Genomic DNA, 57,671 nt, shown 5'->3' with positions numbered 1-57,671 from the left:
GCGGCGGATCTGCTTAGCCTGCTGGACGTGAAATGGCTCGCCGGTCTCGTCCTCTTTGAGGGTCGAGCTTTGTAGGTTCATGCCCTGCTGGGCGGCCCAAACGGCCGTCGCGTTGGAGGCGGAGCCCCACCAGATGCGCTCGCGCAAACCCTCCGAATGAGGCTCCAGCCGCAGCAGGCCGGGCGGATTTGGAAACATCGGGCGCGGATGCGGCTCGGCAAATCCCTCGCCCTTGAGCACGTCGAGCAGCACGTCCGTATGGCGGCGCGCCATATCGTGGTTGCTCTCGCCCTCTGCGGGCTGGTAGCCGAAATAGCGCCACCCTTCGACCACCTGCTCCGGCGAGCCCCGGCTGATGCCGAGCTGAAGGCGGCCGCCGCTGATGAGATCGGCCGCCCCGGCATCCTCCGCCATGTAGAGCGGGTTCTCGTAGCGCATGTCGATGACGCCGGTGCCGATCTCGATCCGACGCGTTCGCGCTCCGATCGCCGCCAGCAGGGGAAACGGAGAGGCGAGCTGGCGGGCGAAGTGATGGACGCGGAAATAGGCACCGTCGGCGCCGAGCTCTTCCGCCGCGACCGCCAGCTCGATCGACTGCAGGAGCGCGTCCTGCGCCGAGCGCGTTTCGGAGTGCGGGGTGGGCGACCAATGCCCGAAGGATAAAAAGCCGATCTTCTTCATGGGGCAGTCCTTCGCGCCATTGTCGGCGGTACTGATCTTGCTGCGCGCCCGGGAACGGGCCGGGGCTGCGCCCGACGGTGTCTCGCGACCGGGTCACACGTCGCGCGGGCGTTGCGCCCGCGCTTGCGCGAAACGGCGTTACTCGTCGAAGTCGTCGTCGCAGAGAATGTCGCCCTGGTTGGGATCGCAGCCGTCGTCGTCCTCGCCCTCGATGACGGAATCCGTCGCACGCTCCAGGCCGCCGGGGTCGCTGCCGACGGTGGCACCGGATTCGGCGGCTTCCTCGGCGATGGAGGGCAGGCCGGTCTCCTGGGCGCTCCCCGCGCTCGGGGCCTGGGCGGCGGGGGCGGTGTCCTGGGCCGCAACGGTAGCGGCGGACAGAAGAAGGCTGGCGAGAACGGCGAGGCTGCGGATCATGATCGCTCCAGGGCGGGTCGGTTAAGGGCCGCGAGCATCGTCGAAATCCGGTCTCGTGCGCAACCCTTCAAAGCTTACGCGCTGCCGGATTGGATCCGGCGATCCGCTTGTGCGTCCGGAGCGGGATGAGGAAAAGAGGGAACCGATTTCCGCCCACCTTCCGCTCCAGGAACATACGATCAGAACCGATATCCGAACCTGAGCGATCCGCCGTGGGACTGGTAGCCGTCGGCGAAGGCGCCGTCATATTGCAGCTTCAGCTCCATGCCTTGCGTCTTCTGCAGATCGATACCGGCGGTCACCCGGCCAATGGTGTCGTTGATCGGCATGTAGGTGGAGAAGGCATCCATCGCCGTCAGGCCGGCAAAGCGGGCGGTGGTTTCCCACTCGTCGTCGGAGAGGAACGACACGCCCACGCCGGCAAACAGCCGCGCCGGCAGATCCTCGGAGAGATTGACGCGCGCGCCGAACTCCACCCCGGGCGTCACCCCGAACACCGTCTGCGTGGTGTCGTCGACGATCAGGTTCAGCCCGCCGGCCCCGGTTTCGGTGTAGCCGTCCTGGTGCACCGCGATCACGTCCACATCCACCATCGGGCGCATATAGATGCGCTGATCGAACGCGAACTCGTAGGACGCGCGCGCCCGGCCGAACAGGAAGCCGGATTTCGGCTCCGCCTCGGCCACGGCCGACAGCGTGCCGATGCTCATATAGCGCCGCGAGTCGCCCCAGTCGTAGCCGGCGCCACCGGCAAGCGCGAACAGCCAGGGACCGATCTCCTTCTTGAGCGCGATCGCGCCGGTGAAGGATTGGGTGTCGAGCTTCTCCGTGCCGGCATCGTTCTTGTACCAGCTCTCCTCGTAGCTGACGCTGCCGCCAAGGAACCAGCCGTTGCCGAGCATCTTCTGCCCGCCGGCCTGGATGCCGGTGGTGGATTCCTTGAACCCGGACGCCCCATCCATCGGATCCTGCTGGGCCCGGCTGCCAAGGAACCGGCCCCAGACGCACTCGCCTTCCTGCAGCGTCACGCCGGTGGTGAAGGCCGGACAGGAAAGTACCGAGTTCGCCGCGGCGATCGCGCTTTGCGGTGCGCCGGCAAGCGGCGCGTTCGCGGTCTGCGAGGCGATCGGCGTCAGCATGTCTTCAAAGATTTCGGGCGTGGCCGCATGGAAGGCCGCAAAAGTCTCCGCAATCGAGATCCGGTCGCGGCCGAAAGAAACGGTCTGAGCCGATCCGTCCGCCAGTTTGTCCCAGGCGCTCTGCAAGCCGCGGGAGACTTCCGCCGCATTGCGGCCCATGGCGACCCCGGTCGAGGAGAAGTTGGCTTTGTCGACCTGGAAGCCCTTCCAGCCGGCCGAGGAGGTGGTCGGCTTGGTGAAGGAGAACACCAGCGTGGGCAGCACGGTGAGATCGGACGTATCGACGCCTTGCACCTTCAGGAGGTCGACGCGCGTGTTCGGCAGCAGCGTGTCGGGATTGAGGATCGCGCCCCAGCTGCCTGCGAAATCGCCGCGCACCACGAGCTGGTCGCTGGTGCCGGCCGCCATGTCGACATCGATGCCGGAGAGCAGGCCGCCGCGGCTGGTGGTCCCATCGCGCCAGATCTGCTTCGTGCGGCCGGCGTAGTAGCTGACCTCGGAGAAGATCCGGTCCATGCCGACGTCGCCGACATCGTAGGGGCTGCCGCGCTCGCTGGTGCCGACGCCGACCAGGTCGCCGGTGACCAGCGTCTGCTGGAACCGGTCGCTCCCGCCGACATTGAGGGTGCCGGCATTCAGCAGCGCATCTACGTCCGCGATCGCCCCGGTCACGAACGTGCCCCGGCCCTGGTTCAGAAACAGCGCCTGGCCGGGCATCGCAGCCATCTGGACCGAGCCATTGGCCGCCGCCGGTGTGCTGGAGCTGTAGTCCTTGGACCAGCTTGTCTGGCCGCCCTTGGAGACGATCACGTTGCCGGTAACCGTACCGGAGTTGTCGAGCGTGGCGGTGCCGTCCGTATCGACGGCGGCGTAGGCCGCACCGCCGTTGCCGCCGGAGGACGTGGACCCCGAAAGGGCGCCCGACGATCCGACCGTCAGGGTCACGGAGGTGTTCTGGGTCTGGCCCCATACGGCCCAGGCATTGTCGGCCGTGACCTTCACCGAACCGTCGACGGTGACGGTCACGCTCGCCTCGTTGTTGGCGCCGTTGCGGTGGAGCGATCCGGCATAGGTCTTGCCGTTCTTTTCGAAGATGCCGCCGGAGCCCGCCACCGACTGGGCGATGATACCATGGGCATAGTTGCCCGAGGTCGTGATCGAGGCGCCGGAGTGGACGGAAACCGTGACGGCGCTGGAGTGGCGGCCGTCGCCGCTATAGTCGCTCGCTTTGTAGGTGCCTTGGTCGTACGCGACGTAATAGGTGTTCAGCTTGGCGTTGAGGTCGGCGGCGACGCCACCGCCGCCGCCGATCGACTGGGCCAGGATGCCGATGCCGCCGTCGCCCGTGGTGACGATCGACGAGCCGTTGTGCAGCGTGACGGAAGCGTCATAGCTGGCACCGCGCGACTGATCTTTCTCGAAGGAGACGGAACTCAGCACCGCTTCCGAAGCGGTGACGAAGCCGCCGCCCGCGCCGATGGACTGGGCCACGATGCCGACGGCGCGTTCGCCCGCCGTGGAGAGGGTGCCGTAGTGGTCGATCGTGACGCCGCCGCCATCGAGGGTGTTCAGGCCGGACTGGTCGGCCCCCGTCCCAAGAGTGACGGACAGGATGTCTTTCAGGGTGTCGTCGTTGACGGCGCTGGTGGTGCCGAGCGCGACCATGCCGAGACCGCCGCCGGCTCCGATCGACTGGGCCACGATGCCGTGGGAGGCTTCGCCCTTGGTCTGGATCGTGGTGTCGGCCAACGTGGTCACGGTCACGGCGCCGCCATAGCCGCCGCCGCCATCGCCGCCCCCACCGAGCTTGAGATGGACCTTGTCGACGGCCAGTCCCGACGAAATGCCGACGCCGCCACCGCCGCCGATGGACTGGGCCACGACACCGTGTGACGAGAAGCCTTCGGTATAGGTCGATCCGGCGTGAACCGTGACGGCGCCGCCATAGCCGCCACTCCCGCCGGAGCCGCCGATCGTCAGCGAGACGCAGGAGTCCTTGTCGTCGTCGGAATCACTGCCGCTGCTGCTCGATGAGCTGCTGCCGTCGCTGCTTGTCTCGCAGCCGGAACCGCTATCGCTGCTGCTTGAACTGCTGCTGCTCGAGCTGTCGCTATCGTCGGAATCGTTGCTGCCCGACGACACAGCGGCCGCGCCGCCACCGCCGCCGATCGATTGGGCGACGATACCCGACGACAGGGCACCATAGGTCTTGATGGTGCCGGTGCCGACGATGGCGTTATTGTTGCCCTTGTCGATGCCGACCGTGACGGTTCCTCCGTGCCCGCCATAGCCGCCGGTCATGCCGATGGTCAGGCCAAGGTTCAGATTGTCGTCGTCGCTGTCGTCACCGTCATCGTCCCCGCCGTCGCTGTCTCCGCCATCGTCGGACGAGGCTGAGAGCGCGACCGCGGAGACCGAGGTCGCTTCGGCGGCCTCTGCATCATCTCCGCCGTTATCGTCGCCGCCGTCGTCGTCATCCTTGTTGTCGCTGATGATCGACAGCGAGGACGTGCCGGAGCCGGCCGCACCGCCGCCGCCGCCAACCGACTGGGCGAGAATACCGTCCGACCAGTCGCCATGGGTGACGATGGTGCCTTCGCTCCAGACCGCGACCGTGCCACCGTCGCCGCCGGCCGTGCCGTCTTGGCCCATGCCGATGGTCAGGCCGATATTCCAGTCGCCGTCGCCCATGCCGCCGCTGCCGGAGGAGTTGCCGCCGCCGCCGCCGATGGAGTGGGCCATGATACCACGGGAGACGTGGCCGTAGGTGGTGATCGAGGCGCTGGATCCATCGAGTGCGGAGTAAATCGTTCCGCCGTCGCCGCCGCCGCCGCCATAGCCGCCGATCAGGACGTTCACGGCTGCGGACTTGATGGCGTCGGCTTTCTTGGTGGAGCCCGAGCCGGTTCCGCCGTTGCCACCGCCGCCACCGATCGACTGGGCCAGAATGCCGTCGGCATAGCCGCCGTGCGTTGTGATGACGCCTTCGTTGTAGACCTTCACCAAGCCACCAGCACCGGCCGCGCCGCCCGACCCGCCGAGCGACACATCGATGTTCAACGAGAAGTTCTTCGGTCCCTCGCCCTCGTCGTCGTCATCGCCTTCGAACAGCGAATTCATCGTCTGCGCGACAGAGCTCGCGGTGGAATCACCGCCGTTGCCGCCGCCACCGCCGATCGACTGGGCAACAATGGCGCCCGAGCCGTCCTTGTAGGTCGTGATGGTCGCGGTGTCGTAAAGCTTGCCGAAGGCCTCACCGCCGCTGCCGCCGGCGCCGCCCGAGCCGCCATGGGCGATCGATACGGTGAGCGACACGGTGTCATCGTCCTCGTCGACCGGAACGCCTTCGGCCGTTGCCTTGGAAGACGCCTGGCCGCCGTTGCCGCCGCCACCGCCGATCGACTGGACGACGAGCGCCTGGGCATCGGTGCCCTTCGTCGTCACGCTGCCGTTCAGGAAGGCGATCGCCGATCCGCCGTTGCCACCGTTGGCGCCGTTGCCGCCGTGAGAGACGGCGACGGAAACGCCGATGCCGATGCTTTTGGACTTGGCGTTGCCGCCGACACCGCCGCCGCCGCCGATGGACTGCACCAGAATGCCCGTGCCGTGATCGCCGCTGGTGGTCAGCGAGCTGTCTTGCGTCCACTGAGTCACTTGAGCGTGGCCGCCATTGCCGCCGCCGCCGCCCTTGCCGCCGGTCGCGCTGGAGCCGAACAGACCCCAGGCCGTCGCTTGTCCGCCGACACCGCCGCCGCCGCCGACCGATTGCGCTATGATGCCATGGGCGTAGTCGCCGCTGACCGTGATGGAATTCTGTTTCTGCTCGACGAAGACCTTGCCGCCGTCGCCGCCCGCGCCGCCCTGGCCGCCGACCGAGTGGAAAAGGCCCTTCTTGTTGCGGCCCACGCCACCGCCGCCGCCGATCGACTGGGCGACGATGCCGTGGCCTTCGGAGCCCTGGGTGGTCAGTGTGCCGTAGTTGACGACATGGACGTAAGCGCCGTCGCTGCCCGCGTCTCCCTCGCTGCTGCTGCTCGAGCCGGAGCCGATTGCTCCGATCGTGCCCGATCCGGAGTTGGTACCACCGCCGCCGCCGAGAGACTGGGCCAGGATGGCGATGCCGCCACCCAACGACAGCGTGTCGGAGCTGCTGGAGTCCGACGAACTCCCGGAACTGGACGAGCTGCTGCCCCCCGAAGAACTGTTGTTGGAGGAGTAGCCCCCGTAAGTGGTGATGTCGCCGTGATTGGTCACATAGACCGAACCGGCAGCGGCTTTGCCGGCTTGCCCCCCGACCGTCTGATAGGCGCCCGCGGACTCGGAACTGGAGTTCAAAACGGAGACCGAGCCATATGCAGTGGCTGGAAGTGTTGCCGTTGCGCGCAGCGTGCCACCGCCGCCGCCGATCGACTGGGCCAGGATGCCATGCGAGTCGGCCCCATGCACCTTGATGTCGCCGGTGTTGGTGACGGTCACCGTGCCGCTGGTCGACCCGTAGGTACTGGTGTCGCCGAGTGTGGTCGGGTTGGTTCCGGAGTAGTAAGCCGAGCCCTCGTCGGCGGCCGCGGCGATCGACTGGGCCACGATGCCGGCGGAATGGATGCCCTGGGTGATGATCGCGAAATCGTTGGTGACGGTCACCGCCCCCGACGCTGCCCCGAGCCCTTTTGCATGCTTGAGGGTATCCGTGCCGCCGCCGCCGAGCGACTGGCCGACGAGGCCGGACGAGTAGTCACCCTGGGTGGTGATCGTGCCGCCGCCAGCGACGTCGACTATGACTTTTCCTCCACTGCCGCCGGGGACCTCACCTTTGGACCCCGGCTGGGAGGCGCCGCCCTGGCTGATCGCCAGGACGCCCGGCGAGTTTGAGCCTTTTGTCTCGAGGTTCGTCGTGGACGTGCCGTTTACGTAAACGTACGTGTAGTAGGGATTATTACCGGCCGTGGGCAGTTTGCCGCCTTCGTTGAGGCCGTCGCCGCCACGCGAAATGGCAAAGATTCCGGCGCCGGTCGAGCGTGTGAGCTGGACGTTGTCGTATTTCGTGGCAAGATCGATAGATCCGGCCGAACTGGTGCTGATAGTCCCCGACATCGGCTTGTCCGACGTCCCGACCGTCACCTTGACCAGACCGGCTTCACCACCGTTGCCGCCCTGCACGTTGTCGCTGAAACTGTTCAGGTTGTAAGGCGTGTTGCCGCCATAGGAGACGGCGGCGATCGCGGGTCCGGAGCCGGTCGATTTCACTGAATCGTAGACTGTGACCTCAGCGTTAAACGCAAAGCCGCCATTGGTGTAGTCGGAGTCGCTGGAATAGGTCGAGGGTCCGCCGATCGAGAGCGCCGCAATGCCGAACGTCGATCCGCTGACCGCTCCCGTGGAGGTCACCGTGACGGTTTCGCCTTTGCCGGGATAGGCCGCGGCATGATCGTCGGCATGCTTGTTGGTGCCGCCCATCGAGAGCGCGAAGATGCCGCCGCCGACAGTGCTCGACACGTCGCCAGAATTGACGATGGTGACCGTGCCGCCGTCGCCGGCGCCGGTCTTCTCGTTGTCGTCGCTACCGCTCCAGTTCAGCGCGCCGAGGGAAACCGCGCTCAGCGCATTGGATTGCTTAGGGGCGATGCGCAGAGCGCTGGAGTAAAGGCCGCTCCCGCTCGCCTGGGCCTTCAGAAGTTGGATGTCCGCCGCACTCGTCACCGTGATCGTGGCATTGTTGGTGATCGAAACGCCAAGCGCGTCCCAGGCCCAATTGGAATGCGTGTTGTACGTATGACCGCGATATGCATCGCTGGTGCCGCCGCTGCCCGGATTGATCAAGGCCATGTACGGCCCGCCGTAGGCATATTGCGGCGTTGTCAACGTGCCGGAGGAAATGGTGCAGGAAATCGTCTGGCCGGATAGGCTGGAATTCCTGCTGCTGAACTGCTTGGAATCGATGTTGGAGGCTGTTTCGGTCGTGAGCTGCGACGGCGTGCACGACACCGATTGCGCGTAGGCGCGCGAGTAGATCGGCACCGGAACGCCGGCGAAGGTGCCGGCAAGCGCCGTCGACTGGAACAGCAAAGAGGACGCCACACGCCGGATCAGGATCGGCTTGCGGAAATTCGATGTCGCTTCCGCCCGGTGCCGAGAGGCACGCGACCCTTTGGCGGTTTTGCTGCTCTTCACGTCGCGACCCTTATTCTCGAGTTGATTTTGCCAAGCGGGAACAAGGCTTGGCCGGGAAAGGACTGACCGGCCGGTAGCCGATTCGTCACGAACCGCCCGTCACGCTGGAAACAGCTTTGATCGAAGCGAATTCTTGATCCGTAGCAAGCGTTTCCGCGCGGCCGGTCGTCGTGTTCAGAGCCGGTAGCGACCCCATTAGTTTTCACTAGTTGGCCACAAAAATCGAGAGCAATTTCATCATCTTCGAAAGTTTTGACGCAGAAACGCCAGATTTCGGTCACTTCTTCGCCATCGCTTGGGATGGTCCCGGTGTTGGGCGGGCGCAACTGGTGCGGAAGCGCCGATTTCCGCCGAACCCGACGGGCAGTCTGGTGCGGGTTGGCTCTTCCTTCGTCGGCGCCGAAGCCATAGAGCTCATCGTCAGCGCCTGTGGTTTGGCCGATCCGGCCGCGCGATCGCGCACGTTTGCCTTCGATCCTTTTCGGGGACCCCCATGACATCAGTATTGCAATGGATTGGCCCGCTGAGCGTGACCGAGCGTGCCTTGATCGGCATCGCGCTCATTCTCCTGGTCGTCTCGGTCCTGATCGCCGTGACGGTGTTCTTTGTCGGGGCGCGCCGCGCGGCGATCGGCTGGGTGGTGATCCTGGTGGCATCGGTCGCGGCCCTTCTGTTTCTTCCCATCAGCACCGCCGGACTGACGGCCTCGCCCAACCCGACGCGCTCCTATGCCGATGCGCTTGAGCGGTTTGCCGCGCATGCGGATAACGCACCCGAGCCGCTCAACCCGTTCTGTGAATCGCGGCTTCTTGGCCACGGTCAGCGCACCGACAAGGTCTTCGTTCTGCTGCATGGCGTCTCAAGCTGTCCGCAGGCTTTCGTCGATTTCGCGCCGTTGCTCTATGGCCGCGGCCATAACGTGCTGGTGCTGCGGCTGCCGCAGCACGGCTATGCCGATCGGGGGACGGATGCGCTGCGCTATCTGACCGCGAACAAGCTCGCGACCTTCGCCGACGAGGCGGTCGACATGGCGACCGGGCTCGGCGACGAGGTCGTGGTCGTCGGGATCTCGACCGGCGGCACCATCGCCGGCTGGCTCGCCCAAAACCGTCCCGAGGTCGATCGCGCCGTGCTGGCCGCGCCGTTCTTCGGCCTTTCCGGCTTCGGGCCGAAAATGAACCTGATCTTGATGCGGGCGATGCTGATGCTGCCCGACGTCTCGATCTGGAAGGATCCGGTGATGCGGGAAAAGTCCGACAAGGTGATGCCGCACGCCTATATGCGCCAATCGACCCGGGCGACCGGCGAGATCATGCGTCTCGGCTTTGCGACCTATCGGGAGGCGCAGGAGGCGGCGCCCCGCGCCTCCGAGATCGTGGTGGTGACGAACGAGGCTGATACGGCCGTCTCCAATGAGACCACCGAAGCGTTCGAAGCCGTGTGGAAGGCGCAGGGCGCCGAACTCGTCACCTATACGTTCGGCGCCGAGCACCAGCTCGGTCACGAGCTGTTCGATCCGCTGGAGCCGGGTTCGAACCCGAGCCTGACCTATCCAATCCTGCTGCAACTGGCGGAGACGGGCACGGTCCCGCAGGCGGCCTCGGCTCCGGCAACGCCGGACTGAGGTCCTTTTTCGATCGGGATCCCACCGGATGCGGTGTCAGTCGTGAGCTGTCAGGCCGCGATCGCGTCGAGCCGGGCGTGGATCTGCCGGAGCACGGCGCGTAGATGGTCGCGCATGGCCTGTTCGGCTGCGTCGGGATCGCGCGAGGCAATCGCTTCGGCGATGCGGTTGTGCTCGGCGTCGCGTTCCGCGATCCGCTTCGGGCACTTCGGCTGACCATCTGAGGGCACCCGCAGCCGGGCGTCGACGCCGACCTGGCGCAGCACCTGATAGAGTTCGCTCGCCAGCGAATTGCGCGAGGCGGTCGCGATCGCCAGATGAAATGCCAGGTCGGTCTCGCCGTAGGCGGCGGGGTCGGGCGTCTGGGATTTCTCCAGGATCTGGGCAATTTCCGCCGGAGAGGCGCGCATGGAGGCAAACCGGGCGAGCCCAGGCTCCAGAAGCACGCGCAGCTCGATCACCTCCAGCGGGTTGGTCAGGCTGACCAGTTCCTCGCTGATACGGGGCAGGGCGCGCGGCGCGCGGCGCTGCGGCGGTGGGGCCAGGTCGCCGGCCTCGCGCAGGATTTCCAGCGCCTTGCGGATCTGGTGGCGCTTGACGTCGAAAAGCTGGGCGAGATCGCGTTCAGACGGTATCCGGTCGCCACGCTGCTGCATCGTGCGAAGTGCATCGACGATTCCCGTCAGATTTTCTTGTGGCTTCGACACGGTCAGCGACATCGGATCGCGAATCCTCCAGGCACTTCATCTGTAACACAGCGTCCGGTCGATCGGCGAGATCGGGCGAACACGGGCGGGGCGGATGCGGCGGCTCGACCGACGCGGTGCGACCAAATTACCTGGTTGATCTTTGGTTGACAATCCAGCGCGGGCGATGGTTGACTTTTGCCAGACGGGAAAGCTGCCGGCGATGTGTTGGGCGGCTACCCGCGAGAGGGGAAAATGCCGGAAAACCAGGCTTTCGACTATGTCATCGTCGGCGCAGGGTCGGCGGGGTGTGTGCTGGCCAACCGGTTGAGTGAAGACCGGTCGTGTCGGGTTTTGTTGCTCGAAGCGGGCGACTGGGACCGCGATCCCATGATCCACGTTCCGCTCGGCTGGGGGAAGATCCTGACCGAGCGCCGGCACGATTGGATGTATTTCTGCGAGCCGGAGGCGAATGTCGGCGGGCGCCGTGTGGAATGCGCTCGCGGCAAGGTGATCGGCGGCTCCTCCTCCACCAACGCGATGGCTTATGTTCGCGGCAATCGCGGTGACTACGGGCGCTGGGCGGCCGCCGGCCTACCGGACTGGTCCTACGAGCGTCTGCTGCCCTATTTCAAGAAGCAGGAAACCTGGGAAGGCGGCGAAAGCGCCTATCGCGGCGGCTCCGGCCCGCTCAACACCCAGTTCTGCCGCTATTCCGATCCGCTGATCGGCGCCTTTCACGAAGCCACGCGGACAGCCGGCTATCCCCAGACCGACGACTACAACGCCGAGACCCAGGAGGGCTTCGGCCGGCTGCAGATGACCATCAAGGACGGCCGCCGCAACTCCGCCGCCGCCGCCTATCTGCGCCCGGCGATGAAGCGGCCGAACCTGACGGTGCGCACCGGCGCTCTCGCCGAGAAGATCCTTTTCGACGGCCGGCGCGCTACCGGCATCCGCTTCCAGCACAAGGGAGCGAGCGAGACGGCGACCGCGCGCCGCGAGGTGATTCTCGCAGGCGGCGTGATCAACACCCCGCAGCTTCTGATGCTGTCGGGCGTGGGGGCGGCGGACGAGCTCGCGGCCCATGGGATCGCACCCCTGGTGGAACGGGCGGCAGTCGGAAAGAACCTGCAGGACCATGTCTCGGTGATCTTGATGTTTCGCCGCAAAGGCGAAGGGCCGTTCCTGAAGATGATGCGCTACGACCGGATCGGCCTGGACTTCATGCGCACTTATCTGACCGGAAAGGGCTTTGCCGGCGACGTGCCCGGCGGCGTCGTCGGCTTTCTCAAGAGCGACGAAAGCCGACCGGTGCCGGACGTCCAGTTCCTGTTCACCGCGGCACCGCTTGCCGCCTGGCCCTATATGCGCCCGTTCAAAGCGCCGTTTACCGACGGTTTCGCCATCCGCGTGGTGGCAGTTCGTCCCGAAAGTCGCGGCAGCGTCGAGCTCGCCTCGATCGACCCCGCCGCAGCGCCGTTGATCCACCAGAATTTCCTGTCGTCGGATCGCGATTGGCAGTCGCTGCGCGCGGGCTTCCGTATTGCCCGCGACATCGCTCGGCAGCCCGCGCTGGCGCCATATGTGGACGCGGAATTCTTCCCCGGCCCGACCTGCGAGAGCGACGAAGCGATCGACGACCACATTCGCCGGACCTCCATCACCGTGCACCATCCCGCCGGCACCTGCCGGATGGGCGGCGACGCGGACAGCGTGGTGGATCCGGAGCTCAGGGTGCGCGGCGTGGACGGGCTGCGCGTGATCGATGCCTCCGTCATGCCCGATCTGCCGGCCGGCAACATCAACGCGGCGGTGTTGGCGATTGCGGAAAAGGGCGCCGACTTGGTCAAGGCGGCGGCGGCCGAGAAAGTCGCGGCCTAACGCTGCCGCGGCCATTTTCTGCCCGCCGGTCGCGATATCCGAACGGTGGTTGGATAATGGTTGTCTATTGGTTGGATTTTCGGCCGAAGCAGTGTTCGGTCGAGGGATATTTCTAAAAAATGATATATATCAATATCTTGATTGATTTTATGTAAGCTTGAGCTGTGTGTGCCTTGATGGTGTTGTGATGAATTTCTGTGCGAAAAGATGACCATTTCATCTCAACCATCATATTGACCAGTCCGACCATCGTGGTACGGTCGAGCTAACCAAAGAACCCAAATGCCTTGTCGAGGATGAGCCGCCATGTCTGACACGACCGAGAAAACCCAAGCTCCCAGCAATCGGGAGGCCGCGCTCACGGGGCTTTACGACGACATCCACAAAGGGAACATGTTCCCGTTCTGGGCCACCAGCGCCGACGTCGCTCACGACGAAGTCAAGCAGCTCATGGCCACGACGAAGGCGGTTCCCTACGTCTGGAAATACACGGAGATCGAGCCGCTTCTGCAGCGCGCCGCCAAGCTGATCACCATGGACGACAGCGAACGGCGCTCGCTCATTCTGGTGAATCCGGGTCTGGCGCCGAAGCGCGCTTCGGTGTCGACCATGTACACTGCCTACCGGTTGAACGATCCCAACGAGATCATGCCGCCGCACAAGCATTCGCCGAGCGCGATCCGCTTCGGGCTGACCGGAGAGGGCAACTTCACGGGCGTCGACGGCGAGAACATCACCTTCGGCCCCGGCGACATGGTGCTGACGCCGAACGACACCTGGCACAACCACGGCACCGTGGGCGACGAGCCGGCCGTGAACCTCTCCGTGCTCGATTTGCCGCTGGTGGAAACCCTGCACGCCGTTCACTTCGATCACCGCTATACGGAGATCGAGAACGGCAAGGAGGTCGAGAAGAAGGTTCAGACCGCGCGCTACGCGGAAGACTATTCCCAGGCCATTTACGGCAACGGCGGCATGATGCCCCGCTTCGCCGACCATCGCCGCAATGGCGGCTTCTCCTCGCCGATGTACGTCTATCGCTGGTCGGCCATGGAAGAGCTCCTCGACCGCCATAAGGACGCGGACGGCGACCCGCACGAGGGCATCGTGATCGACTACACCGACCCGACCACGGGCGGTCCGGTGTTCAAGACGATCAATTTCTACGTCCAAATGCTGCGTCCGGGCGAGCGGACGCTGCCGCAGCGCGAGACGGCAAGCCTGCTGCTCGCGCCGTTCCGCGGCAAGGGCTACTCGATCATCGACGGCGACCGCCACAACTGGGACCAGTTCGACACGATCGCGATCCCGGGCGGCTGCTGGGTCGAGCACGTCAACGAGTCGCCGAACGAGCCGGTGATCTTCTTCGGTGCGACCGACGCGCCGACCCAAAAGGCACTGCTGCTCTACAAGCGCTGGGGCCGCAACCAGGCGGGCGATCTGCTCCGCCTGGCCTGATTGGCGTCTCGGATTTGCAATTGGGCTCCCTGCGCCCGAGAGCGGTTTCCGCTCAGACGGACTCCGTTTGAACGGGACGTGCTCTAGGCGCGGGGCTGGATTTGCCTCGGGCGCGGCTGCGCCCGAACAGGAAGGCTGTGTCCTTGGTTTCCGCATCGAACACGACGCATATCGGCCATATCGACTGCCCCGGCGGCGGTCAGGTCTGGGTCGACAACGACATTCTCTATATCGGGCACATGCGCCCGCCGAGCGGGACGACGCTGGTCGACATCTCCGACCCCCGCAATCCGCGCAAGATCTGCACGATCCCAGTGCCGCCCGGCTGGCATTCGCACAAGGTGCGCGCCCAGAACGGGCTGATGATCATCAACCACGAGCGGTTCGGCCAGGAGGGTCCGGCCGATTTCGGTGGCGGCATCGCGATCTACGACGTGTCCGATCCGACCAAGCCGGAGCCGATCTCCAAGTGGCTGACGTCCGGCAAGGGCGTGCACCGCTACGATTTCGACGGTCGCTACGCCTACATTTCGCCGACGGCGGAAGGCTTCGTCGGCAACATCGTCATGATCCTCGACCTGATCGATCCGAAGAACCCGGTCGAGGTCGGGCGTTGGTGGATCCCGGGCCAGAATATTGGCGCCGGCGAGGTCTATCCCTGGGAAAACTACGTCTCGCCGCGCTGTCACCATCCGCTCAGGATGGGGGATCGGCTCTATGTGAGCTATTGGCATCACGGGATGTTCATTCTCGACATCTCCGACATGACCAAGCCGCGCGCGATCGCGCACGTGAACACCAGCCCGTCCTTCCCGCATCCGACCCACACCTGTCTGCCGATCCCGCAGCCCTTGAAGGGGCGCGACATCATGGTGGTCGCCGATGAGGACGTGGCGAAGCTCAGGCCGCACGCGCCGTCCTTCGCCTGGGTTTACGACATCACCGACGAGACCAACCCACTGTCGATCGCGACCTTCCAGGTGCCGGGACTCGATCCGGACGGGGCGCCGCAGCCGCCGATGACGGGCTGTCACCAGCCCTCGGAGCGGTTCGACGGCACGGTGATCCCGTTTGCCTGGTTCGCCCAGGGCCTGCGGCTGGTGGACTTCGCCGACCCGTTCGCGCCGAAGGAGGTCGGACACTTCATGCCCGATCCGCCGGAAGGGGCGGAGCGCGCGTCCTCCAACGACGTCACGATCGACGATCGCGGCCTGATCTACCTGATCGACCGGGTGCGCGGCGTCGACATCATCGAAACGACCGCATTCTGAGGACGATATGAGCGACAGCGCCCGCAAGTCGGACAGCCACTACGCCATCGGCAAGAAGAACCCGAACCTGCCGTTCCATCCGGCGGTGCGCGCCGGGGACTACATTTTCATCTCCGGCCAGGTCTCCAAGGACGCCGACGGCAACATGCTGTGCGGCTCCATCGAGGTGGAGACGGAAGGTACCATACGCGCCATCGAACGCATCCTGGCGGAGGAGGGAGCGACCCTCGCCGATGTCGTGCGCGTGACGACCTATCTCGACGATCCGCGCGACTTCGGCCGCTACAACAAGGTGTTCTCGCAGCTTTTCCAGGACGCCGTCCTGGCGCGCACGACAATCGAGGCGCGGGCGGTGATCACCACGAAAATCGAGATGGACGCGATCGTCTACAAGCCGCTTCCGCCGAAATAGGCAAGCGGTCCATCCGGCAGGGGGCGAAGCGCCGAAAGAGCGCCGCCCTGCACGGCGGGGGAGGAGAGCGGGGCGCGCATGCGATCCCGCCGCCCGCTCGGATCTGTCGGTCACAACGTGCGCTTCGGGTTTGGCCGCGAGGGCCGGAACCCGCTGCGAGCCAGTTGGCACAGAGGGGAACGAACGATGTCGCGATTTGCATTCACCAGGGTTCTCGTCGCCGTTGCGGCGATTTCCGGTTTCGCCGCGGCCGGCCACGCCGAGGACCTTAAGTTCGGCGCGGGCCAGCAGGGCTCCCAGAATTACGGCGTCAACGCCGCGCTCGGCCAGGCGATCGGCGACAACACCGATCTGAACGTGACCGTCCAGGCGTTCGGCGGCCCGACGGCCTATCTGCCGCTCGTCAACGAGGGCAAGCTCGATATTGCCGCCGTCGTCACGCCGGACTTTGGCGATGCCGTGCGCGGCAAGGGGCCGTTCGACGGCAACCCGCAGGAAAATCTCCGCTTCGTGGCCGCGCTGTTTCCGAGCCCGGTCGGGATGATGGTCGCTGACGATTCCGGCATAGAGACCATCGCCGACCTGAAGGGCAAGCGCGTGGCCTGGGGCATGCCGGCCCAGGCGAGCCTGCAGCCCTACATCGAGGGCTCGCTCGCCAATGGCGGCTTGACCCCGGATGACGTGACGACGGTTCCGGTCGCGAGCGTCGGAAATGGCGTGCAGGCGCTGGTGTCCGGCAATGTCGACGCGACCCTGTTTGCGTTGCGCGCCGGCAAGGTGGTTGAGGCGGACTCCGCGCTGGGCGGCATCCGCTGGCTGCCCTACGACGGTTCCGAGGAAGCCGTGAAGCGGATGCAGGCGGTGGCTCCGGAAGCCTATCTGGTCGACGTCGCGGCCGATGGCAAGGTGGTCGGCGTGCCGGAACCGATCCAGACCATGGCCTACGACTACGTGATCGCGGCCAACAAGGACGTGCCGAACGCAACCATCACCGAGGTGATCACGCTGCTGCGCGACCAAGGGCCGGAGCTCGGGAAAACCAACAAGGTTTTGGGCGCGATCTCCGCCGACAATCTGGCGCGGGCCTATCCCAACCTGCCGCAGCACCCGGCCGCCGCAAAGGTGTTGGGTTCACAGTAGGCGCGGGCGGATACGGGAAGGCCGCCGGCCATGGCTAGTCAGCACGAGACGGGTGATGCGGTCGAGGATCCGCGCAAGAGCGGGGGCGGCATGATTGCCGCCCCCGCCGGGGCGGTTCTGGTCGTGCTCGCGCTCGCCTGGGTGCTCGATCTCCATGTCCGGCTCGGCCTGACCGTCTACGACGAGCAGCCGCTCGCCATTGCTGCCGGCCTGGCGATGCTGATTGCCGCCATCAGCCTCGCCTTCAAGCTGGGCGGGGTCTTCAAGTGGCTGGCGATCGCACTCGGCTTTGCGCTCTGCGCCGTCATGGTGGCCATTGCGGTCCGCTATCCGACGCTGACCATCACCGCCATGATGCGGCCGACCTGGCTGGTGGCGATCTCCGCGCTTTTGGTCGCCGGTCTTTTAATCCTGGTGTGGCGCACCATCGGGCTCACGCTGGCCGCGATCGTAATTGTCTTCATCGCGGTCGCGCTGTTCGGCGATGGTCTCGGCGTGCCCTCGATGGGCTTTCCCTATGTCTCGATCTATCTGCTGCTCGATCCGAACGCGCTGCTCGGCCTGCCGCTGAAGGTCGCGGTCCAGATCGTCGTGCCTTATGTCCTGTTCGGCGAGCTTTTGCGGCTGTCTGGCGGCGGCGAATTCCTGACCCGCTTGTGTCTCGCCGCCTTCGGTGGCTTTCGAGGTGGCAGTGCGAAGGCGGCGATCGGGGCGTCAGCCACCTTCGGCACCATCTCCGGTAATGCCGTCTCCAATGTGGTCGGCACCGGCATCGTCACGATCCCGCTGATCAAGCGCACGGGCATCAACGGGGCTGTCGCGGGCGCGGTCGAAGCGGCCGCCTCCACCGGTGGCCAGCTTCTGCCGCCGGTTATGGGCGCGGCCGCCTTCGTCATGGCGGACTTCCTGCAGGTGCCTTACTGGCACATCGTGGTGGCTGCCGCGCTGCCGGCCTGCCTCTATTTCGCGGCCCTGTTCCTGCAGATCGATCGGCTGGCGGCGCGCAACGGGCTGCATGGCGTGCCGGCCGACCAGCGCCCCGAGCTCAGGGCGATCGCGGCCAAGGGTGCGCATTTCCTGATCCCATTCGTGGTCTTGTTCATCACGCTGTTCTTGAACCAGAGCCGGCCGGAACTGGCGGCCCTTGCCGCCGTCGCCGCGCTGGTGGTGGTCGGCGCGATCGTGCCGTTCGAGGGGCGTCGGATCGGGCCGCAGGTGCTTCTGGAGAGCATCGTGGAGACCGGCCGGTCGGCCGCGCCGCTGATCGTGCTGACGGCTGCGGCCGGCCTCATCATCGGCCTCGTCAGCCTGACCGGCCTCGGCTTCTCCGTCGCCGCCGATGCGATCGCCGCGAGCGGCGGCTCCACCTTCCTGCTTCTGGTGCTGGTGGCGTTGGTCGCAATCGTGTTCGGCATGGGCATGCCGACGGTCGCCGTCTATGTGGTGCTTGCCACGGTGTTGGCACCGGCTCTGGAACAGGCCGGCCTGCAGCCGATCCAGGCGCATCTCTTCATCCTCTACTACGGCATGATGTCGATGCTGACGCCGCCCGTGGCGCTCGCCTCCATCACCGCCGCGCGGCTCGCCGATGCCGATCCCTGGCGCACCAGCCTGGAGGCGATCAAGCTCGCCTGGGTCGCCTACGTGATCCCGTTTCTGTTCGCCTATTCGCCGGAACTCCTCCTCGGCGGCACCGCCGGAGGTGCGGCGATCTCGGCGCTGACGGCTTTCCTCGGGATCGCGGCCGTCTCGGTCGCGTTCGCCGGCTACGGCCGCGGTCCGCTCCGGCCCGTCGTCCGGGTTGCCGTCGGCCTTGGCGGTCTGGCGCTCCTGTTCCCGCCGACGCTCGGACCGCTTGCCGTCGGCGCCAACGTGGTGGGTGCGCTCGTCTTCGCCGCCTGCCTTTTCCGTCTCCCAGCTGCAGTCGCAGCGGGCAAGTCCCTCAAGAAAACGGTTTGACCATGGATAAGATCAAACTCCTCGGCCGCCAGACGTCCGGAAACGTCCAAAAGGTGATCTGGATGCTGGAAGAGCTCGGCGCGTCTTATGTCCGCGAGGACTATGGCCGCCAGTTTGGCAACACCCAGACGGCGGACTATCTGGCGCTGAATCCGAACGCCAAGGTCCCGACCCTGATCGACGGCACCGTTACGATCTGGGAATCCAACACGATCCTGCGCTATCTCGCGGCCACCCGCGGTGCATCCCTCACCGGCGCGACCCCGGCCGAGGCGACCGAGGTGGAGCGCTGGATGGATTGGCTGCTCGCCTCCGTCAACGCGCCCTACCTGACGCTCTTCAAGGAATCTAAGCTTGCTCCGGAAGAGCGCACCGGCGCGTTTGCGGCCGCGTCGAAGGAGATGGACAATCTGCTCGCCATCGCCGAGGCGCACGTGGCGGGCAAGACCTTCTTCGCCCTCGACAAGCTGACGATCGCCGACATCGCGCTCGCACCGGTGTTGAAGCGTTGCATGGGCTTCGACATCGAACGCAAGCCGACGCCGAATCTCGACGCCTGGATGAAGGGCCTTCTGGCTCGCGACGGCTTCCAGGTTGCGCTCGGTGAGCGCCAGAGCTCGAACGCGGCGGCTGCCTGACCATGAAACAGGTTGCGCTCGTCGGGCTTGGCACGATGGGACCGGGGATTGCCGCGCGGCTTGCGCGCGGCGGCCTCCAGGTCGTGGCGACCGATCGCTCCGGTGAGGCGGTGGAGCGGGCCAAGGCCGCGCTCCCCATCGCCCGTACCGCGCTCGACAGGCTCGGCGTGCTGGCGCCGGAAGGTGGCGACGCGGAGATCATCTTCGCGCCGTCGCTTGCCGAATGTGTCGAAGGCGCCGATCTCGTGATCGAGAACGTGCCGGAGAATGCCGAGATCAAGGCTTCGGTCTACGCCGAGATCGATCCCCTGATCGGGCCGGACGTGATCGTCGCCACCGATACTTCGGGCATCCCGATCAGCAAGCTGCAGGAGCATATCTCCAAGCCCGGCCGCTTCGTCGGGATGCACTGGTCGAACCCGCCGCACATCATACCGATGATCGAGGTGATCGCCGGCGAGAAGACCGCGCCGGAGACGGTGTCGAGTGTCCGCGAGCTGATCCGCTCGCTCGGCCTGTTGCCGGTGGTGGTGAAGAAGGACGTGCCGGGGTTCGTGGAAAATCGCGTGCTCTATGCGCTCCTGCGCGAAGTGGTCGATCTGGTCGAGCGCGGCGTGATCGATCCGGAGGATGCCGATACCTGCGTCTCCTGGGGCATTGGCTACAAGATCGCGGTGATCGGCCCGATGGCGCTCCTCGATATGGCCGGGCTCGATATCTACCGGTCGGTCTCCTCCTTCCTGAACGAAGATCTGTGTAACCGTTCGGATGTCGCCGCGCTGGTGGACGAGAAGACGGCGCAGGGTCGGCTCGGACTGAAGACCGGGGGCGGGGTCTACGACTACGATCCGGAGGAGATCCCCGCGCTGCAGGCCGATCGGGCCTCGAAGCTGATTGCGATCCGGCGCATCCTGGAAGGGGGGGCGTAGGCGATGGCGATTGCCGCCGAGCACGAGCGGGAGGCGAAAGACCGCCGATCGGTGACCTGCATGGGGCGCCGGCTGGGCGGTATTGTCGAGACAGTGCTCGGCCTGGTCCTGATCGCGATCGTGCTCATCAACGTGGCCAATGCCGCCGGGCGCTACCTGCTGCAAGCGGCAATCACCGGCACCGACGAGCTCATGGTGTTCGCCATGGTCTTCATCGTGGTCGCGGGCGCGGTGCTCGCGCTCGTGAGGCGCGCGCACATCGCCATCGATCTGTTGCCGACCTACGCCAACGCGCGGCTGCGCGTTGCGATCTATTGTTTCCACGATCTGGTGACGCTGGCGGCCACCGCCTACGCCGCCCACGCGTCTTGGATCTACGTCCAGAAGATCGCGCGGCTCGGCACCGAGAGCATGACGTTGGGCATCCCGATGGTGTTTCCGCACGGCGCGCTGTTCTTGGGCTTCTGCGCCATGGCGGTGGTGGCGGGGATCTATCTCGTGCGGGACGCGGCCACGCTTCTCGGCCTTTTGCCCGCGTCGACGGGGAAGGGGGGCAAGCGATGATCGCGACACTCGCGGCTTTGCCGCTCGTCTTGCTTGCCTCGGGTCTTCCGGTCTTTCTGGTGTTTCTCGCGGCGGTGGCGGCAACGCTCGCCTTCGTCCTGCCGATGCCCCCGCTGGTGCTCCAGCAGGTCGTCTTCGGGGGGCTCGACAACTATGCGCTGCTTGCCGTCCCGTTCTTCGTCTTCGCTGGCGACCTGATGGGGCGCAGCGGAATCGCCGGGCGTTTGATCGAATGGGTGCTGGCGCTTACCGGTCGGGTTCCCGGCAGCCTCGGTGTGGCAACCATCGGCGCTTCGGCGATGATGGGGGCGATCTCGGGCTCCAGCGCCGCCGCGGTCGCCGCCCTCGGCAAGACGCTCTATCCGCGCCTTGCCGCCGCCGGCTACGGCAGGGAGCGCTCGGCGGGCCTGCTCGCCTCGTCCGGCGCGATCGACATCGTGATCCCGCCGTCGATCGCGATGATCCTCTACGGGCTCGCCGCCGAGCAGTCGATCCCGCGCCTGTTCCTCGCCGGTATCATGCCGGGCCTGATCATCGCCGGGCTGATGGCGAGCTATATCATCTTCGTCGCCGCCCGGGCCGGCATTCCCCGCACCGATCGCTTCGATCTCGGCCGCATCCTGGAAACCTCGAAAGGCGCGGCCTGGGGCATCCTGATGCCGGTGGTCGTGCTGGGCGGGATCTATGGTGGCTTCTTTTCGCCCACCGAGGCGGGCGGCGTCGCGGCCTTCTACGCCATGCTGGTGGCGCGCTTCGTCTACCGGTCCATGAGCTGGCGGGAGATCGTCGCGGCGGCGGCGGAATCGGCGATCCTGTCGGCCAAGATTCTGATGATCGTGGCCACCGCCGGCGTCATTACCTGGATCCTCACGACCAAAGGCGTGCCGCAATCGATCACGGCCTGGCTGCAGGCGATGGACATGTCGGCGGCCGAATATCTCTTGTGCATCAACCTGCTGCTCTTGGTGACCGGCTGCGTGCTCGATCCGACGTCCGCGATCCTGGTGCTCGCGCCCCTCTTGGTGCCCGTCGCCGCCTCGCTCGGGATCGATCCGATCCACTTCGGCGTGGTGATGACCGTCAATCTCGCGATCGGGATGTTCACGCCGCCGTTCGGGCTGAACCTGTTCGTGGCGCAATCGGTCACGGGGGTTCCCGCCCACGCGCTCTATCGCGGCGTCTGGCCGTTCGTCGTCGTCCAGGTCGTCGCTCTTCTCGTGATCACCTACGTGCCGGCGCTGTCGCTGGCGCTCGGGGGCACTCAATGACAGCAAACCAGAGGAAGACAACTATGGTCAGGAACAGGTTCGGCACCGCACTTCTGGGCGCGCTCGCCCTGGTCGCGATGCCGGCGCTCACGGCGGCGCCGGCGGCCGCCCAGTCGACGATGAAGCTCGCCTCGGCAACCATCAACGACGTGCAGCACGAGTGGCAGAAGGTCTTTGCTGATGAGCTGGCAAGCCGCGTCGGCGAAAAGGTCAAGGTCGAGATCTATCCGGCGAGCCAGCTCGGCCCGATCCCGCGCATGTCGGAAGGCGTGCTGCTCGGCACCATCGAGGCTTTCACCACCCCGACCTCGTTCATGACCAACGTGGATCCGCGCTTCCAGGCCTTCGATGTGCCTGGTCTGTTCAAGACGCCGGAGGACGTCGACGCCGCGATCCACGATCCCGAGTATCGCGATCACATGGAGACGATGTTCCTGGACAAGGGGCTGCGCGTCATCGGGGCGATCTACAACAGTCCGACGGTGGTTTTCACCATGAATCCGGCGCCGACGCTGGAGGATATGAAGGGCCTCAAGATCCGCACCTTCGCCTCGCCCATGCAGGTGAAGCCGATGGAGTTGATCGGAGCGATCCCGCTGCCCCTGGCGCTGTCGGAAGTTGTGCCGCAGCTCCAGAGCGGCGGTCTCGACGGGCTTCTGGTCGGCATGCCGATCCTGACCGCCTTCAAGTTCTACGACGTCGGCAAGAACGTGACCGACTTACGCTTTGCCGAGATCGTGTCGGTGACGGTGGTCAACGAGGACTGGTTCCAGTCTCAGCCGGAAGACGTTCAGGAGGCGATTCGGGAAGCCGGCCGCGCCGCCGAGGAGAAGGTGTTCCCCTGGGGCGTGGAGAACGTGCAGCGCACCTACAAAGTCTGGGAGGACAATGGCGGCACGATCTACCAGCTTCCCCAGGAGGAGCAAGCCAAGCTGCAGAAGGAGTTCTCCGAGCTGGCCGAGACGCTGGTCTCCGAGGATGCGGCGGTCGAGGAGGAGTATGACCGCCTGAAGGCGCTGGTCGCCGACAAGTCCGGAAAGTGAGGCTGGCTGTGCCGCACTACTCGCACGTGGTCGATTGCTCGGTGGCGGCGCACACGATGCGCCGGGGCCCTGCGTCGTCGCGGGGGAGGGGGAGCGCTGCACGGGTTTCGTACGCCTTGCCGGCGGCGCCGCACCAAAGCGCTTCCACGGGCATGTTGTCCTCAAGCGCGTTGAGCCGAACGAAGCTCGCCGTTGCCGGATCGAACCACAAATCGATCGATCGCGACGCACCGGCGGGCACCTCGGCGACCGCCTCCGAATACCAATGGGCGAGCTGCGCGGTGCACGAAAGCGCCCGTGTTCCGTCGTTCGCGAGCTCGATCGGCGCGTGGACCAGCCCATCGGTCCCGCGGCGGACCTCGATTTCATGAAGTTCCACCGCCTGAAGTGCGGTTGGCAGGCAGGAAAGGCTGAGGGTGACAAATTTTACTAAGTGTTTCACTTAGTTTTCCCTTGATATTTATGTGGCGTAAAACAGAGCTTTCATAGAAAGCCAAAAAAATCCAGATCCGAGAGAGGTGAACATGAAAAAGTATTTGATGGTGGCGGCGGGTGCGCTTGCGATGGCGAGTGCGTTCACTGTGGAAACCAAGGCTCAGGATGTCGATACCATCGCCATTCTGACGCCGGAGGAAGGAACCGACTACGGCTGGAATCAGCAGGGCATCGATTCCGCAAAGGCCGCGGCCGATGCGGCCGGCGTCGAGCTGATCGTGGCGCAGGGGCTGGGCTACGGCGATGTGCGTCCGACATTGCGCGAGCTTTCCGAAGAGGGCGCAGATCTGATGATCGCCCACGCGAGCGGCTACAACACCGCGGCCGCGGAGATCGCGGAAGAGACCGGGGTGCCGGTGGCGATCGTGGACGACCCGAGCGCGACCAAGGAAGGCCTGATCGGCGACTACACGCTCTCCGGTCACGAGGGCGCCTATTTGGCTGGCGTGCTGGCGGCGAAGCAGAGCCGGTCGAAGACCGTCGGCATCGTGGTCTCCGGCGAGCCGCCGGCCTGGAACGCACAGTCGGCAGCCTTTGCCCAGGGCGTGAAGGCGACCGCCCCCGAAGCCAAGGTGATCTACGCGGTGATCGGTCCGGCCGCCTATTCCGACGCCGCGGGCGGCAAGCGCGTCACCGAGAGCGTGATTGCGGCCGGCGCCGACGTGATCTTCGGCCAGGGCAACGGGTCCTCGTTCGGCATGCTGCAAGCGGTGGAGACCACCAAGGCGGCGGATGGCGGCAAGGTGCTGTTCATCGACGTGATCGGCGACAAGACCTCCATCGACAAGGGCTACCTGCTGTCCTCCGTGGTCTGGGACATGACGCCGGTGTTTGAGGAGATGATCGCCGATCTGAAGGCCGGCGACTACGGCACCAAGAACTACTCCATCGGTGTGGCCGATGGATCGGTGCATCTTCTGAAGACGCCGCAGGTGGACGACGAAGCCTGGGAAGCCGTCGAGGCCGTCAAGGCGGACATCGCCTCCGGCAAGGTCAAGGTCGAGCCGGTCTGGGAAGCTTCCGAGGTGCGCTCGCTGGTGAGCGTCCAGTAGCACGCGTGATCGGGAGAGGCGCGTATTCGGCGCCTCTCCGCTTCGTTTTGATCCGAAGTTTATTGGGGGTTGCGCGTGTCTGAGGCCGCCGCAATGGCGGGCGAGGTGCCGTCGACGGACCAGCCGATTGTGACCCTGACCGGGGTGACGAAACGCTTTCCGGGCATCGTCGCCAACGAGGCCATCGACCTTTCGTTGAGGCCGGGTGAGGTGCACGTCCTGCTCGGCGAGAACGGGGCCGGCAAGTCGACGCTGATCGGCCTCCTGTCCGGGCTGCAGCAGCCCGACGAGGGGGAGATCCGGATCGACGGGAAGCGGTGCACGATCGGGTCGCCGCGCGAGGCGCTCGGCTATGGCATCGGGACGGTGTTCCAGCACGCCATGCTGGTGCCGACCCTGACGGTCGCGGAAAATCTGCTTCTCGGCGCGCCCTGGTGGCAGCGCCCGCACAAGGATCAGCTCGCCGAGCGGGTGGCGGAGTTGGCCTCGCGGCTGGGCATGCGGGTCGATCTCGACGCACGCGCCCACGATCTCTCGTTGGGCGAACAGCAGATGGTGGAGATCATGCGCGCGCTCTTGCGCGGCAGCCGCGTGCTGATCCTCGACGAATCCACCTCCATGCTGACCCCCTCGGGGATCGAGGAGCTGGGTGGCCTGATGCGCCGGCTGGTGGAAAGCGGCATGTCGGTCGTCTTCATCACCCACAAGCTGCGCGAGGCAACCGCGTTCGGCGATCGCATTTCAGTCCTGAAGCTTGGGCGTAAGGTCGGCGAGATCCCGCCGGAGCACGTTCAGGGCCGCGACGAAGACAGTCTGATCGCCGAGATCGTGGAAATGATGTTCGGTATCCGCAGCGACGATCCGGAAGCCGAGCGGCGGGTGCGCAGCCTGATCTCCGACGAGATCGAGCCGCTTCTGTCCGTGCGCGGACTGTCGCTTGCCGCCGGCACCAACACGCCGGCGCTTTCCGACATCTCCTTCGACGTGCGACCCGGTGAGGTGTTCGGGATTGCCGGCATCGACGGTAACGGTCAGAAGCAGCTCGCCGAGCTCCTCTCCGGCCAGCGCCGCGACGGAACGGGGGCGATCCTGTTCGAGGGCCAGGCGATCGAGACCATGCCGGTCTTCAGGCGGCGCAAGCTGGGGCTGCGCTATTTGACCGACGATCGGCTGGGGGAGGGCACCGTCGGTTCCTTCCCGGTGGCGATCAACTTCTTCCTCAAGCAGATCGGCGAGCCGCCGTTCTGGAAAGGTGCGATCGAGCAGACCAAGGCGATAGAAGGTCACGCCGACCGGCTGATCGACGACTACGACGTCCGCACGCCCAGCCGCCACACGGCGATCGGGCAGCTCTCCGGCGGCAACGTCCAGAAGGTGGTGCTGGCGCGCGAACTGGCGGAAGGCGCCCGGCTCGTCATCTACAACAAGCCGACTTACGGGCTCGATCTCGCCAACACGCTGACGATCCGCGAGCGGATCCTGGAGATCGCCCGCCAGGGCAAGGGCGTGATCGTGATCTCCACCGATCTGGAGGAGCTCCTGAGCCTCGCCGATCGGATCGCGGTGATGGAGAGCGGGCGGATCGCCGGCATCGTCGACTACGGCGAAGAGGCGCGCACCGAGGTCGGCCGGCTGATGATCGGATTGGACGCATGACGAGCGAAAGCCTCTCCGCCGATCCCGAAACCGGCACGTCGACGGGTGGTGGTCCGTCGTGGCTCGGGCCGCTCGCCAAGCGGCTCGCCATGACCATTGGTCCGGTCGTGGTCGCGCTGGCGCTGGCCGGACTGCTGCTGCTGGCGCTCGGGATCGACCCGCTGCGCTACTACACCTACGTGGTCGAGCGCGGGCTCTTGTCGCCCACCGGCGTGCAGCAGACGCTGACGCGGATGGCACCGCTGCTCCTGCTCGCCGCCGGGCTGATCGTCGCGTTCCGGGCGGGCATCTGGAATCTCGGCGGGGACGGCCAGTTCCTGCTGGGTGCGGTTGCGGCTGCCGCAACGGCGCCGGTCGTGATCACCGTCCTTCCCGCCTGGGCGACCCTGCTGATCGCCTTCGTCGTGGCGACGCTGGTGGCGATGCTGTGGTCGTTGGTACCGGCGCTGCTCAAGGCCTATCAGGGCGTCAACGAGATCATCACCACGCTGATGATGACCTTTCTTGGCGCGTCGTTCGCCAATGTGCTGGTGAAGCTCATCTTCCTCGATCCGGCGACGACGGTGCCCCAGACCCGGACGCTGCCCGTCGCCGACCGGCTGCCGCGCCTGTTCGACACCACGATTTCCGGCGGGTTGGTGCTGGCTCTGATCGCCATCGTTGCCGTCCACGTCATGATGATGCGCACGTCGTTCGGCCTGAAGCTGCGCATCGTCGGCGCCAATCCGCGCGCGGCGGTTCATGCCGGGCTGGACGTGCCGCTTCTGACGGTGGCGGTGTTCGCGATCTCCGCCGGGCTGTGCGGGATGGCCGGTGCGCTGGAGGTGCTGGGCGTTCAGGGCAATGTGCGGGCGGATTGGAATCCCGGCTACGCGCTGACCGTGATCCCGATGGTGTTCCTGGCGCGCTTCAACGGCTTCGCCGCCATTGGCTTCGTGTTCCTGCTGTCGGTGCTCTCCATCGGCGGCGAGAGCGCGGCGCGACGCATGGGCGTGCCTAACGACTTCACGCTGGTTCTGGTCGCCATCGTGCTGATCGTGCTCGCGATCGCGGAATTTATCGACCATCGTCACAAGAAGGCGAAGGGGTAGGGGCGATGGGCGATCTGGTCTCGACCGTCTTTCTCGGAGCGCTTCTGTTCGGTGCGGTGACGGCGGCGGTGCCGCTTCTGTTGGCGGGCCTCGGCGAACAGATGTCGGAGAAGTCCGGCGTCCTCAATATCGGCATCGAAGGCATGATGATCTTCGGCGCCTATACCGGCTTCCTGGGCGCCTATCTCTCCAACTCCATGTGGTTCGGCTTCCTCGCCGGCATGGCGGGCGGCATGGTCGTGTCGCTGATCATGGTGATCCTGTGCGTCCGGTTCGGCCTCAATCAGATCGTGATCGGCATCGGGCTGACGCTCGGCTTCGAGGGCCTGACCGCGCTGCTCCACCATTTCCAGTTCTCCCGCACCTATCCGCGGCTGCCGGCAGCCGAGCCGGTGTCGATCCCGGTGCTGTCGGATCTGCCGGTGATCGGGCCGGCGTTCTTCAACCATCATCTGATCGTCTACATCGCCGTCGCGCTGGTGGCAGTGATGGCGTTCGTCTATCGGCGCACCCAGCTCGGCCTCAATCTGCAGGCGGCGGGCGACAAACCGGCCGCGCTTGATGTCACGGGCGTCGACGTCGTCGCGACGCGCGCGTTCGCCGTGATGGTGACCGGGGCGCTCGCCGGCCTGGGCGGGGCGTATCTTGCCAATGTCGGCGCGGGGCTGTTCGTGCCCTTCATCACCAACGGCTCCGGCTTCCTAGGGATCGTGCTGGCGATGCTCTCGCGCGGCCATCCGCTTTGGGTGCTGATCGGCGCCTTCGTGTTCGGCCTGTGCCTGGCGCTGACGACGGCGCTGCAGGTCGCCGGCGTGAATATCCCGACCGACGTGATCCAGATGATCCCGTTCCTGGCGGTGATGGTGATGCTGGTGGCCTTCGGCCGCCGCTCCAGCCTGCCCGCCGCCCTCGGACTTCCCTACGAGCGGGGCGCCCGCTGACCCGACCATCGAAACCCTCGCCCTGTCTCACCGGGCCGACATTGAATGGAGGAACCCAATGTCTGACACCAAGGTTTACCTGCTCGACGGCGGTTCGCTGGTGCTCGACGGCTACCACGTCTTCTGGAACAGGGGCCCAGGCGGCGAGATCCGGTTTCCGGTCTACTCGATCCTGGTGGAGCACGCCGAAGGCCGCTTTCTGATCGACACCGGCTTCGACTACGACCATGTCCAGAAGGTGCTGCCCTTCGAAAAGCCGATCCAGACGGCGGACCAGACCATTCCCGGCGCGCTCAAGCAGATCGGGCTGGAGCCGAAGGACATCGACGTGGTCTTCAATTCCCATTTCCATTTCGACCATTGCGGCGGCAACAAGTACCTGCCGGACGCCAAGAAGATCTGCCACAAGTCGGAAGTGCCCCAGGCCTGCAACCCGCAGCCGTTCGAAAAGCTCGGCTATTCCGACGTGAGCTTTTCCGCGGAAGCTGCCGAGGCGCGCGGCATGACCGATCAGCTCCTGGCAGGAACGACGGTTCAGAATTCCGCCTTCGAGGGGATCGAGGGCGACGTGGAGCTCGCCAAGGGCGTGAAGCTCTATTTCACGCCGGGTCATTCGATCGGCCATTACAGCCTGATGGTGCACTTCGCCAACCGGCGCCCGATCCTGTTCACGATCGACGCCGCCTACACCCAGCAGAGCCTGGAGACGCTGTGCCAAGCCTCGTTCCACATCGATCCGGTCGCCGGCGTGCAGTCGATGCTGCGGGTCAAGCAGCTCGCCGAAGAGCATGACGCGGAGCTGTTCTACTCCCACGACATGGAGAACTTCAAAACCTACCGCACTGGCACCCTTTATTACGGCTAGAGCATTTCCAGGCGAAGTGGAAACCGGTTCGCCGTCCGGAAATGCGACAAAACAAAGGGTTAGAGCTGTTCGGCGACTCAATGAAAAGCGGAACGGCTCTAGCAGGGTCCGACCGACGAATGGCCCAATGCCCAAAGAACGAGGAACACGATGCGGTATTCGAACGACGCGCCTCCGGTCATCACCCTGACCTCGGGGCCGGTCAACGCCTATCCGGAAGTTTTGCAGGGCCTCGGCCGACCGGTGCTCTACGATTACGACCCGGCCTTCCAAGGGTTCTACGAGAAGGTGGTGGAAAAGGCGCAAAAGGCGATGCGCCTCTCCAACAAGCCGGTGATCCAGCAGGGCGAGCCGGTGCTCGGGCTGGAGGCGGCCGCCGCCTCGCTGATCACGCGGGAAGACACGGTCCTGAACCTCGCCTCCGGCGTTTACGGCAAGGGCTTCGGCTATTGGGCGGCGCGCTATTCGCCGAACATTCTGGAGATCGAGGTCCCCTACAACGAGGCGATTTCGCCGGAGGCGGTGGCGGAGATGCTGAAGGCGCATCCCGAGATCACCGTGGTCTCGGCCTGCCATCACGACACGCCGTCGGGGACGATCAACCCGATCGCCGAAATCGGCGCTGTGGTCGCCGCCCATGGCGGTTATCTGATCGTCGATGCGGTGTCGTCGTTTGCCGGCATGGATGTGCATCCCGAGGCCTGCCATGCCGACATTTTCGTCACCGGCCCGAACAAGTGTCTCGGTGGCGCGCCGGGCCTGACGCTTCTGGGGGTAAGCCATCGCGCTTGGGAGAAGATGAAGGCGAACCCGGCCGCGCCGCGCGCCTCGATGCTGTCGATCGTCGACTGGGAAAATGCCTGGTCGCGGGAGAAGCCGTTCCCGTTCACGCCGTCGGTGGCGGAGATCAACGGCCTCGATGCCGCCCTCGACCTGTACCTTGCCGAAGGGCCGGAGAAGGTCTGGGCGCGACATGGTCTGACGGCGCGGGCGACCCGCGCGGGCCTGCGCGCCATGGGGCTTGAGATCTGGGCGGTGAGCGACGAGATCGCCTCGCCGACCACCACGGCGGTGAAGACGCCGGCCGGCATCGACGAGGCGGTGCTGCGTCAGACGGCGAGGGAGCGCTACGGCGTGGTGTTCTCCTCCGGGCGCGGCGAAACCAGCGGCAAGCTTACCCGGATCGGTCACATGGGGCCGACCGCCCAGCCGATCTACGCCATCGCGGCGCTCACCGCCTATACCGGCGCCGTCAACGCGCTCGGCGGCAAGCTCAAGGCCGGCGACGGCATCGACGCGGCACTCGCCGTCATCGACGCAGAAGCCTGACACAACAACCAGAAGGGACGACGAGAATGAGCGACAGACTGGCGGGCAAGACCGCGCTGGTAACCGGCGCGGCGCAAGGCATCGGCAAGGCGATTGCCAAGCGGCTGGCGGCGGACGGCGCCAAGGTGATCGTCGCCGACCTCAACGAGGCCGGCGGCAAGGTGGTGGCGGACGAAATCGGCAAGGGCGCGATCGCGATTGCCTGCGACGTGTCGGACCCAGCCTCCGTGGCTGCCCTGTTCAAGGCGATCGACGATCAAACGGGTGGGATCGACATTCTGGTCAACAACGCCAGCATCGTGCCCTTCGTGGCCTGGGACGATGTCGACCTCGCCCACTGGCAGACCATTATCGGCACCAACCTGACCGGCACCTTCCTGGTGACGCGCGCGGCGACCGACCAGATGCGGGCGAAAGAGAAGCCCGGCCGTGTGATCTCGATCTCGTCCAACACCTTCTTTGCCGGCACGCCGAACATGGCAGCCTATGTGGCGGCGAAGGGCGGCGTCATCGGTTTCATGCGCGCGCTTGCCACCGAGCTCGGCGCCCACGGCATCACCGCCAACGCGGTCACGCCCGGCCTGATCGAAAGCGACGGCGTCAAGGAAAGCCCGCACAACGAGGCATTCGAGTTCGTGGAAATGCTGCAGGCGGTGAAGGGCAAGGGCCAGCCGGAGCACATCGCCGACGTGGTGGCCTTCCTCGCCTCCGACGATGCGCGCTGGATTACCGGCCAGACCATCAACGTCGATGCCGGCATGGTCCGGCACTAACTCATATCTGCTCAGAAAAGCCGCGGCGTCGCGGCGACGAGCGCCTTGCCGGTCTCCGATTGGGGATCGGCAACCACGTCCGTGACGGGGCCTGTCTCGACGATCCGGCCCTTGTCCATGACGGCCACCCGGTGGGAGATCACTCGCACCACCGCCAGGTCGTGGCCGACGAAAATGTAGGCGAGCCCCTCGCGCGCCTGCAGCTCGGCCAGCAGCATCAGGATCTTGCCGCGCACCGAGACATCGAGGGCCGAGACCGCCTCGTCGAGCACGATCAGGCGGGGATTGGTGGCGAGTGCCCGGGCAATCGCCACGCGCTGGCGCTGGCCGCCGGAAACCTCGTGAATGCGCCGCTTGGCGAGCGCTGCCGGCAGGCCCACTCGCTCCAGAAGCTCGCCGATCCGGCGCGGACGTTCGGTGCGAGGGACGACGGCGTGGATCCGCAGCGGATCGGCCAAGGCGCCGCCGATCGTGGCGCGCGGATTGAACGCGGCAAGCGGATCTTGAAACACCATCTGGATCGTGCCGCGCCGGGCGCGCAGGGCACCGGCAGACAGCGCCAGCCAGTCCTCGCCGTCGAGGTGGACCGTGCCGCTGTCGGGTTCGGTCAGGCGCATCAACACACGGGCGAGCGTCGACTTGCCGCTACCTGAGGGGCCGACGAGCCCGAGGGTTTCGCCGCGATGGAGATCGAACGAGACGTCGGCGACACCGGTCACGCGGCCGCCACGGCTCTGGTAGGTCTTTGCGAGGTTACGGACGGCGAGCAGTGCCGCGTTGGTCATGGCGTTACCTCGCCGACCAGCCGGGGCGATGTGAAGTCGATATGGGTCGCGATCAGCGCGCGCGTGTAGTCCTCGCGCGGGGTCCGGATCACGTCGGCGGTTGCGCCGATCTCGACCAGGCGGGCGTCGTGGAACACGGCGAGCCGGTCCGACAGGGTTGCCGCCAGCGCGATGTCATGGGTGACGAACAGGAGCGTCATGGCATCCTCGCGCACAAGCTCGTCGAGCAGGGCGGCGATTTCCGCCTGCACCACGGTATCGAGCGCGCTGGTCGCCTCGTCGGCGATCAGTAGGCTCGGCCGGGCGGCGATGGCCCCGGCGATCGCGATACGCTGGCGCTGGCCGCCGGAAAACTGATGCGGATAGGCATTCAGCGCGGCATCTGGATCGGGGATCCGCACGCGGGCGAGCAGGTCGCGGGCGCGCTCCCGCGCCGCGTGCCGGCCAAGGCCCAGATGGCGGCGCGCGCCTTCCGCCACCTGCTCGCCGATCCGAAGCACCGGGTTGAGGCTGGAGCCGGGGTCCTGGAACACCACGCCGATGTCCTTGCCGGCCTGAGGGCGGTGGCCGAGGGCCGGCCAGTCGACGGTGCCGCCAACAATGGCTTCGAAGGGCAGCAGGCCGGCGAGCGCCAGCGCGAACGTGCTCTTGCCCGATCCGCTTTCTCCGATGATGGCGAGTTTTTCGCCCGCTTTGAGGTCGAGATCGATGCCTTGCAGAGCGATGTGCCGACCGCCATAGGCGCGGTAGGTGACGCTGAGGCCTCGGACGGCGGCGAGCGGCGCGCTCATGCGCGCCTCCGGCGGTGGGCGAGGCTTTCCACCAGCCCCTCGCCGAACAGGTAGACGCCGAGAACGACCAAGACGAGGCCGATGCCCGGCACGACGGAGAGATAGGGCGCGGAGCGCAGCATGTTGCGCCCCTCCGCGATCATGGAGCCCCAGGTGACGCTGTTGGGATCGCCGAGGCCCAGGAAGGAGAGGGCGGCCTCGATCAGGACGGCGCGCTTGCCACGATCACCGAGACCAAGGCCAGCACCGGCGGCAGCGCGTTGGGCAGGATCTCCTTGACCGCGATTTCGGCGGGATGCATGCCGATCACCCTTGCTGCGGCGACATAGTCGCGCTCGCGGATCGACAGCACCTCCGCGCGGGCAAGGCGCGCCGGGCCCGGCCAGGCACCCAGCGCGATCGCGGTGACGATCACGCCCAGCGACGGGCCGGTGACGCTGACGAAGGCGAGCGCGAGCAGGAAGCCCGGCACGATCTGAAAGGCGTCGACCACGCGCATCAACGCCTCGTCGGCGAGACTGCCAAAGAAGCCCGCGAGCGTGCCGATCAGCGAGCCGACGACGATCGCGACGGCCGCCGCCGCTAGGCCCACCATCAGCGAAGTCCGCGCTCCGTGCATCAGCTCTGCCAGCAGGTCGCGGCCGAGCTGATCGGTGCCGAGCGGAAAGCGCGGGTCGGTAAACGGCGGCAGCAGCGGCCGGCCGGCGATCGCCAGCGGATCGCTGGGAAACACGATCGGCGCGGCAAGCGCGGTGAGCGCGATCGCCGCAAGCAGCATGAAGCCGACGACGCCCTCGGGCGAGCGGATGAACCGGGCGAGAAAGCGCTTCATGCCGAGGCCTCCCCGCTGCCGACGCGGGGATCGAGCCAGGCATAGGCGAGGTCGACCAGGAGGTTCACGAGGATCACCAGCACGGCGGAGACCACGATGATGCCCATCAGGAGCGGCGTGTCGCGGGCGGCGACCGCCTCCTGGGCAAGCCGGCCGAAGCCGGGGATGGCGAACACGCTTTCGATCACGACGCTTCCGCCGAGCATGGTGGCCGACTGCAGGCCGAGCACGGTGACGAGCGGCAGCAGCGCGTTGCGCGCAACGTGACGCAGCACGATGCGTTGACGCGCAAGCCCCTTTGCGCGCGCAGCCAGCACGAAGTCCTGGCGCCAGACCTCCGCCATGCCTGCGCGCATCATGCGCAGGAACAGCGCAAGATAGAGAAAGCCGAGTGCGCAAACCGGCAGCACCAGATGCCAGGCGATGTCGAGCGCGCGGGCAAGGCCGGTCTTACCCGAGGCGATCGTTTCGATCCCGGAGGTCGGAAACCAGCGAAGCTGAACCGCAAAGACGAGGCTCAGGACCAGGCCGAGCCAGAAGCTCGGTACGGCATAGAGCGCCAACGAGCCGGCCGACAGCGAGCGGTCCAGGATGCTGCCCGGTCGGGCGCCGGCGACGATACCGAGCAGCGAGCCGAGGGAGAAGGCGAGCGCGGTGGCGCTTCCCATCAGCCACAGCGTGTTCGGCAGCCGCTCCAGGATGACGTCCAGGATCGGCCGGTTGAAGGCGACCGACCAGCCGAGGTCGAACTGGACGAGCGAGGTGACGTAGAGCAGAAGCCGGGCGACGGCGGACTGATCGAGCCCGTAGCTCTGGCGCAGGCTCTCCGCAAGCCCGGCGTCGCCGCCGCCCAGCGAAACCAAATAGGCATCGACGGCGTCGCCGGAGGCGAGCTCCATCATCAGGAACGTGCCGACGACAACGATCAGGAGCACGGGGATGCTGCTAACCGCCCGGCGCCGGATCAGCCGCCAAGTGCGTTGCATGGTGTCCGTCGATGTATGTGATCTCGGGTGGGTGCGGGGGAGAGAGGTCCGCTCCCCCGCTGGCGAGCACCTGTCCGGTCAGGATTTCAGCGCCGTGTCGGCCCAGTTGGAGACGACCCAGCGCGGGTTGTTGGCGATGTTCTCCACGGTGTCGCTCGCGACCGAGGTGAAGCTCCATTCCGCCACGTTGATCAGCGGCAGGTCCTCCACCACCAGCACCTGGAACTCGTCATAGAGCTTGGTGCGCTTGTCGGTGTCGACGGTCACCAGCGCCTCGTCGATGAGCGCGTCGATCTTCTCGTTGGCGTAGCCGCCCTGGTTGGAGAAGAACACGCCGTCGGGGATGCCGGAGCGGACCAGGATGGTGGTGGAGATCGCCGGATCGCCACGGAACACGGCGGCCCCGACCGAGAGGTCGAAGGTGTGGTCCTTGTAGACCGCGGTAAGATGGGCCGGGGTGTCGTTGTTGACGATCTCGATCTCGATACCGACGGCGGCCAACGCCTGGCGCAGATACTGTCCAAAGCCGCGGGTCTCGGAGAAATAGGGCGCGGGCAACAGCCGCAGCGAGAAGCGGGTGCCACTGTCCTTCTTCGGATAGCCGGCCTCGTCCAGCAGCGCGTTGGCCTTGTCGACGTCGAAGGCGTAGGTCGGCACGTCCGGGTTATAGAATTCCTTGGAATTGTGCGGCACCGGACCGGTGGCGGCCTCCGCATAGCCCAGGAACACGGTGTCGACTACGAAGGCTTTGTTGATCGCGTGCGCGATCGCCTGGCGGACCTTCAAGTTCGACAGCATCTCGTTGCGGTGGTTGATCTCGATGATCAACTGATAGGTTAGGTCTTCGTAGCCCTTGGTGATGACCTCGAGACCCGGCACGTCCTTGATCCGCGAGAGTTCGGCCAGCGGCACCTGGGAGAAGGCAGCGAGCTGGATTTCGCCGGCCTCGAGCGCTGCCGCCGCACCGGCACGGTCGGGCAGGATGCGGAAAATGATCTGGTCGAGCTTGGGCTCGCCTGCGCCCCAATAGCTGTCGTTCTTGGTCAGGAGATAATATTCGCCGGGCTTGTATTCGCCGAACTTGAACGGCCCGGTGCCGACCGGATTGGTGTTGGCCGGATTGGCCGAAATGTCGCTGCCTTCATAGAGGTGTTTGGGCAGCACGGAGGTGACCACCGGCAGCGCGTTGCGCATGAGCTGCAGCGGCATCGGCTTGGAGAAGTGAAAAACGGCGGTGGTGTCGTCCGGCGTCTCGACACTCTCCAGGTTGGCAAGCACGGAGCGGCCGATATTCTGCAGCGGCTTCCAGACCTCCATCGCGGAGAAGGCGACGTCGGCGGAGGTGAACGGCTTGCCGTCGTGCCAGGTCACGCCGTCGCGCAGCTTGAAGGTCACGGTGGAGCCATCCTCCGAGCCCTCCCAGCTCGCGGCGAGCCGGGGCGAAAGCCCGTCGTAGGAGGCCTCGGCCAGCGGCTCGATCACCTTGCTGGAGATGAAGAAGACGCTGTTGGACGCAACCATGGCCGGGTTGAGGTTGCGCGGCTCGGAATCGGCGGCGACGACCAAGCGGCCCCCGGCGCCACCTTGCGCGAAAGCGAAGCGCGGCAGGAGCGTGGTACCGGCAAGGGCGGTTCCTGTCTGCAGCAGGGTCCGGCGGGACATCTTGAACGACGGCATGTAAAGGCTCCCCAAGGTGCAAGCGGGCAGGTCTTGCCCGATCTGTCGCATCGCGAACGGAGGAGCCAATCGCAAGAACACGACCAAGCGAGAGCGTCGGTTGGTCGCATTTGACCCTGAAGTCGGCTCGCGAACGCGCGGCGTTGCGGGAAAAGACTACTCCTCCGCTTGCGCGCCGTCACCAATCGACACGCCCGGCCGCGAGACGCTGCCGAACCGTTCGCGGAGCCGGCGTCTTCTCCGCCCGGAACGTCTGGATTTATGGGTTCATGACCTAGACCCGTTCCGCTTTTCTCGGACTTGCGGGGCGGATCTAGGTTCTTGTTTCGACGCGTTTCCAGACGGCCAACCGGTTTCCACTTGGCCTGGAAACGCTGTCTAGCGCCGCCGCAGCACGAAACGCGAAAGGGCGTTCTTGCGCCGGGCGAAGGCGAGCTTGGAATTGCGCAGATAGTGCTCGAAGAAAGTGTATTTCTCCTCGTCCCACTCCGCGACGATCTCGTCTTTCTTGGCCTTCAGGTTTTTCACCCACTGATCGAGCGTGAGTATGTAGTCCTCGCGCCGGTTCTCCAGATATTCCAGCCGGAACAGCGGGTGGCTCGCCGTCACCACTTCGTCGATGAACGGGATGTCGGACTGCGGAAACACGGTTTCCGGGATCCACTTCTTGGCTTCTTCGAAGGTCGGCGTGTCCCAGACGATGGTTTGAAGCGAAACGAGAGCATTCGGCATCAAGTTGGCGTGGCAGATTTCGAAGAACTTGGTGTAAGCCTCGATCTTCTGGGCCTTGTCCATGGCCGGGCGGGCGAAGTGTTCGAACGCGCCGACGGAGACGATGCCGTCGTACGGACCATCCAGCTCTGCTTCATAGACATCGGCCAGTCGGACCTCGACGCCCTTCAGATCGCGGCTTTCGATATAGTCGCGCTGGTCCTTCGACAGCGTCAGGCCGACGGCGCCGCGACCTTCATATTCGGTGACTGCGGCCGCCAGGATCGCCCCCCAGCCGCAGCCAACATCGAGAATGCGCGCTCCGGGCTTCAACTGTAGAGCGTCGAGATGGAAGCGGATCTTGGCCCATTGCGCGTCCTCGAGATTGTCGAGGGCCGGTTCGGCCTTGTTGGGCACGTGGAAGCGCGCCGCCGAATAAGAGAGGGTCTTATCCAGAAACAACGAGAAGAAACGGGTCTCGTTGTCGTAGTGATACTGGATCGCTTCGGCCGCCGAGAGCGTGCCCGCCGTCTCGCGGTCAACCGGCTTGAATGCGCTGCGCTCGCTCATCGGTCCATCTCCCCTTTCGATCGCGGTGGCAATCCACCCATCGTTTTCGGACCATATTTCCGGCCGGCTGTCCATTTCCAGTGCCGCGCTCTTGCTGAGCGAATTATCTCCGTCGTTCGGTGCCCGCGTGGGCGAGACCCGTTCCGCTTTTCTCGGACACATAGGGAGGGTCTAAGGTAGTGTTTCGATGCGTTTCCGGACGGCCAACCGGTTTCCACTTGGCCTGGAAACGCTCTAAGCACACAAAAAAAGCCCCCGCCGGCGGCGAGGGCCCTTCGTATCGCTCAGTATTTGAAAGGGCCTACATGCCCATGGTCTTCGCGACGCGATCGGACACCGTGTCGAGGAAGCCGGTGGTCGACTGCCAGGACTGGTCGGCACCGACGAGCAGGGCCAGGTCCTTGGTCATGTAGCCATCTTCGATCGCGCCGACGGTTTCCTTCTCCAGCGTCTCGGCGAAGGTTTTCAGATCGTCGTTGTCGTCGAGCTTGGCGCGGTGGGCGAGGCCCCGCGACCAGGCGAAGATCGAGGCGGTCGAGTTGGTCGAGGTCTCCTCGCCGCGCTGATGCTGGCGATAGTGGCGGGTGACCGTGCCGTGGGCGGCTTCCGCCTCGACGGTCTGTCCGTCCGGCGTCATCAGAACCGAGGTCATCAGGCCGAGCGAGCCGAAGCCCTGGGCCACGATGTCGGACTGCACGTCGCCGTCATAGTTCTTACAGGCCCAGACATAGCCGCCCGACCACTTCAGCGAGGCCGCGACCATGTCGTCGATCAGCCGGTGCTCGTAGGTCAGGCCCTTCTTGTCGAACTCCGCCTTGAACTCGGCATCGAAGATCTCCTGGAACAGATCCTTGAAGCGGCCGTCATAGGCCTTGAGGATGGTGTTCTTGGTGGAGAGGTAGACCGGGACATTGCGCATCAGGCCATAGTTGAAGGAGGCCCGGGCGAAGTCCTTGATGGATTCGTCGAGATTGTACATCGCCATCGCGACACCGGAGCCCGGCGCGTCGAACACTTCGTGCTCGATCGTCTGGCCGTCCTCGCCGACGAACTTGATGGTCAGCTTGCCCTTGCCGGGGAACTTGAAGTCGGTCGCGCGGTACTGATCGCCGTAGGCGTGACGGCCGACGATGATCGGCTTGGTCCAGCCCGGCACCAGGCGCGGGACGTTGCGGCAGATGATCGGCTCGCGGAAGATCACGCCGCCGAGGATGTTGCGGATGGTGCCGTTCGGCGAGCGGTACATGCGCTTCAGGCCGAACTCTTCCACGCGGGCTTCGTCCGGCGTGATGGTGGCGCACTTCACGCCGACGCCGTGCTTCTTGATCGCGTTGGCCGCATCGACCGTGATCTGGTCGTCGGTCTCATCCCGCTTCTGGATCGACAGGTCGTAATATTCCAGGTCGACGTCGAGATAGGGGTGGATCAGCTTCTCTTTGATGTAGTGCCAGATGATCCGGGTCATCTCGTCGCCGTCGAGCTCGACGACCGGGTTTGCGACTTTGATCTTTGCCATCGTGGAACGGACCTTCGATTTTAGGCCTGAGGGAGGGACCGCGCCGCCGGCGGAAAGGGCACGGCCGGCCGATCGCACGCTGTAACTATGGGTACGGCCGTCCTTCTAGGTCATGACTTCGCAAATGTGAAGAAACGCACGACGCGAATCCGCTGCGAACGCCTCTCCTTTGCGGATTCTGGCGCTTTCCTGAGAGGAGAGGTGGACTACGGTGGAGCGACCGTCTTTCCGCCACGATTGGGATCGCTATGATCCCGGCCATGTCCGATTCCGTTGCCTCCACCGACGATTCCGCCGAACCCGCGACCGCCGTTCCGCCTGCCGTCGTGCTTGTCGAGCCGCAGCTCGGCGAGAATATCGGAACTGCGGCCCGTGCGATGGCCAATTTCGGCCTCGACGATCTGCGGCTGGTGAACCCGCGCGATGGCTGGCCAAGCGAGAAGGCGGTCGCGGCCGCCTCCGGCGCTGCGCACGTGATCGAGCGGGTGCGGGTGTTTGAGACCACCGAGGCGGCAATCGCCGATCTCGGCCTGGTGCTCGCCACCACCGCCCGGGCGCGCGGCTTCCATCGGCCTGTGCTAGGGCCGGAAGGGGCGGCGGCGCGCGCCTTGGCGCTTCCCGCCGACACCCGCGCCGGCATTCTGTTCGGTCGCGAGCGCTGGGGCCTCAACAACGACGAGGTGGCGCTCGCCGATGCGATCGTGACCTATCCGGTGGACCCGCGCTTCGCCTCGCTCAACATCGCCCAGGCCGTGCTTCTTTTTTCCTACGAGTGGCGGCGGCAGGCGACCGGGGCCGCTCTGCCGTTCGAGGCGTTTCCGACGGCGCCGCCAGCCTCCAAACAGGCACTGGTCGGGTTGTTTGAGCATTTGGAGGCGGCGCTGGAGCCCACCGGCTATTTCCGTCCGCCGGAAATGCGCCCGGTGATGGTGCGCAACTTGCGCACGCTGTTGCAGGATGCCGGCCTCACCGAGACCCAGGTTCATCTACTGCGCGGCGTCGTGGCGCATCTGGAGGGCCGGCGCGGTCGGCCGATCCGCGATCGCGCGACAAAGGACGACGGCGAGGAATGACCGGTCCGATCCTCGTCTTCGATTCCGGCCTCGGCGGCACCACCGTTCTTGCCGCGATCGCCGAGCTTTTGCCGGACGAGGGGTTCGTCTACCTGGTCGACGATGCCGGCTTTCCTTATGGTGGCTGGACGGACGAGACTCGGCTGGTGGAGCGAATTGTCGCGCTGGTCGGCGCGCAAGTGGCGGAGCACGGCGCACGGGCCGTCGTGGTGGCCTGTAACACCGCTTCCACGATCGCGCTGCCAGCACTGCGGTCTGCCTTGTCGATCCCCGTGGTCGGCACCGTGCCGGCGGTCAAACCGGCAGCCGCGCGGTCCCGTTCGGGCCTGGTCAGCGTGCTCGCGACACCGGCGACCGTGGCCCGCGACTACACCCGCGACTTGATCGCGCACCATGGCGCGGGGGCGGATTTCACGCTCGTCGGCGCGCCGGATCTGGCGGCGCTGGCCGAGACCTACGCCACCACCGGAGTGGTGCCGGTCGACGATGTCCGCCGGGAGATCGCGCCGTGCTTCGTGGAGGCGGTGCGGGGGCGGACCGATACGATCGTGCTTGCCTGTACGCACTATCCGCTGCTTCTCGACATCTTCGGATCGCTGGCACCATGGCCGGTCGATTGGATCGATCCGGCGCCGGCGATCGCGCGCCGGGTCGCGATGGTTCTCGGCCGAGCCGGCGAGACGCCGGCTGCGTCCGGACGTTTCGCGATCGCGGCGCGTTTTACCAGCGGTCGCGACCGGGCGGACGACGTGGCGCGGATCGTCGCGGGGCGCAAGGCGATCGATGTCGCCGGCTGAAATCGGTGAATGGTCGTCGTCTTCCTCTTGCCGATATGTCTTAGTTAATTGCGGCCGCGATGATGAAAATGCGGACGTCCCCCAGCATGATTGATCCGGTTTCGCCGTCACTGCATCAAGGCTATGCCCGATCCTGGACGGCTTCGGCCAAGCGACGCCCGTCGCCACCGCACCGCCAGACGAGTGGATCGAATTGGACATTTGAGCCCCGTTCGCGGCGCGGCCGCATCGCAAATGTCGAATTCAAAAGATCCAAACGAGTCAGAAGCTTACTGGTGGTTTCACCCCAGGCGGAGTATAGCGCGTTTTGAAACGGTCCTTCCGTCGACTGCCGAAGGCCACGATCGGCTTCTATCTGATCGCGATGGTGGTTGCTGTCGCGCTTCCGATGTTGGCCTTTGTCGTCATTCTCCTCGATCAGCTCGAGCGCAGCGAGCGCGAGGCGCTGGAGCGGCGCACCGTGCGCGATGCCCAGGCGCTGTCGGCCGCCGTGGATCGTCAGCTCCACGACATGACGGTGACGCTGCGCCTGCTTGCCACCGCCCAGGAGCTCGCCGACGGCGATCTCGCGACCTTTCACAACCGGACGCAATCGGTGCTGCGGTCCGGGGCGATGTTCCTGCTGCTGGTCGACGAAAACGGGCAGCAGATCCTGAACACCCGTACGCCTTACGGCTCCGAGCTCCAGCCGATGTCGAATCAGCCGTCGCTGGAATCCGCGCTGGACTCCGGTCAGATCGAAGTCTCCGACGTGTTTTTCGGGCGGACTGGCGGGCACTGGGTCTTCAACGTCACGATGCCGCTCCCCGAAGAGCTGCGGCATGTCGGGGCGGCGCTGATCCTGACCCAGAATGTCGGAACCCTTGGCCGTCTGATCGAGCCGAACGGGTTGCCGGAAGGGTGGTCGTCGGTTGTGGTCGACGGTGCCGGCCGGATCATTGCGGCGAGCGACGACAAGGACCCCGGCGAGAATTACGAGCAGGAGATCCTGTCGAAGACGTTCGGCTACAGCGGTACGATCCGTACGTCCCTTGCCGGATCGAACGTGCTGGCGGGCTATTCCAGGGTCTCCGGCGGAGCCTGGACGGTCTATGTCGCCGGGCCGGTGGAGAAGGCGCAGGCTTCGCTGATCTCGGTTTGGCGGTTCCTGATCCTGGGCGGCGTGGTCCTGATCCTGATCTCGATCGGGGGCGCCATCCTGCTCGGTCGGCAGATGCGCAACTCCGTGGTCTCCATCGCCGACATGGCCCAGCGCATGGGACGCGGCGAGATCGTGTCGCCGGTCTCCACCCGCATCGTCGAGGCCGACATGGTCTCGATGGCGCTCTCCGAAGCCTCTTTCGACCGCTCGGAGGCGGAGGACCGGCTGCACTTCGTGATGCGGGAGCTTGCGCACCGCACCAAGAACCTGCTGAGCGTCATTCAGGCCATGTTGCGCCAGACCGCGCGCCAGAGCAGCTCGCTGGATGAGTTCCAGGTCGCCGTGAGCGGTCGCCTGCAGGGCCTGTCGCGCTCGATCGATCTGCTGACGGCGGAGAACTGGACCCGGGTCTCCATGACCCAGCTCGTGGTCAGCCATTTGGAAATGTTCACCGACACCAAGGAGCGGCTGAAGATCTCCGGCGTCGATTTCCCGCTCAAGCCGGAAGCGGTGCAGAATATCGGCATGGCGCTGCACGAGCTCGCCACCAATGCGGTGAAATACGGTGCCTGGTCCGTGCCGGACGGCAAGGTCTTCATCGATTGGTCGGAAAGTCCTGCAGGCGAGGCCGGCGAGGGGCGCATCACCATCCGCTGGCGCGAAGTCGGCGGGCCTCCGGTCGAAGCGCCGAGCCGGAAGGGTTTTGGGACGACCGTGATCGAACGTCATCTGACGGCCGCGTTCGGGGCCGAAGTGGAGCTGGACTATCTTGCCGACGGGTTCGTCTGGCAGGTCAGTGCGCCGGCCTACGCGTTGAAGTGGCAGGCGCGGAAGGGCGAAAAGGGCGATGCTGGGGAGCGCAGCCCGGCCTCATGACGAGACGCCCGTGTTCGGACGGGCACAGTCCGCCTGAAAAGAGACGGTGCCAGGTGGTGGCACCGGAGCGATTTCGCTATCTCTCTCGCCTCGGCAATCCGGCCGGCGGCAGAGGACAAGCGACCGTGGCCCGTCTCGATCCCAATAAGAAAAATCCGATGGTTATGCCCGACGGCATGGTCGTGGAACAGACCGTGCACCTGAAGGCCGTCATCGACCATCCGCGCATTACGGTCGGCGACTTCAGCTACTACCACAACTTCGCGGTGCTGCCGGACTATGCCGCCTATATGGCGCCCTATTTGTTTCCGCTTAGCCCGGAAAAGCTGGTGATCGGTAAGTTCTGCCAGTTCGCCCACGGCGTGCGCTTCATCACCAGCTCCGCCAACCACGACATGAGCGGCTTCTCCACCTATCCGTTCGCGACGTTCATGCTGACACCGGACATGAGCCGGGACGACATTCTGGCGCTGTTCGATATTCCCGGGCGCAAGGGCGACACCGTCATCGGCAACGATGTGTGGATGGGAGTGGACTGTCTGGTGATGCCGGGCGTGACGATCGGCGACGGTGTGATCTGCGCGGCCCGCTCGGTGATCACCCGAGACGTGCCGCCGTACACGATCGTCGCCGGCAACCCGGCCGAGGCCGTCCGCCGGCGCTTCGACGAGCCGACCATCGCGGCCCTTCAAGAGATCCGCTGGTGGGACTGGCCGGCGGAGGTCATAGAGGCTAACCACCGGATCATCTCCGGCGGGGATATCGATGCGTTGCGGCGGGTGGCCGAGCGGGTTCGCGAAGGTTAGCGGTTCGCCGGAATGATGCTGCCATAATCTGACGGCACAAGCGTGGCATGCTGGGATATGTCGCGCTCCGAACGCCTGTTCGATCTTCTCGATCTGCTGCGCAGTCACCGACGGCCGGTGAGCGGCCAGGTGCTGGCCGATGGACTCGGCGTCAGCCTGCGCACCCTCTACCGCGACATCGCCAGCCTGCAGGCGCTCGGCGCGGCGATCGAGGGCGAGCCCGGTGTCGGCTATGTCTTGAAGCCGGGCTTTCTGCTGCCGCCATTGATGTTTTCCGCCGAGGAGATCGAGGCGCTGGTGCTTGGGTCGCGCTGGGTGGCCGACCGGGGCGACGCGCGGCTCGGCCAAGCCGCTGAAAGCGCGCTCGCGCGCATCGCTACGGTGCTACCGGCCGATCTGCGGGACGAACTCGATCGGACCGGTCTCGTGGTCGGGCCGGGGATGGAGCGTCCGGCCGAAACGGTCGACCTCGCCGTCCTGCGTGCGGCCATTCGCGACGAGCGGAAGCTCGCGCTGGCCTATCGCGACGAGAGCGGCGCGGCGAGCGACCGCGTCGTCTGGCCGATCGCGCTCGCCTTCTTCGACCGCGTGCGGGTGCTTGCCGCCTGGTGCGAGATGCGCCAGGATTTTCGACATTTCCGCACCGATCGCATCGCCTCCGCAGTCCCTCAGGACACGCGCTATCCGCGCCGGCGCGCGACCCTTTCCAAGGCCTGGCGAGAAACGCTGAAGGCGCGCAAGACCGACGCGAAGGAAGCGTGATCTTCGCCTTCGCTGCATATTGCTGACAGAAATTGGCAGTTTAGCCCGCTAGCGTCCGCCTCGTGTTCCATTCGCATGAGGAGATCGCCGTGAGCGACACGAACATCATCATTCTCTATGTGACCGACGTCGAAGCGAGTGTGCGCTTCTATGCTCGCGTGCTTGAGCTGGAGGCGCTGGAGGCAAGCCCCGGCTTCGCGCTCTTCGCCCTTCCTTCCGGTCTCAAACTCGGCTTATGGCGGTCCGACGCGGTGACGCCGCCGGCCGAGCATGGCGGCGTCGGGTCGGAAATCGGGTTTCAGGTTGCCGAGGCGGGGCACATCGACGCGATCTGCCAGGCATGGACGGCCAAGGGTGTCGGCATCGCGTTTCCCCCGACGGATCTGGGTTTCGGGCGGAGCTTCATGGTTCACGATCCCGATGGCCATCGGCTGCGCGTCTATGCCCGCGCGAACGGAGCATGAGCGCGGAGGAGGGCGCCTGGATCGTGGTTGCGTCGGCGGAGCACGTTTCCACCGGGCAGGCGCTTGGCATCGTCCAGGCGTGTCATGGCAAGGTGGCGCCGCTGCGCCGCATGGCGGCCGGCGATCGCGTGATCTGCTATTCGCCGACCACGACCTTTCACGGCCGTGACCGGCTCCAAGCCTTCACGGCCATAGGGACGCTGCGTGAGGGGGCGCCTTACCAGGTGGAGATGGGGCCGGGCTTTTGGCCCTTCCGCCGCGACGTCGACTGGTGGCCGAGCGCGCACGCGCCGATCAGGCCGATTCTCGATCGCCTCTCTTTTACGCGGGGACGGACGGGTTGGGGCTGGAAATTCCGCTTCGGTGCGTTCGCGATCGAGAGCGGCGACGCGGATGTCATCGCCGCCGCGATGGGCGCGCATCCTCCGACCGGCTGATGGGCGACGACGGCAGTCGGTGCGGGGGATGCTCCCGCACCGGAGGCGTCAGGTCACCCGGAAGAAGCCCGTCATGCCGGTCTTCTGGTGTTCGATGATGTGGCAGTGGAACACCCAGTCGCCGGGATTGTCGGCCTTGAGCGCCAGTCGCACGCGCTCGTCTGGGCGGATCAGATAGGTGTCGGTGTAGTTCGCCGGGACATGCCCTTCCGTCGATTCCAAGGCCTTGAAGGACAGGCCGTGAAGATGGATCGGATGGATGTGCGGCGTCCGGTTGGCCATCTCCAGAATGTAGGATTTGCCCTGCTTCAGCTCGTAGAGCGGTTCGTGCGGATCGGGGCTGTCGCCGGACCAGGGCACCTTGTTGATGGCCCAGAAATTGTAGCCGAGCGAGCCGCAGAAGCTTTCCGTGGCCGGAGCGGCTTCCGCCGTGGCGGAAAGCTCGAGCGGAAGGATCGCCGCGTTGTCGAGATCGGGCTCCGCAACCGGATTTGCGGGCAGGACGCCGACCTCGCGCAGATCGCGCTTCAGGCTCTGCCCGACCGCTCGAAAGCCCGCGATTTCGTAGGGACTGGTGGTGCGGTTGTTCACGAGCCGGGCGGTCGCGCCTTCCGCGTCGGGCATGCGAACGATGAGATCGAGCCGCTGCCCCGGTCCGAGCATCATGGTGTCGAAGTCAACGGTGACGGGGACGGGATTGCCGTCGATGGCCACCACCTTGGCTTCGGCACCTTCCAAAGCGAACTCGTAGATCCGCGTGACATCGGTGATGGCGATGCGCAGCCGAACCAACCCGCCGGCCGGCGCGTCATATTGGGGCGCGACCTTCCAATTCGCCGTGCGCACCGTACCGAACGTGCCGGAGCGGGCGGCATCGCGCGGCTTGAACTGGGCGATGAAGCGACCCTTTCCGTCGAGCCGCCAATCGCGAAGATTGAGCGCGATTTCATCGTCGAAGGTCGGGTCGTCCGGATTCTCCACGATGAAGAGGCCGGCAAGCCCATGGCCCATCTGCGTCAGCGTGTTGCAGTGGGGGTGGTACCAGAAGGTGCCGGCGTCGGGCGGGGAGAAGGCATAGTCGAAGCTGTCGTCCTGATAGACGTAGGGCTGGGTAAGGAAGGGCACGCCGTCCATGGCGTTGTCGATCCTCAGCCCGTGCCAGTGGATGGTCGTGGGTTCCTCCAGCGTGTTGACCAGCCGTGCGGCGAAGCGGCTGCCGCGCCGAACCCGGATCACCGGCGGCTCGGGTCCGTCGTTCCAGGTCAGTACGTCCTTGGTCACGGAGGCGCCATCGATGACCGCGTCCGTCTTTCGGGCCCGCAGCTCCATTGGCGTCGCTGCCCAGACGGCCCGGTAGCCGCCCAGAACACCCAGGCCCGCCCCCGAGGCCGCAAGCAGCCCGCCTGCCTTGATCAGGTTCCTTCGCGTGATCGTCATCGCTTCGAGGCCCTTGTTTTCATGAATTCGGCGGAGAATTTATTTTAAATTCTCTAAACTAATATTCGTCGTTTCCGCGTCGGACGGTAAAACGACGCTGTTCGAGCGCAATGACATCTTTTGACGCACGGGGCCAAGCTGAATGGGATCTTGGCTCTCCCGCTTTCAGTTCGACACGAAAAAAGGCGCGGGAGGGGCTCCCGCGCCTTCTTCCGTCTGGTAGGCGGCCGGGTCGCCGGCCGCCTCCTTGGATTTAGAAGTCCATATCGCCCATGCCGCCGGGCATGGCCGGCATGCCGGCATCCTTCTTCGGCTTCTCCGCGACCATGGCCTCGGTCGTGATCAGGAGCGAGGCGACGGAGGCGGCGTCCTGCAGGGCGGTGCGCACGACCTTGGTCGGGTCGATGATGCCCATCTTGAAGAGGTCGCCATACTCGCCGGTCTGGGCGTTCCAGCCCCAACCGAAATCGTCCTTCTCGACGATCTTGCCGACGATGACGGAGCCGTCCTCGCCCGCATTGTGGGCGATCTGGCGCGCCGGGGCCTGAACGGCCTTGCGGACCATCTCCACGCCGGCCTTCTGGTCGGCATTCGCCGGAGAAAGACCCTCAAGCGCCTTGAGCGAGCGAAGCAGTGCGACGCCGCCGCCCGGAACGACGCCTTCCTCGACCGCCGCGCGCGTGGCGTGCAGGGCGTCGTCGACGCGGTCCTTCTTCTCCTTCACCTCGACCTCGGTGACGCCGCCGACGCGGATCACCGCGACGCCGCCGGCGAGCTTCGCAAGACGCTCCTGCAGCTTCTCGCGATCGTAGTCGGAGGTGGTCTCTTCGATCTGGGCCTTGATCTGGTTGACTCGGGCCTCGATGTCGGACTTTTCGCCGGCGCCGTCGACGATCGTGGTCTCGTCCTTGGAGATCGACACCTTCTTGGCCTTGCCGAGCATGTCGATGGTCACATTCTCAAGCTTGATGCCGACGTCCTCGGAAATCACCGTGCCATTGGTCAGAACGGCGATGTCCTGCAGCATGGCCTTGCGACGATCGCCGAAGCCCGGGGCCTTCACGGCCGCGACCTTCAGACCGCCACGCAGCTTGTTGACCACGAGGGTGGCGAGCGCCTCGCCTTCCACGTCCTCGGCAATGATGAGGAGCGGACGACCGGACTGCACGACGGCTTCCAGCACCGGCAGCAGCGCCTGCAGGTTGGAGAGCTTCTTCTCGTGGATGAGGAGGTAAGGCTCGTCGAGCTCGACGCGCATCTTGTCGGCGTCGGTGACGAAATAGGGCGAGATGTAGCCGCGGTCGAACTGCATGCCCTCGACGACCTCGAGCTCGGTCTCGAGCGACTTGGCCTCTTCGACGGTGATGACACCCTCGTTGCCGACCTTCTGCATCGCCTCGGCCAGGAAGCGGCCGACTTCGACGTCGCCGTTGGCGGAGATGGTGCCGACCTGGGCGATCTCGTCGTTGGAGGAGATGTCCTTGGCCTTGGACTTCAGCTCGGTGACGATGGCTTCCACCGCCAGGTCGATACCGCGCTTGAGATCCATCGGGTTCATGCCGGCGGTGACCGCCTTGGCGCCTTCCTTGACGATCGCCTGGGCGAGAACCGTCGCGGTCGTGGTGCCGTCGCCGGCCAGATCGTTGGTCTTCGAGGCGACCTCGCGGACCATCTGGGCGCCCATGTTCTCGAACTTGTCCTCAAGCTCGATTTCCTTGGCGACCGTCACGCCGTCCTTGGTGATGCGCGGCGCACCGAACGACTTTTCGATGACGACGTTGCGGCCTTTCGGGCCCAGCGTCACCTTGACCGCGTTGGCGAGGACGTCGACGCCCTTCAGCATCTTGTCGCGAGCGGAGGTGGAAAACTTAACTTCCTTGGCAGCCATGATTTTGTTCTCCGTTGAGAGACTGCGTGGACCAGGCGCGCTTAAGCGGCGGCCTTGGCGGCGGCGGTGCCTTCCAGCACGCCCATGATGTCGGATTCCTTCATGATCAGGAGATCCTCACCGTCGATCTTCACCTCGGTGCCCGACCACTTGCCGAACAGAACGCGGTCGCCCGCCTTCACGTCGAGGGCCACAAGCTCGCCCGCCTCGTTGCGGACGCCGGGGCCGACGGCGACGACTTCGCCTTCCTGCGGCTTTTCCTTGGCGGTGTCGGGTATGATGATGCCGCCGGCGGTCTTGGTGTCGGACTCGATGCGGCGCACGACCACGCGGTCGTGAAGCGGCCGGAACTTCATGATCTGTTCCTCCATGAACCAGATGCGATTGTAACTGGTGAACCAAGTTCCTCCTCACGGGGAGGGCGTCCGATCGCGGCACGCTCCCCCGTGCGGTCGGTGAGATGGGATGATCGCTCACCGGTATCAAGGTACCTGCCATAAATTTTTAGCACTCGCTAGTGGGAAGTGCTAACAGCCGCGTCATGTCGCATGCGAGGCGGGGAGGGCTGTTGGCAGCAGTCGTAGAGGAATGCTGCTAACTTGCTGATTTAGAAGGCATAATTTCGGAAGCTGGCTTGCCATCGCCGCGGCTGCAATGCACCATTTCGGTATCGGCCACAAGACCAGAGGGAGCCCGATGACCGATTTCGCCTTCGATCGCCAGCTGGATGGCTATGGACTGACCACCGCGAAGATCCTGTATCGTATGCCGGACCATCCGACCCTGCTGCAGACCTATCTCTGGCAGGACTACGATCTCGCTCCCGAATTTCCCGAGCTGAACCGGTTCCTCGCTTTCTGGCGGCGCGAGCTCGAAGGGCCGCTTCATTCGGTCGAGGTCGCCTATCGCCGGCTGGTGGCGCCGCACGAATGGCGCCGCGTCGACGGCCTGTCCTTGTTGAACTGATTCGACGGGACGTCGCTGTCGCGCGGCGGTCACGGACAGGTGCACATGGTTCTCTGTAACGTGGCATAAGGTCTCGTTTCCGCCGTAAACGAGACCCACACGTCTGCCGCGAAACCAGAGGACCATGCCCGCCGATGACCGTGCGCTATTCCGCCCACCCCTCGATGTTCAGAAGCCGCCCGCTCACCTTCCTTCTGTGCATCGTGTTGATTCCGGTTGGGATCGGCATCGTGGCGCTGCTGGTCTGGTGGCTGTTCCACCGCGCAACCACGCTGACGGTGGACGACGACCGGGTCATTCTCGATCGCGGCCTGATCTCCAAGGAGCATATCGAGATCGAGCTGTCGTCGATCCGGACCGTGAAGATCGACCAGTCGCTGCTCGACCGCCTGCTCGATTCGGGAACCTTGCGGGTCTATACGGCCGGCGATACGCCGGAACTCCAGATGAAGGGGTTGCCGGATCCCGCCGGGCTGCGGCAGGCAATGCGGCCCTGATTGTACGCGAGTCTGCCTGCGCATCCGGCCTTCTACAGGGGTAAACAGGCACTGCGGCCAGTGGTCCTTTCGACCATACATGCGCTCCTGCCATATCATTTCCCTTATTGGGCGTAGATGTTCAGGGATCGTGGGTCTAAACCGTTAATCGGGAGATGCCGCTCTTTGTCGTGCGCGGTTCTTTGGGTCGTTCGATCCAGACAGGACGCGTCAACTTGAATACGGACGTCGGACGGGAGACGACTTGGTGACGACAGCCAAATATCGCTGTAGCGCCTGCGGAGAGCCGCTGATTCGCCCGGTGCTGAGCTGTCCCTACTGTGGCGCGTTTCGCTCTGCCGTTCCGCTTGAGGAGATGGCCGACACCGATACGGCCGCTCCGGCAGGCGCCGCGACGTCGCCGCATCCCGAGTCGGTGCCTGAAGGGTCGACGGAGACGCCTCCGACCCAGGGCGTGCGGCGGATCCAGCCCGACGATCGGGCGCGCGGCGCGGCACCGGCAGAGCCGTCGCCGCCACCCGCCGCAGCCGACGAGTGGCCGGATCTCGGGCCTGGGCCGCAGGCCCCGGCACCCGAGCCGGAGCAGAAGCCCGCGGACGATGACGATTGGGGCCTGCCGCCGCCACCGCCGTTGCGCGCGCAGTCGCGACCGCGCGAAGAGCCACAGCGCGATGCTACGCTGCGCACCGTGCCGCGTCCGCCGCGTTCCGGCCGGCCGGGTGAAAATCGCGGATCGCGGCGCAACGAGCCGAAGGTTTCAGCGCCCGATCGGGACGAAAAGGCTCGCCCCCGCACGCGCAAAGTCGGAGAGCTTGGCCGCCGCGGCTCACCGGAGCCGGACCAGGCCCACGAGGCGCCGAACGTGCCTGACGACGCGCCGGAGGAGCGGAAGGCCGAGGCCCCGCGCGCCGTTCGCCCTGTGAAAGACGACTCGGTTGCCCCCGAAGGCGAGGGACGGCGCGCCAGACGGCGGCGGGCATCGGCCCAGCGCCGCGCACACGGCCCTCACCGCGTTGCACCGGAGGTCGAGCCGGCGCCGCGCGGCCGAAAGGCACCGCCCGTCGAGGACACGGATTGGGACGACGCCGACGCGTATGACGAAGCGGATGACCATGCGATCGTGCCGGGTGCGGACGAGCTTCTGGCGACGCCCTACCGGGAACGCCGGCGGCGCGGACGAGGCGGATGGATCGCCTTTTTGATCGTCCTCATCATCTTCTTCGGTGCGATCGGGGGCGGAGTCTACTGGGTCAACCAGATGGGGTTGATGAGCCTTCTGGCGCCCAACAGCCTCCGCGTCACCAGCTTTGGCGAAGCAAGCTCGGTGGAGGTCTCCACAAGCTGGACGACGGTTCGCGATCCGTCAGCAGGCGGTGCCGTCGGTATGCTCCTGAACGCGTCCGGACCGTTCCGCATCCGGGTCGACGGAACCGTCTACACGCTTGCGGGCGACAGCTCCGTCCGGGTTCCGGTGAAGCCGGGAACCGTGCTGGAGCTGCGCGGCCGCGATGGGCCGGTGACGGTGAATATCACACGGCTCGGGGAAGAACCGGCGGAGCAGTAATCGACCGTTACGGCAGGTGCGGATTGCCGGAGGTCTAGATATATCCTTGGTGCGATATGGTTTGCGGTCGATGCGGCATGCCAAATCGCCGCTCAATGGCATTCCGTTGTAATATTAGATGGCAAAGTTCATTGGCTTTGCGTCCGGCCGGGGTCTTGTGAGGCAATTTATTTTTGGCTCTCGGGTGGCCAGCCGTCGTTTCAGCTTGATAGGGTCCGGCCGCATCCAATCCGACCGTTCCATCTTCGAGTTGAACAATGCCGAACCTGACCGTGAGGCCGAACGTGCCCTTCGACCTTGAACCGCTGTCGCGTCTGCTGGTTGAGGAGGCGGATCTCGCCCTGGTCAATCCGAACGCCAAGCATCCCTTCGATCCGCTCGAGTGGCAGGAAAAATGGCTGAACGAGCCGGATGACGCTTCCTTCTATCTCGTGGACGAAAGCGGACGAGAGGTCGGCTTCTTCGCGCTTCGGATCGGGATCGGTCCCGAGGTGCGACATCTGGTGTACGTCTTCGTGGAGGAAGAGGTTCGCGGAGGGGCCGGCAAGCTTTTGACCGAGCTTGCGGAGGAGGCTGCCCGCGATCTCGGCGCGCTTTCCATCACGCTCAAGGCCGAGACCGATAACGACCCGGCCATGCGTCTTTATGACGGGGCAGGCTACGAAGAACTTGGCCGCCGCCAAGGCATGGCCACCATGCGCAAGGATCTTGACTAACAGCTTCGAGGGTCAGGACCCATAAATCCGGAGGGCATGGGTTCTGACCCTAGACCCGCTCCGTTTTCCTCGGACGCGCGGAGCGGCTCCAAGTTATTGTTTCGACGCGTTTTCGGACGGCGAAACGGTTTCCGCTTTCAAGCACAGAGGTGGCGTACCCGCCCGCTCAGGCGGTGGGAGAGGGGGCGATGCGATCATCCTCGCCGGCAAGCGGCTCACGGATTTCCGGTTCGATCGATAGGGTGAGCGTCACCATCGTTCCGCGTTGCGGCCGGTTGCGGATCTCCAGGGAGCCGGCATGGGCGGCGGCGACCTGCTGAACGATGTGCAGCCCCAAGCCTGTCCCGAACACGCTGCTGGAGTTGGAGGCGCGGAAATAGCGTTGGCCGACCTTGGCGATGTCCTCTTCCGGAATGCCGATGCCTTCGTCGCTCACCGTCAGAACGAGCGCGTCCGGACGAAGGGAGGCGGACAGGCAGATCGCGTCCTGCTTTTGGGAGAACTTGGCCGCGTTGTCGATGAGATTGCCGAGCGCAATCGCGAGCATGTCGGGGTCGACCGCAGCCTCGTCCGCATCGCCGATACCCTTGGTCGATAACTCGATGGTCCGCTCCGGCATCAACGCGCGGCTCCGGTGGACGATGCCGGTAAGGGTGGCGACGATCGGAACCCGCGATCGATTGGCGCGTCCCGCATAGCCATCCATGCGGCTTCGGTGCAGCGAGACATCCATGATCTCGACAAGCCGGCGCACCGCCTCGTCGATCTGGGCGATCCGACGGCGATTGGCGTCATCACGGCCGGAGATCGCGTGGCGGAGCGCCGTGACGCTTGATCGGATGACGGCGAGAGGGGTCTGATATTGGTGCGTGACCACATCGACGAAGCGGAGCTGCTCGGCCTGGGCTGCCCGTTCCTGAGCAAGGGCCCGTTCCGCGGCCTCTTTTGCCGTCACGAGTTCCGCGGTGCGGCTTGCGGCGAGATCCATCGCAGCCCGCTCCGCCTGTCTTGAGATCCGAAGCAGCTCGCTTTCACGGCGCAGACGTTCCGAAGCCGACGTCCGCTGCATGAGGGCGACCGACATCAGGCAGACGAACACGAAATTGCCGAGCAGGAGCAGGCCGACGACGCGCGTGGTGGGTACGAAAAAGCCCAACAGCACGGCGTGATAGGGAATTGCGAAAAAAGCGTAGACGATGCAGGCGATGGCAGCCGTTCGTGCGTCGTCTCTTTCTTGAAAGGCCTTGGCGACGTTCTTGTAGGTGAAGACGAGAAACATCACCAACATGACGAAGAATTCTTGGAATATGAATTCGCGATAATAGCCAAGTAGGCTGAGCGGCAGCCCAAGCAGGACGTAGCCAAGAGACAGTCGATAGATCCAAAGGAAGATCGGCTGGCCTTTGCGAATGTCGGTCTGCTCGGCGAGCAGCATCAAGCCGAGGGCGTGGCAGATGATGAGTGCGAATTGCGTGACTTGGTCCTGCAATCCGGGGAGCGTGCGGGCAAGCGCGTGAAGCCCGAGGCCGCTCAGCGGCAGGACGTTGACCGACTGAGAAAATAGAAAGGCCGAGAAGATCAGCAGGATGGGGGCTTTGGAGAGCCGCCAGTTGATGAACATAATGACCGATAGAACGAGAAAAAAGGTCAGAGAAAATCCGAAGAAAGCCGATGTGGCAATCGCGTTTTTCAAGAATGCCGTGTAGCTGCCGAGCCAACCTTCAAGCATCAGCGAGCTTGTGGTCTTGATTCGAATGAACAGTTCGAACGTGTCGGTGTTGGGTGGTGGGATCTTTGCCCCCTGGAATGGGAAGCTGAAGGTGTTCTGCTGCGCTTTGCTATGGTCGCCGAGTTGGACCATGCGGAAATCCGATGCGGCGCGCGGATCAGCTGTCGTGGGTGCATAGACCTCGATGGAATCGAGAAAATTCGGCCGGAACCAGACATAGAGATCGTCTTGAAATCCGGGCGGCAGGCGGACGGTTGTCTTCAGCCAGATTGTGTCGCGGGTATAGCCAAAGAGCAGAGAGCCGGGTGCGGGCTCAAAGTCGAGGCGATCCGTCCCGAACACGACATCCGCAAGTGTTCGCTGGCCCGTTGGATCGCGCTGGATGGCGACATGCCCCAAGAGCGTGTGCTCTGCACTGTCGGCGCCGAACCGCACCGGCGGCACCTCGGCGGCCGCGGAGCCCGCGGCGAAGAGCGAAAGCGAAACGGCCAGGACGAAGGCCGCGAGCCGATACGCTATCGATCTGGTTTGTTTATCATTGCGCAAGCGCGCGCTCCGTTCAGTCGTAATCTTTTTGTTGACCTGGCGCGGTTAGATTAGGTTGCGGCCAACAGGCTTGGCGAGTCGTATTGGAAGAGAGGTGAGGCCGGTGGCTCGAGTCATCCTGGTCGAAGATGACGCCGACTTGCAGAACAGTCTTTTGGATTGCCTCGAAATTATGGGTCACTCGACCCTGGCGGCTGAAAGTGCGGTGGATTTCTATCAAAAATTGCAATCCGACATTTTCGAAGTCGCGGTGGTCGATATCAATCTTCCCTATTACGACGGTTTCAGCATTGTTGAGTATTTATCAGAGAATTCGAATATTAAAATTATAATCATGTCGGTGCGGGACGCGTTGGAGGATCGCGTACACGGATACAGGTCGGGTGCCGACATTTACATGACGAAGCCGATCGATCCGGAGGAGCTCTCGGCGGCTATTTCCAGCTTGGCGGGAAAAAAGCGGGCAGAACATCCATCGGCTTCGGCCGTGGCTTGGGTCTATCGCGTTCGCGAGATGGAACTGACCGCGCCGACCGGTGCCATCATCTCCCTCACGCGCCGGGAGGCGCGCTTCGTTAGTTATTTGGCGCTGCGTCCCTCTAGTGTCGTAACGCGCGAAGAGGCGCTGCGGGCGCTCGGCGACGCGGATACGGAAAGGAGCCGCCGGAATCTCGACACGCTCCTGTCGCGTCTGCGCACCAAGGTCAAAGAGGCGACAGGAGCATCGCTGCCGATCGATACGGTGCAGGGCCGAGGCTTTTCCGCGACCCAGGAGATCGTCGTCGAGGGAGGTCTGCCGGCAGATGGCGCTTAACAGCCCGTCTGGTCGTATCAAGCGTTCGTTTTGAGCTCGCTCCGTTTCTTCGCGAACTCGACGGCCTCGGCACTCTCTAAAACCAGGGGTTGATCAGACGATGAGCATCCTCGTGTGCGTAAAAAGTCTGAGAAAAATTTTACAAGCGAAGAATGAAACATATCTTTCAAAAATGAAATAGCTTTCAGTTCTCTGTCATACTTACGATAGATATCTCCTTGAATAGTAAAGCTTGCTGAGCGTAGGCGTTGAGGGGCAAGGTGATCTGCTTTTTCGGCAGTCCGCCAAGGGTCGAACCGGTTCGACCTTGTCGATCGACGCAGGGGTGGGGCCGATGCCCGATCGTCGGGTTGGCAAGGACTGCGCGTCTGCCGCAGGCTAGTTTTGGGGGAATTGATGCAAATTCGTAGGTCTTCGCCGGTTCGGTTGTCGCGCAAGCGTGAGCTTCTGGCGTCCACGGCCCTGGTTGCGGCCGTCGTCGCAGCCTCGCCCTCGGTGGGCTTAGCGCAGGATGCGACGCCACTCTGCGTGGAGTATTCCTGCACCATTCCGGAAGGCTCCACCTACGATCGGCTGTATCAATATTCGACCGGGACGACGGGCGGTGGGACGGCTCCGAGCAACCAGTATCCGGGCCAGAACGCGCCGGGAACCAGCGGCTCGGATATCACCATCGTCAACAACGGAACTTTCGCAAAGGCCGGAAACGTTCCGATTACGATTTCGACGACCGGCGGCAATGGGGCCGATGGCTCGGACAACGTGTATCCGGGATCGGGTGGCGACGGCGGCTCTATCACCTTCACCAATGCGGGTGACATCACCGCAAACGGCAGCAATGCCGCCACCGGCAATATTGAAGAATCCTTTGTTCTGAATCTCACCTCCACCGGTGGCAACACTGGCGGGTGGCACATCGGCCGCGATCTCTACGAATATCCGACGCCTTCCGCTGGCGGTAGCGGTGGCGATATCACGGTTACCCTCAAGGACGGCTCGACCTTGACCCTGCAGGGCAGCGGAGGGGACGAAGGCGACGAATCCTATGTCGTCTACGCCGTTTCGCAGGGCGGAGACGGCACGACCGGCGCGGAGGCGGAGCACACATTCGAGTATTCCACGCAGGGCTCGGATGGCGGCACCGGCGGGGCCGTGTCCGCCACAGTTGATGGCAAGGTCTCCGCGTCGCCGGATTATGTCGCCGCGATCTACCTGGAATCCATCGGCGGGGATGGCGGCACCGGCGGTCAGGACAATGCGGACCTAGATCAGTTGCCGGGCGACGGCGGGGCGGGCGGCGATGCCGGGACGGCGTCGCTGACGCTCGGCTCGGCCGGTTCCATTAAGACCACAGGGACGAATGCCCCGGCGGCGATCGTCCAGGCGGTCGGCGGGAACGGCGCGTCTCCCGGAAGCTTCATGGATTGGTGGACGTCGGCTTATAATGGCGGCCAGTCCGGCGGCGCGGGCGGCGCCGGATATGACAGCACGGCCACTTCCGAGACCTCGGTCACGTTCTCAAATGCCGGCACCATCACGACCCAGGGCGATGCCTCGCCCGGCGTGGTGTTGCAGAGCGCCGGAGGCGTCGGGGCGAATGGTGGCGCCGACATCGGCAGCTCCAGCGCCTACCAGAGCGGCGGCGACGGCGGGAAGGGCGGCGCCGTCGAGGGCCACAACACCGGGACGATCAGCACCAAGGGCGATTATTCGATTGCGCTGTTTGCGCAAAGCGTCGGCGCGTCCGGCGGTGCCGGTGTCGAAGGCGGTGACGGTGGCACCGCCGGAGACGGCAACAGCGTCACGC

48 protein-coding genes and 1 pseudogene (2 of these 49 cut by a window edge) are annotated in these 57,671 nt (G+C 65.1%); 33 read left to right on the top strand and 16 right to left on the bottom strand.

What is annotated here, in order from left to right:
• The 3 genes from HNS03_RS07315 to HNS03_RS07305 form a co-directional block, all read right to left on the bottom strand.
• Positions 1-681 carry the 5' portion of an LLM class flavin-dependent oxidoreductase gene (locus tag HNS03_RS07315; RefSeq protein WP_367194118.1) on the bottom strand. Its footprint begins 336 nt before the window's first position, so only the first 681 of its 1,017 coding nucleotides appear in the window; the start codon lies at positions 679-681; its stop codon lies beyond the left edge, outside the window.
• A 138-nt stretch (positions 682-819) separates the two neighbouring features.
• Positions 820-1,098, bottom strand: coding sequence for a hypothetical protein (locus HNS03_RS07310; RefSeq protein ID WP_367194117.1), 279 nt, complete (start codon positions 1,096-1,098; stop codon positions 820-822).
• A gap of 179 nt (positions 1,099-1,277) precedes the next feature.
• Entirely contained in the window at positions 1,278-8,405 is a 7,128-nt protein-coding gene (locus HNS03_RS07305) for an autotransporter outer membrane beta-barrel domain-containing protein (protein WP_367194115.1), read from the bottom strand.
• A gap of 209 nt (positions 8,406-8,614) precedes the next feature.
• Between HNS03_RS07305 and HNS03_RS07300 the strand changes: the two genes are divergently transcribed.
• Together HNS03_RS07300 and HNS03_RS07295 are read left to right on the top strand one after the other, a co-directional pair.
• Positions 8,615-8,902: a hypothetical protein gene (locus HNS03_RS07300; protein WP_367194114.1), complete on the top strand. Its 288-nt coding sequence runs from the start codon at positions 8,615-8,617 to the stop codon at positions 8,900-8,902.
• Positions 8,899-10,029: an alpha/beta hydrolase gene (locus HNS03_RS07295; protein ID WP_367194112.1), complete on the top strand. Its 1,131-nt coding sequence runs from the start codon at positions 8,899-8,901 to the stop codon at positions 10,027-10,029. Before HNS03_RS07300 ends, HNS03_RS07295 begins: the two co-directional genes overlap by 4 nt.
• Positions 10,030-10,079: 50 nt before the next feature.
• Here the strand turns inward: HNS03_RS07295 and HNS03_RS07290 are convergent, their stop codons facing one another.
• Complete coding sequence (locus HNS03_RS07290; RefSeq protein WP_367194111.1) at positions 10,080-10,748, bottom strand: FadR/GntR family transcriptional regulator; 669 nt, start codon at positions 10,746-10,748, stop codon at positions 10,080-10,082.
• A 222-nt stretch (positions 10,749-10,970) separates the two neighbouring features.
• Here HNS03_RS07290 and HNS03_RS07285 point away from each other — a divergent pair, with 222 nt between their 5' ends.
• The 11 genes from HNS03_RS07285 (at position 10,971) to HNS03_RS07235 (ending at position 23,281) form a co-directional block, all read left to right on the top strand.
• Positions 10,971-12,599 carry a GMC family oxidoreductase gene (locus tag HNS03_RS07285; RefSeq protein WP_367194110.1) on the top strand — a complete coding sequence of 543 codons (1,629 nt, stop codon included), beginning with the start codon at positions 10,971-10,973 and terminating at the stop codon, positions 12,597-12,599.
• Positions 12,600-12,905: 306 nt separating this feature from the next.
• Positions 12,906-14,057 carry a cupin domain-containing protein gene (locus HNS03_RS07280; protein ID WP_367194109.1) on the top strand — a complete coding sequence of 384 codons (1,152 nt, stop codon included), beginning with the start codon at positions 12,906-12,908 and terminating at the stop codon, positions 14,055-14,057.
• Between the two features lie 143 nt (positions 14,058-14,200).
• Positions 14,201-15,328: an LVIVD repeat-containing protein gene (locus tag HNS03_RS07275; protein ID WP_367194108.1), complete on the top strand. Its 1,128-nt coding sequence runs from the start codon at positions 14,201-14,203 to the stop codon at positions 15,326-15,328.
• A 7-nt stretch (positions 15,329-15,335) separates the two neighbouring features.
• A complete protein-coding gene (locus HNS03_RS07270; RefSeq protein WP_367194106.1) occupies positions 15,336-15,740 on the top strand; it encodes a RidA family protein in 405 nt (134 codons plus the stop codon).
• A gap of 186 nt (positions 15,741-15,926) precedes the next feature.
• Positions 15,927-16,880, top strand: a complete 954-nt coding sequence (locus HNS03_RS07265) for a TAXI family TRAP transporter solute-binding subunit (RefSeq protein ID WP_367194105.1) — start codon at positions 15,927-15,929, stop codon at positions 16,878-16,880.
• 30 nt (positions 16,881-16,910) lie between these two features.
• A complete protein-coding gene (locus tag HNS03_RS07260; protein WP_367194104.1) occupies positions 16,911-18,839 on the top strand; it encodes a TRAP transporter permease in 1,929 nt (642 codons plus the stop codon).
• A 2-nt stretch (positions 18,840-18,841) separates the two neighbouring features.
• The gene (locus HNS03_RS07255; RefSeq protein ID WP_367194102.1) at positions 18,842-19,477 is read left to right on the top strand and encodes a glutathione S-transferase family protein; all 636 of its coding nucleotides are present in this window, start codon (positions 18,842-18,844) and stop codon (positions 19,475-19,477) included.
• A gap of 2 nt (positions 19,478-19,479) precedes the next feature.
• Positions 19,480-20,406, top strand: coding sequence for a 5-formyl-3-hydroxy-2-methylpyridine 4-carboxylate 5-dehydrogenase (gene fhmpcd1, locus HNS03_RS07250; RefSeq protein WP_367194101.1), 927 nt, complete (start codon positions 19,480-19,482; stop codon positions 20,404-20,406).
• 3 nt (positions 20,407-20,409) lie between these two features.
• On the top strand, positions 20,410-20,970 hold the full coding sequence (locus HNS03_RS07245; RefSeq protein WP_367194100.1) for a TRAP transporter small permease: 561 nt from the start codon (positions 20,410-20,412) through the stop codon (positions 20,968-20,970).
• Positions 20,967-22,238, top strand: coding sequence for a TRAP transporter large permease (locus HNS03_RS07240; RefSeq protein WP_367194098.1), 1,272 nt, complete (start codon positions 20,967-20,969; stop codon positions 22,236-22,238). Before HNS03_RS07245 ends, HNS03_RS07240 begins: the two co-directional genes overlap by 4 nt.
• 23 nt (positions 22,239-22,261) lie before the next feature.
• On the top strand, positions 22,262-23,281 hold the full coding sequence (locus HNS03_RS07235) for a TRAP transporter substrate-binding protein (RefSeq protein ID WP_367194097.1): 1,020 nt from the start codon (positions 22,262-22,264) through the stop codon (positions 23,279-23,281).
• A 16-nt stretch (positions 23,282-23,297) separates the two neighbouring features.
• Here the strand turns inward: HNS03_RS07235 and HNS03_RS07230 are convergent, their stop codons facing one another.
• Positions 23,298-23,723 carry a hypothetical protein gene (locus HNS03_RS07230; protein WP_367194096.1) on the bottom strand — a complete coding sequence of 142 codons (426 nt, stop codon included), beginning with the start codon at positions 23,721-23,723 and terminating at the stop codon, positions 23,298-23,300.
• An 82-nt stretch (positions 23,724-23,805) separates the two neighbouring features.
• On the opposite strand from HNS03_RS07230, the gene HNS03_RS07225 reads away from it, so the two are divergent.
• The 7 genes from HNS03_RS07225 to HNS03_RS07195 all read left to right on the top strand — a co-directional run bounded on the left by HNS03_RS07225 (position 23,806) and on the right by HNS03_RS07195 (position 31,483).
• Entirely contained in the window at positions 23,806-24,828 is a 1,023-nt protein-coding gene (locus HNS03_RS07225; protein WP_367194094.1) for a BMP family protein, read from the top strand.
• A gap of 75 nt (positions 24,829-24,903) precedes the next feature.
• Complete coding sequence (locus HNS03_RS07220) at positions 24,904-26,484, top strand: ABC transporter ATP-binding protein (protein ID WP_367194093.1); 1,581 nt, start codon at positions 24,904-24,906, stop codon at positions 26,482-26,484.
• Positions 26,481-27,575 carry an ABC transporter permease gene (locus tag HNS03_RS07215; protein WP_367194091.1) on the top strand — a complete coding sequence of 365 codons (1,095 nt, stop codon included), beginning with the start codon at positions 26,481-26,483 and terminating at the stop codon, positions 27,573-27,575. Before HNS03_RS07220 ends, HNS03_RS07215 begins: the two co-directional genes overlap by 4 nt.
• Before the next feature lie 5 nt (positions 27,576-27,580).
• Positions 27,581-28,516 carry an ABC transporter permease gene (locus HNS03_RS07210; RefSeq protein WP_367194090.1) on the top strand — a complete coding sequence of 312 codons (936 nt, stop codon included), beginning with the start codon at positions 27,581-27,583 and terminating at the stop codon, positions 28,514-28,516.
• 58 nt (positions 28,517-28,574) lie between these two features.
• On the top strand, positions 28,575-29,381 hold the full coding sequence (locus HNS03_RS07205; protein ID WP_367194088.1) for an N-acyl homoserine lactonase family protein: 807 nt from the start codon (positions 28,575-28,577) through the stop codon (positions 29,379-29,381).
• Positions 29,382-29,531: 150 nt separating this feature from the next.
• Positions 29,532-30,710 (top strand): pyridoxamine--pyruvate transaminase, encoded by a 1,179-nt coding sequence (gene ppaT / locus HNS03_RS07200; RefSeq protein WP_367194087.1) that lies wholly within the window; start codon positions 29,532-29,534, stop codon positions 30,708-30,710.
• A 26-nt stretch (positions 30,711-30,736) separates the two neighbouring features.
• On the top strand, positions 30,737-31,483 hold the full coding sequence (locus HNS03_RS07195) for an SDR family NAD(P)-dependent oxidoreductase (RefSeq protein WP_367194085.1): 747 nt from the start codon (positions 30,737-30,739) through the stop codon (positions 31,481-31,483).
• 11 nt (positions 31,484-31,494) lie between these two features.
• On the opposite strand, the gene HNS03_RS07190 is transcribed toward HNS03_RS07195, so the two are convergent.
• From HNS03_RS07190 to HNS03_RS07160, 7 genes and pseudogenes are all read right to left on the bottom strand, one after another.
• Positions 31,495-32,268 (bottom strand): ATP-binding cassette domain-containing protein, encoded by a 774-nt coding sequence (locus HNS03_RS07190; RefSeq protein ID WP_367194084.1) that lies wholly within the window; start codon positions 32,266-32,268, stop codon positions 31,495-31,497.
• Entirely contained in the window at positions 32,265-33,059 is a 795-nt protein-coding gene (locus HNS03_RS07185) for an ABC transporter ATP-binding protein (protein ID WP_367194083.1), read from the bottom strand. The genes HNS03_RS07190 and HNS03_RS07185 overlap by 4 nt, the downstream gene beginning before the upstream one ends.
• Positions 33,056-33,891: pseudogene (locus HNS03_RS07180) on the bottom strand (ABC transporter permease). The gene HNS03_RS07185 and the pseudogene HNS03_RS07180 overlap by 4 nt, the downstream one beginning before the upstream one ends.
• Complete coding sequence (locus HNS03_RS07175; protein ID WP_367194082.1) at positions 33,888-34,877, bottom strand: ABC transporter permease; 990 nt, start codon at positions 34,875-34,877, stop codon at positions 33,888-33,890. Before HNS03_RS07175 ends, HNS03_RS07180 begins: the two are co-directional and overlap by 4 nt.
• A 78-nt stretch (positions 34,878-34,955) precedes the next feature.
• Positions 34,956-36,554 (bottom strand): ABC transporter substrate-binding protein, encoded by a 1,599-nt coding sequence (locus HNS03_RS07170; protein WP_367194080.1) that lies wholly within the window; start codon positions 36,552-36,554, stop codon positions 34,956-34,958.
• 378 nt (positions 36,555-36,932) lie between these two features.
• Positions 36,933-37,835, bottom strand: a complete 903-nt coding sequence (locus HNS03_RS07165) for a class I SAM-dependent methyltransferase (RefSeq protein ID WP_367194079.1) — start codon at positions 37,833-37,835, stop codon at positions 36,933-36,935.
• Between the two features lie 301 nt (positions 37,836-38,136).
• The gene (locus HNS03_RS07160; protein WP_367194077.1) at positions 38,137-39,351 is read right to left on the bottom strand and encodes an NADP-dependent isocitrate dehydrogenase; all 1,215 of its coding nucleotides are present in this window, start codon (positions 39,349-39,351) and stop codon (positions 38,137-38,139) included.
• 260 nt (positions 39,352-39,611) lie between these two features.
• Here HNS03_RS07160 and HNS03_RS07155 point away from each other — a divergent pair, with 260 nt between their 5' ends.
• From HNS03_RS07155 to HNS03_RS07125, 7 genes are all read left to right on the top strand, one after another.
• Complete coding sequence (locus HNS03_RS07155; protein ID WP_367194076.1) at positions 39,612-40,424, top strand: RNA methyltransferase; 813 nt, start codon at positions 39,612-39,614, stop codon at positions 40,422-40,424.
• On the top strand, positions 40,421-41,221 hold the full coding sequence (gene murI, locus HNS03_RS07150) for a glutamate racemase (protein ID WP_367194074.1): 801 nt from the start codon (positions 40,421-40,423) through the stop codon (positions 41,219-41,221). Before HNS03_RS07155 ends, murI begins: the two co-directional genes overlap by 4 nt.
• Positions 41,222-41,528: 307 nt before the next feature.
• The gene (locus tag HNS03_RS07145) at positions 41,529-43,238 is read left to right on the top strand and encodes a sensor histidine kinase (protein WP_367194073.1); all 1,710 of its coding nucleotides are present in this window, start codon (positions 41,529-41,531) and stop codon (positions 43,236-43,238) included.
• Positions 43,239-43,396: 158 nt separating this feature from the next.
• Positions 43,397-44,044 (top strand): CatB-related O-acetyltransferase, encoded by a 648-nt coding sequence (locus HNS03_RS07140; RefSeq protein WP_367194071.1) that lies wholly within the window; start codon positions 43,397-43,399, stop codon positions 44,042-44,044.
• Positions 44,045-44,101: 57 nt separating this feature from the next.
• Entirely contained in the window at positions 44,102-44,806 is a 705-nt protein-coding gene (locus HNS03_RS07135; RefSeq protein WP_367194070.1) for a helix-turn-helix transcriptional regulator, read from the top strand.
• Between the two features lie 89 nt (positions 44,807-44,895).
• Positions 44,896-45,270: a VOC family protein gene (locus HNS03_RS07130; RefSeq protein WP_367194069.1), complete on the top strand. Its 375-nt coding sequence runs from the start codon at positions 44,896-44,898 to the stop codon at positions 45,268-45,270.
• Positions 45,267-45,707 carry an EVE domain-containing protein gene (locus HNS03_RS07125; RefSeq protein WP_367194068.1) on the top strand — a complete coding sequence of 147 codons (441 nt, stop codon included), beginning with the start codon at positions 45,267-45,269 and terminating at the stop codon, positions 45,705-45,707. Before HNS03_RS07130 ends, HNS03_RS07125 begins: the two co-directional genes overlap by 4 nt.
• 48 nt (positions 45,708-45,755) lie before the next feature.
• Here the strand turns inward: HNS03_RS07125 and HNS03_RS07120 are convergent, their stop codons facing one another.
• From HNS03_RS07120 to groES, 3 genes are all read right to left on the bottom strand, one after another.
• Positions 45,756-47,144: a multicopper oxidase family protein gene (locus tag HNS03_RS07120; protein ID WP_367194066.1), complete on the bottom strand. Its 1,389-nt coding sequence runs from the start codon at positions 47,142-47,144 to the stop codon at positions 45,756-45,758.
• Positions 47,145-47,397: 253 nt separating this feature from the next.
• Positions 47,398-49,032, bottom strand: a complete 1,635-nt coding sequence (groL, locus tag HNS03_RS07115; protein ID WP_367194064.1) for a chaperonin GroEL — start codon at positions 49,030-49,032, stop codon at positions 47,398-47,400.
• Positions 49,033-49,073: 41 nt separating this feature from the next.
• On the bottom strand, positions 49,074-49,388 hold the full coding sequence (groES, locus tag HNS03_RS07110; RefSeq protein WP_367194063.1) for a co-chaperone GroES: 315 nt from the start codon (positions 49,386-49,388) through the stop codon (positions 49,074-49,076).
• A 340-nt stretch (positions 49,389-49,728) separates the two neighbouring features.
• On the opposite strand from groES, the gene HNS03_RS07105 reads away from it, so the two are divergent.
• The 4 genes from HNS03_RS07105 to HNS03_RS07090 all read left to right on the top strand — a co-directional run bounded on the left by HNS03_RS07105 (position 49,729) and on the right by HNS03_RS07090 (position 52,775).
• Positions 49,729-49,998 carry an usg protein gene (locus HNS03_RS07105; protein WP_367194062.1) on the top strand — a complete coding sequence of 90 codons (270 nt, stop codon included), beginning with the start codon at positions 49,729-49,731 and terminating at the stop codon, positions 49,996-49,998.
• A gap of 134 nt (positions 49,999-50,132) precedes the next feature.
• Complete coding sequence (locus tag HNS03_RS07100; RefSeq protein ID WP_367194060.1) at positions 50,133-50,495, top strand: PH domain-containing protein; 363 nt, start codon at positions 50,133-50,135, stop codon at positions 50,493-50,495.
• A 247-nt stretch (positions 50,496-50,742) separates the two neighbouring features.
• On the top strand, positions 50,743-52,059 hold the full coding sequence (locus HNS03_RS07095) for a hypothetical protein (protein ID WP_367194059.1): 1,317 nt from the start codon (positions 50,743-50,745) through the stop codon (positions 52,057-52,059).
• A gap of 257 nt (positions 52,060-52,316) precedes the next feature.
• Positions 52,317-52,775: a GNAT family N-acetyltransferase gene (locus tag HNS03_RS07090; protein ID WP_367194057.1), complete on the top strand. Its 459-nt coding sequence runs from the start codon at positions 52,317-52,319 to the stop codon at positions 52,773-52,775.
• A gap of 166 nt (positions 52,776-52,941) precedes the next feature.
• On the opposite strand, the gene HNS03_RS07085 is transcribed toward HNS03_RS07090, so the two are convergent.
• A complete protein-coding gene (locus HNS03_RS07085) occupies positions 52,942-55,050 on the bottom strand; it encodes an ATP-binding protein (RefSeq protein ID WP_367194056.1) in 2,109 nt (702 codons plus the stop codon).
• 103 nt (positions 55,051-55,153) lie between these two features.
• On the opposite strand from HNS03_RS07085, the gene HNS03_RS07080 reads away from it, so the two are divergent.
• Positions 55,154-55,864 (top strand): response regulator transcription factor, encoded by a 711-nt coding sequence (locus HNS03_RS07080; protein WP_367194055.1) that lies wholly within the window; start codon positions 55,154-55,156, stop codon positions 55,862-55,864.
• A gap of 396 nt (positions 55,865-56,260) precedes the next feature.
• A protein-coding gene (locus tag HNS03_RS07075) for a hypothetical protein (protein WP_367194054.1) crosses the window boundary here: on the top strand, positions 56,261-57,671 show its 5' end (the start). The gene runs 4,823 nt beyond the window's last position; the window shows 1,411 of its 6,234 coding nt (coding positions 1-1,411); the start codon lies at positions 56,261-56,263; its stop codon lies off the right edge, out of view.

Origin of the sequence: Amorphus sp. 3PC139-8 (assembly GCF_040750475.1) — a bacterium.
Classification (GTDB): Bacteria; Pseudomonadota; Alphaproteobacteria; order Rhizobiales; family Amorphaceae; genus Amorphus.
The sequence above is the reverse complement of the archived record's forward strand: the minus strand, read 5'-3'. Positions and strand labels throughout refer to the sequence as shown.

Coding starts and splice junctions, on each gene's coding strand:
- HNS03_RS07310 (WP_367194117.1), bottom strand. CDS start 1,098: ATGATCCGCAGCCTCGCCGTTCTCGCCAGCCTTCTTCTGTCCGCCGCT.
- HNS03_RS07295 (WP_367194112.1), top strand. CDS start 8,899: ATGACATCAGTATTGCAATGGATTGGCCCGCTGAGCGTGACCGAGCGT.
- HNS03_RS07290 (WP_367194111.1), bottom strand. CDS start 10,748: ATGTCGCTGACCGTGTCGAAGCCACAAGAAAATCTGACGGGAATCGTC.
- HNS03_RS07285 (WP_367194110.1), top strand. CDS start 10,971: ATGCCGGAAAACCAGGCTTTCGACTATGTCATCGTCGGCGCAGGGTCG.
- HNS03_RS07280 (WP_367194109.1), top strand. CDS start 12,906: ATGTCTGACACGACCGAGAAAACCCAAGCTCCCAGCAATCGGGAGGCC.
- HNS03_RS07270 (WP_367194106.1), top strand. CDS start 15,336: ATGAGCGACAGCGCCCGCAAGTCGGACAGCCACTACGCCATCGGCAAG.
- HNS03_RS07265 (WP_367194105.1), top strand. CDS start 15,927: ATGTCGCGATTTGCATTCACCAGGGTTCTCGTCGCCGTTGCGGCGATT.
- HNS03_RS07260 (WP_367194104.1), top strand. CDS start 16,911: ATGGCTAGTCAGCACGAGACGGGTGATGCGGTCGAGGATCCGCGCAAG.
- HNS03_RS07255 (WP_367194102.1), top strand. CDS start 18,842: ATGGATAAGATCAAACTCCTCGGCCGCCAGACGTCCGGAAACGTCCAA.
- fhmpcd1 (WP_367194101.1), top strand. CDS start 19,480: ATGAAACAGGTTGCGCTCGTCGGGCTTGGCACGATGGGACCGGGGATT.
- HNS03_RS07245 (WP_367194100.1), top strand. CDS start 20,410: ATGGCGATTGCCGCCGAGCACGAGCGGGAGGCGAAAGACCGCCGATCG.
- HNS03_RS07240 (WP_367194098.1), top strand. CDS start 20,967: ATGATCGCGACACTCGCGGCTTTGCCGCTCGTCTTGCTTGCCTCGGGT.
- HNS03_RS07235 (WP_367194097.1), top strand. CDS start 22,262: ATGGTCAGGAACAGGTTCGGCACCGCACTTCTGGGCGCGCTCGCCCTG.
- HNS03_RS07225 (WP_367194094.1), top strand. CDS start 23,806: ATGAAAAAGTATTTGATGGTGGCGGCGGGTGCGCTTGCGATGGCGAGT.
- HNS03_RS07215 (WP_367194091.1), top strand. CDS start 26,481: ATGACGAGCGAAAGCCTCTCCGCCGATCCCGAAACCGGCACGTCGACG.
- HNS03_RS07210 (WP_367194090.1), top strand. CDS start 27,581: ATGGGCGATCTGGTCTCGACCGTCTTTCTCGGAGCGCTTCTGTTCGGT.
- HNS03_RS07205 (WP_367194088.1), top strand. CDS start 28,575: ATGTCTGACACCAAGGTTTACCTGCTCGACGGCGGTTCGCTGGTGCTC.
- ppaT (WP_367194087.1), top strand. CDS start 29,532: ATGCGGTATTCGAACGACGCGCCTCCGGTCATCACCCTGACCTCGGGG.
- HNS03_RS07195 (WP_367194085.1), top strand. CDS start 30,737: ATGAGCGACAGACTGGCGGGCAAGACCGCGCTGGTAACCGGCGCGGCG.
- HNS03_RS07190 (WP_367194084.1), bottom strand. CDS start 32,268: ATGACCAACGCGGCACTGCTCGCCGTCCGTAACCTCGCAAAGACCTAC.
- HNS03_RS07185 (WP_367194083.1), bottom strand. CDS start 33,059: ATGAGCGCGCCGCTCGCCGCCGTCCGAGGCCTCAGCGTCACCTACCGC.
- HNS03_RS07175 (WP_367194082.1), bottom strand. CDS start 34,877: ATGCAACGCACTTGGCGGCTGATCCGGCGCCGGGCGGTTAGCAGCATC.
- HNS03_RS07170 (WP_367194080.1), bottom strand. CDS start 36,554: ATGCCGTCGTTCAAGATGTCCCGCCGGACCCTGCTGCAGACAGGAACC.
- HNS03_RS07165 (WP_367194079.1), bottom strand. CDS start 37,835: ATGAGCGAGCGCAGCGCATTCAAGCCGGTTGACCGCGAGACGGCGGGC.
- HNS03_RS07160 (WP_367194077.1), bottom strand. CDS start 39,351: ATGGCAAAGATCAAAGTCGCAAACCCGGTCGTCGAGCTCGACGGCGAC.
- HNS03_RS07155 (WP_367194076.1), top strand. CDS start 39,612: ATGTCCGATTCCGTTGCCTCCACCGACGATTCCGCCGAACCCGCGACC.
- murI (WP_367194074.1), top strand. CDS start 40,421: ATGACCGGTCCGATCCTCGTCTTCGATTCCGGCCTCGGCGGCACCACC.
- HNS03_RS07140 (WP_367194071.1), top strand. CDS start 43,397: ATGGTTATGCCCGACGGCATGGTCGTGGAACAGACCGTGCACCTGAAG.
- HNS03_RS07135 (WP_367194070.1), top strand. CDS start 44,102: ATGTCGCGCTCCGAACGCCTGTTCGATCTTCTCGATCTGCTGCGCAGT.
- HNS03_RS07125 (WP_367194068.1), top strand. CDS start 45,267: ATGAGCGCGGAGGAGGGCGCCTGGATCGTGGTTGCGTCGGCGGAGCAC.
- HNS03_RS07120 (WP_367194066.1), bottom strand. CDS start 47,144: ATGACGATCACGCGAAGGAACCTGATCAAGGCAGGCGGGCTGCTTGCG.
- groL (WP_367194064.1), bottom strand. CDS start 49,032: ATGGCTGCCAAGGAAGTTAAGTTTTCCACCTCCGCTCGCGACAAGATG.
- groES (WP_367194063.1), bottom strand. CDS start 49,388: ATGAAGTTCCGGCCGCTTCACGACCGCGTGGTCGTGCGCCGCATCGAG.
- HNS03_RS07105 (WP_367194062.1), top strand. CDS start 49,729: ATGACCGATTTCGCCTTCGATCGCCAGCTGGATGGCTATGGACTGACC.
- HNS03_RS07100 (WP_367194060.1), top strand. CDS start 50,133: ATGACCGTGCGCTATTCCGCCCACCCCTCGATGTTCAGAAGCCGCCCG.
- HNS03_RS07090 (WP_367194057.1), top strand. CDS start 52,317: ATGCCGAACCTGACCGTGAGGCCGAACGTGCCCTTCGACCTTGAACCG.